Here is a 56700-nt window from a genome sequence, read left to right as displayed (position 1 = left end):
AGTTCAACCATCGAAAAGCTTTTATTAAAACCTGTAATCCCCAGAATCACGATAACAATGCCAACAGCTGCCGTAAACGTCGCACAGATTCTGAGCTTATGATAAGCTATCCGCTCGCTGGATCTGCTCCATACCCAGTAGATAATCCCTGCAAGGATCGGTGCTGTCATGGAGATCAGTCCCGGTACATAGAACGAGGTCAGAGGGATCCCATATTTATCCAACAGGCTTCTTAAAATCAGTGAATACAGGATAACAAACAGTGAATCCAGAGTTGTCAAAATCCACAGGAACTTCAGGATTCCCCGTTTTACCGTCGGCTGCAGTCCGGGATTATCCGGATCTGTACTCGAGCATAGTGCACAGAGTACGATCTGTACCCCGCAGAATATGTATCCCTTAAGTCCAGTGAGCCCGGATAACACACCTGCCCGCACCAGTATAAAAAATACAGCTGCTGCAAGCGCTGACAGTGTTACCCATAACTGCAGAAGACCCAAACGCGGCATTGGCATGCTAAACCCGCCTTTCGAAGATGACCGTCTGGTTTTTTTCCTGATCTTCTTCTCTTTTTTGCCATTGTCTTTTTCCTGTATGACCACCTCTTTTTGTTTTCTGTCCGGTTTTTCAGGTTCTTTTGCCGCAGGCTGAACAGTCTTTGTCTCCTTCTTCACCGGCTCTTCTTCCCGCATTGTACGTTCCGTACTTTCTCGAACCTCTCCGTTGGGCATCGTTGCCGCAGTTACTACACTTTCCAGTGCCAGCTTTAATTCACCTGCCGTCAGATAACGCTCCTCCGGCCGGATATGACACGTTTTCCGCAGTACCTCTGCAATCGCGCTTCCACCCATGACCGGATCCGGAAACGGATCTCCCGCCATGCAGCGCTGCATGGCATTCTGCTTATCCTGTGCCGTCGCTTTCTGCGGGTACTCCGGCATAAAAGGCATTCTGCCTTTGTTCAGAAGCCGGTACATCAGAAGCCCCAGCGCATAAAGATCCGCTGTCTGCTCAGAATGAGCGCTGTCACCTGGCTGTGCCAGTTTAAATTTTCCGGACTCTGTCACCAGAATATTTGACGTTTTTATATCACAGTGAGGCTCCTGCGTCTGCCTGTACTGTTCCAGTTCTTCACAGAGATCCATTCCCATATTGATGACTGCCTGCACATCCATGGGGCGGCTCTTCCGGTATTCATCCAGATTCTGTAATGTATTCTCCATAATCTGTATCCTCCTTTACTCTACAATTGCCAATCCGTTTCATCGCTTATGTTCTTACTCGGCTCGAAAACACCTCGCCAAGTGTTCACATTATACCATACTTTTTCCATATTTCCTATTTTTCATATCCGGCATATGGCAGGAAAGATAATCCAATCATAATAAACTCCGTGCAAAAAGTCCGATTTCCCGGGGCTTAAGGCCTTAAAGGATATCGGACTTTCTAAATAAAAACATAACATTTACTCTTCAAATAGTATCTGCTCTGCCAGTGAAGCTGCGTCCTTGATGCAGTCCGGACAGCTGCAGAGTGCCTTTCCCGTGGCAACGCCCTTCAGCTCTTTGCATAGAACAGAGCCATTCTTCACCTTGAACTTTTCCATCACCGCTTTAGACAGTTTGTAGGAGTCCGCCTTACTGTTGGGCGCAGTCAGATTGGCTGTGCTGCTCTTCAGCCCGGCAAGAACGCATGCGGCGGAAACAGCCCCGCAGGTTCCTTCCATATTTCCCATTCCGGAGCCAAGTGCCTCTGTGACCTTAAACATTGTCTCTTCGTCCAGGCCCACAAGGTCACAATACGTACAGGCAACCGCCTGTGCACAGTTATAGCCTTTACTGTGCTTCGTTATCGTTTCTTCCACCCGTGTCTTCATCTTCATTTCCTCCTGTTTTCGAATCATCGAGCGTTTCTCCGCCCCTGCATTCCATTTCCTTCAGTGATGCCATATAATAATTCACTTTATTCCGACCGGACCCCGCTTTTTTATAAGCGGTATTCAGTCGGTTAATAATGTCCACGCAGTTATCTTTCCCTGCCGCCGGAAGTAAGATAAGAAACTGATTGGCACTGTAGCGCGTATAGAGATCACCTCTCCTAAGCGAACTGCATACAGCCTCCATAAATAACGAGCACATCCCCTCAAGCGTATCCTCTTTTTCCAGAGGCCACCCCTGGTAATCTGTGAGGGTGCACAAAATCATATATCCTTCAATACCAAGTCGTTCATAACCGCGTGCAAGAAACCGGTAGTTATCAATAAACCCCGGAAATGTACAGTAATACGGCCCTCTGATCCGATTGGTCTCCTGCACCGCCTGACGGACATCTTCCATAGCTCCCTGTGCAAACTGAACCTGGCTGCTCATGGTGTGAAAACGCTGCAGCATCTGTTCTGAAGGGGGTTTTTTTAAGTCCGTAAAATACATCCGGGTCACTTCCTGATACACCCTCATCGCCTCTTTATACCGATTGGCGGCCAGCAGACTGTCGATCACCCACAGCTGCCATTCCTCATACGGATAAAGATCAGCAGCACGTCTTGACAGATGCAGCATCTGTTCATAGTCCTGACACCGTTTGAAATATTGCAGGCACTCCCTCAGACTTTTAAAATACAGCTCGCGCAGATGTTCAGCTTCCTGCTTTATCCATTTCGGTGAGTCATCTCCTGCTCCCAGAAATTCACCCTTGTACATCTCACATGCCTCCAGATACAGTCTGGCCCTCTCCTCCTCATCCGCTTCCGTCTGTGCACGCTCTGCCAGAATTTCAAATTCCCGCACATCCACGCATGCTGAAACCTCCATATTCCAGATACACGTACCGCGCCGTACTTCAATATACTGATTCTGCGGAAGCCCTGCCTTTACCAGTTGTTTCCGCAGCCGGAAAATCGTATTGTTCAGCGTAAGATTTGTATTCTCAATCCGTTCATCTCCATACAGAGTTTCAATGATCTCCGTTTTGGCGATCTGTCTTCTCGGATGAATCATCAGAAGCTGAAGAAGCTGAATAAACTTAGAATTCCCGCTTCGCGCAAACGAGATATCCTGCATCCCATACCTCATGGAAAATCCGCCCAGCATATTCATATAAAAAATATCCTGTTCCCGTCGTTCCTCCATACTGTTGTCCCTTTCCTGTTGTCCATCATATTGCTCCGTACTTTTATTTTATCAGATAATTCATCATACAACAACCTTTAACGTATTTTTTATTGTTCGGAATTGTGTTATAATAGGAATATCTTGTAACTTAAAACAGGAGGATTTCAATTGAATCTTATAAATAAATGTTGGTTTTTCCTGTTTCTTCTTTCCGTTGTCCTTCTTGCAGGATGCAGTCAGACTTCTTCTGCCGCACCCAATGCAAAAACCGAACAGACAAAACAGAAACAGGAACCCGGGACAATACGCCCCGTGTACTGCTCCCATCCGCAGACGGAACGACGGTCTACGGAAATGACAGTGTCATCATAGACGCCTCGCATCCTGAGGATGGATATATCATGATATCCTGTACCGGAAATGACGCCAGAATCAAGGCACAGATCACAGGGCCCGATGCCATCACTTATACGTATGATCTGGAATCGGACTCGGGCTATGATACCTTTCCCCTGAGCGCGGGCAGCGGTTCTTACCGCGTACAGGTATTTGAAAATATTGCCGGCGATAAGTATGCCGTTTTGTTTTCGCAGGATCTGGACGTGGCATTAAAAAATGAATTCACCCCATTTTTATACCCCAACCAGTTTGTAAATTATAATGCAGATACAAAAGCTGTCGAAAAAGGTGCCGAACTTGTAAAGTCCGCCAGTACTGATCTGGATGCAGTCACAGGCGTCTACCGTTTTGCAGTGGATAATATCGCATATGATCACGCAAAAGCAAAGAGCGTAAAGTCGGGATATTTGCCGGATATTGACGAAACACTTGAGACAAAGACCGGTATCTGTTTTGATTATGCCGCACTGATGACCTGCATGCTGCGCACCCAGGGTATCCCCACAAAGCTTCAGATCGGTTATGCAGGTGATATCTACCATGCCTGGATCAGCTGCTATCTCGCAGAAACAGGCTGGGTCGATGACATGATTCATTTCGACGGTGAAAAGTGGACGATGATGGATCCTACCTTTGCGGTGGATGCCAAAAAAGATAAAAAAACAAAAAAATTTATAGAAAACGAAAAAAATTATACGGTCAAATATTCCCGCTGATCGGGGAGGTTTGCCCGGAAAGGAGCACCATGTCCGAAACCAACAGAATAAAAAAACTTAATACCGCGGAGCTGATCACATTTTTCCGCCAGATGTCGTATACGCTGCAGGCCGGTATCTCACCGGCAGAAGGCCTTGCGATCATGGCTGAAGACACCGCTTCGGAGCAATCAGGACAAATTTTTACACTTTTTCAAAAAAACCTGGATGAATCCGGATCTTTTTGCCGTGCCTTAAAAGAAAGCGGGCTTTTCCCCGCGTATGCCATTCATATGCTTCAGATAGGCGAATATGCAGGCTGCCTGGATGAGACAACCGCTTCTCTTGCCGATTACTATGAACGCGAAGAGGCGACCCGCCAGTCGCTGAAAAATGCAGTCACTTATCCATGCGTGATGATCATCATCATGCTGGCTGTCAGCGGCATTCTGGTCGCCAAAGTCCTCCCCGTTTTTCAGGAGGTCTATCATCAGCTCGGAAGTGAACTTACCGGTATTCCCCTCCGGCTGATGACACTCGGAAACGTGATCAGCCGTTTTGGATTTCCACTGATACTTCTGCTGATCATTCTCTGCTGCGTTTACGCTGTTTTAATATCCCGGGGCCGTGCTACCCTCCCATTTTCCAAAAAACTTTACCGCGACATTCATGCAGCGCGGTTTGCTCACAGTTTTTCCCTGCTTCTGAGAAGCGGTATGGGTACCGATGAATGTCTGGAAATGATTTATGCGCTGACGGACCATGAGCCCATGAAGCAAAAGATACAGCATTGTATGCAGCTCGCATCAGACGGCATGGAATTCACCAGTGCGCTTAAGGAGTCACATATTTTTTCTTCGATGGAAGCACATATGATTTCCGTGGGATTTCGGTCCGGCGTTCCGGACACAGTGATGAAGCAGCTTGCTGACACGTATCAGCAGCGTGCAGATGAACGTCTTGGACGGATGATCGCTGTTCTGGAACCTGCTCTGGTAGGCATGCTTTCCATAATCGTCGGATTTATCCTGCTGTCCGTCATGCTTCCGCTTATCGGTGTCCTCTCGGGCATCAACACTTACTGATTGTGAGGTGCCATCACTTTATGAACCGTTTTTTATCCCGCCAGCCGGCACGCGTCAATATATTTAAACCACTGGTTTCACTTTTACTTACAGCTGCTGTACTGCTGCTGTTCTATTTAGGGGTTGATTCCGCAATGGAGAGTACCGTCAGCGAACAGCGCCGGACTCTCGAAGATGCCGTCTACCGGAACATCATTCAATGTTATACAACGGAAGGAACTTATCCGGAGGATCTGGATTATCTTCAGATGCACTACCCTCTGATGTACGACCGGGACAGATATTTTATTGACTACCGGCCTGTCGGAGAAAATATCATGCCCGAAGTCACCATTATCACACGCACGCCTTAGGAGGCATTCTCATGGAACGTGAAAATAAATTATATCATGCGATTGATTTCTTTTTTATCCTGTCTCTGCTCGGTATTTTTGTCACTACCGCCACACTGGTCATCGTGATCGGAGCAGACATCTATCAGTCCGCCGTCTCGTCAACAACGTCAGACGCAAATGTGAGAACTGCACTTTCTTATGTGACAGAAAAAATTCATCAGAATGACAGAAGCCAGGGAATCTCTGTCAGCTCCGATGAAGACCGGGACCTGCTCCTTCTGCATGATACCTATCAGGGTTCGGATTATACAACATATATCTATGAATATGAAGGAACTCTGCGTGAACTGACGATCCGTGCATCGGACACTCCTGACTACGGCTCAGGACAGATTATCACAGAAATCTCAGATTTTTCAATCCTCCAGGATGAGCAGGGACGTTTTGTGCTCTCCGCTTCCGGAGACGAGGGAAAGGAGTTATCAGCTTATGTCTTTTCCAAAAGCGAATAAATCCGGCATCTTTCTTCTGGAACTGCTTTTATCCATACTTCTGTTTGCGGTGGCAAGCACCATCTGCATCCAGATATTTGCAAAATCACATACACTTTCCACCGATGCCGAACGGCTGGATCATTCCGTGAATCTGGCCCAGAGTATCGCCTCCTGTATCCAGTCCGGTATCACTACACCGGAAGAACTTCAGAAATTATATCCGGAGGGAACCTGCAGTGATAACAGCCTGCTGATCGGTCTTGACGATATCGGTGAAATTTTGCCCGCCGACGCGGATCCTTCCTGCCTGCTGACTGTCACATTTGAGAATCATAATCCGGTAACGGCAGACATTATCATCACACAGATCAGGGATGATCGGAAAGTCTTCACCCTCACGGCTTCTGTGTATGAACCATACCGGCTCAATGAGAATTCGGAGGTGATGCCATGAAAAAGAGTCTTCCTTCCGTATTAAATGTGGGACTTCCTTCTATACTTACCATTTTTCTGATTCTTTCACTCGTTACATTTGCGACGCTCTCACTTGTCACATCCCGCTCCCAAAATCAGCGCGCACAGCAGAATGCACAGCGGGCAGAATCTTATGGCGAGGCATCTGCGGCAGCAGAGGAAAAGCTGGCAGTGATTGACCGGATTCTCTATGACAGCTATCACAGTCTATCCGTTCCTGAAGAAGAGACATATTTTCTGAATGCCATGCAGACACTTGCCGGCATTTCCGATATCACAGCAAACAGAAGCAGTGAAGGACTGCTCATCACTTACAGCATAGCAGTAAGCGATACCCAGCAGCTGCAGGCTGAGCTTCTTGCAGTATTCCCCGCAGAAACGGGAACGGCCTTTTACCGGGTCTTAAAATGGTCCACTTCCCCTGCTGATACCTGGAATGCAGATGACACACTCCCTGTATATGGAAATAATGAATGAGGAGAATAAATTATGACGACTACAGAACTTTTACATCTCGCCTCTTCGGAAGGGGCGTCCGATATTTTTATCGTGGCCGGCCTCCCGCTGACCCTGAAGACTCATGAAGTCTTCAAGACAGTATCTGAGACAAAACTGACCCCTGCAGATACTGAAACAATGATACGTGAAATTTATAAGACCGCCAGCAACAGAGAACTTGACAAACTGTTTCTGAATGGTGACGATGATTTTTCCTTTTCCGTCGTAGGGCTGTCGCGTTTCCGCGTAAACGCTTACCGGCAGCGTGGTTCCTATGCTGCTGTCATCCGCGTTATCGCTTTCTACCTGCCGCGGCCCGAAGATCTGCATATACCGGAAAATATTATCCGGCTCGCCGACGTTTCCAAGGGAATGGTTCTTCTGACCGGACCTGCCGGCTGTGGAAAATCGACGACCCTTTCCTGCATGGTGGACCATATCAACAACACAAAAGCATATCACATTATAACCCTGGAAGACCCTCTGGAATTCCTGCACAGCCACAAAAAAAGTATTGTCAGCCAGCGTGAGATAAATACAGACACACAGAACTATCTGGGTGCGCTCCGGGCAGCACTGCGGCAGAATCCAAATGTGATCCTCCTGGGCGAAATGAGAGATTACGAGACGATACACACTGCAATGACAGCTGCGGAAACCGGCCATCTTGTACTGTCAAGCCTCCATACCATCGGAGCCTCCAATACCATCGATCGTATCATTGATGTCTTTCCTTCCAACCAGCAGCAGCAGATCGCCGTACAGCTTTCCATGGTGCTGCAGGCAGTGGTTTCACAGCAGCTCGTACCCGCTGTAAGCGGGGGCTATGTTCCTGCATTTGAAATCATGACTCTTACCCCTGCCATCCATAACCTGATCAGAAGCGGCAAAGTACATCAAATAGAAGGAACTCTTTACTCTTCAGCGACGGATCAGATGATCTCGATGGACAACAGTCTTTTAAAACTTTACCAGGAAGGTACGATTTCCTCCGAGACTGCGCTGCACTATGCAACTAATCCAGAAATGTTACAAAAAAAATTATAAAAATCACGGTATGCTTTTCTCCGAACCCGGCATACTAATCCTGTAACTTTTAAGCCATTTATAACAGGAGGTATGTTATGACAGACATTTCCGTTTTGGATCTTCAGAACCTGCGCCACTTGATTGGCGGATATGAGACAAGTCACTGCAAAATGACAGACTATGCCAATCAGGCTCAGTCACCGGATGTAAAACAGCTGTTTCAGGAAGCCGCTGACTCTGCTATGAAAAACAAGCAGGAACTCATGAAATTCTTATAGGAGGAAACGTATAATGAACGAAAAAGCTATGGTGACAGACACTCTCGTAGGTATTAACGGAGAACTCACTTCTTTCGAAGGTTATATCGTACAGACGGAAAACCCTCAGCTGAAACAAACTTTGAAACAGCTGCGGAATGAATGTGAGATGGCTCAGGAAAAGATGTACCAGGCGGCACGCCAGCACAATTATTACGTGCCTGCACAGAAAGCGACACAGGAAGAAGTACAACACGTAAAATCTATTTTGACACAGCCTGCATCTCAGTCAGCTACACATTTAATGTAAGCTTAATTTTTATGGGGCTGTCTGTCTTAAGACAGTCCCATAAAACTATATTACACGGCAAGGGTTCTAAACAAAGGAGTTTAATTATGAACAAACATGTAAATCTCGAATATTTAAATACATTTGTTATTGCCGCTGAAACCGGAAAGCTCAACATCACTTCTGAGCTGGTCTTTCGCTCGCCTTCTGCAGTCAGCACACAGATTAAAATCCTTGAAGAACAATTTGAGACCAAACTGTTTATACGAAGTAAAAACTCTCTGATATTAACCAGCGATGGAGAAACCCTCTTAAAATATGCACAGGATATTCTAAGTCTGAACAATACTGCCTTCAATTCATTAAAGAGTGCATCCTGGGCTGGTAATATATCTCTGGGGGTCCCCACCGACTATGCAAAAATGTTTCTTACATATATCTATCCCGAGTTTTTAAAAGAATTTCCATCCTATCATTTTAATATCGTATGTTCCCGAAGCAGAGCAATACGGCATTCAATTGAAAGGGGCAATATTTCTGCTGCAATCGTCGCAATGGAGCCCCAGTTCCGTGACGACCGGCTTCTCTGGGAGGAACCGCTGTACTGGGCATGCGCCAAAGGCTATTCCATTTCAGAGAATAAAGCTTTACCAATCGCCCTTTTTTCCGATGACTGCATTATCAACACCTATACCCTCTATTCTCTGAAACATCTGGAAATCGATTACGATATAGTTTTCACCAGTACGATGTCGGAAAATATCGAGGAAGCTGTCCGCAAAGGAATTGCTGTATCGCTTCTTCCCGCCTCCTCGATTACAAATGATATGGACTTAATCTCAGGTTCCTTTTCAACTGCCCCGCTTACGTTAAAAGTTGGATTCACTCACGGCAACGCGCTTGACAGCGCTCTTTGTGACTCCATGTTTTCGATAATAAAAAACAAGCTTCATCAGTCCGGATTGATAAACTCAGGCATAAACTGACACATCACAGTTCTACCAGATATCGCCCACTGTAAATCCATTAGGAAATGGATCTGTTTCATCCAGCACATATTTACAGAAAGCACTGATCCATGCCTGACCGCCAATCGTAGGTTTAATGCCCTTATAACCGTGAATATCAATTTCTTCCAGAGCATGTCCCGTAAAAATAATACCGATTAAACCTTCGCGCCGAAATGCTTCATTTAACTTTAACTCTCCTCTGGCATATTTTACTGACATTAATGCACATGTTCCCGTACCACACGCACAACGATCCAGCGCGCCCGTCCATGTTTCCGGTTTATTCAAATCAACCTCCCCCGTATATACGGTATCTACACTCTGCCAGTCTGCATTCGGATTGTCTGTCGGTCCGTGAATTTCTGAACCAGTGATACCAATTCCCGGGTAATCAGGATGATGCACCGGCAGTTGTTCTCTTGCCGACTGATAACAAAGAGCACTGATTCTTGCAATTTCTTTCCCCTGTTCCGGAACCAGTTTAAGCCAGGAGAACTGGCGTGAGTCAATCAAACAATAGAACATTCCTCCCCATGCCACATCTACTCTGACTTTCCCAAGTACAGGTACATCAATCTCTGCATCCAGGTACACAGGAAATGCCGGGACGTTCGTGAATGTAACCTGCGTAACCTTGCCATGACTACATTCTGCGTTAATCTTAATTAATCCGGCTGCTGCCTCCAGGTAAAACTCTGTAACTGGCTCTTTCATGGGAATCATGCCTGTTTCAAGCAGTACTGTTGCGACAGCGATAGTGTTTCCACCGCTCATGACGCAGTATTCGTTCTGCTCCATAATAATATAGCCGGCTGCCGCTTTTGGGTCTTTCGCCGGAACAATCAGATTACAGTTTACCGGTGGATATCCTCTCGGCTCTTTTAATACAAGGTTCCGTACCTGATCATCATTTTCCCTCATCCATTTTAACTGGTCATAAACAGTATTCCCGGGAATTGTTGGTACTCCGCTTGTTATAACATGCATCGGCTCTCCACAATGTGCCTGAACAACATCAAAACTTCGTTTAAATCCCATCTGATTTTCTCCTTTCTTATTCACCATTTACCTTAAGCACGATCTTACCAACATGCTTCTTTGCAAGAAATGCCTTCTGAGCTTCCACAATGTCTTTCAGCGGATAACTTTTGGAAATAATCGGACGGATTTTACCCTGCTCTATAAATTCAATCAACTCAGACATGGAATCCCGCGTCTGATAGGTTGTCCCGAAGAAGCTTAAGTCCTTCAGGTACATGTCTCTGACATCAAATTCAACAATTGGTCCTGCAATCGCCCCACACATTCCAAGCTTACCGCCCTTTTTCAAAACTTTCAAAATCTGTCTCCATGATTCTCCTGCTACCATATCAAGTACCACGTCAACAGACATTTCACCCAGCTTCTCTATGTAATCTTCCCCCCTGTGAATGATTTCATCTGCTCCATATCCTTTGACCGCCTCTTCCTTCCCTGTGTCACACACTCCGATCACATGTGCCCCCCGTGCTTTAGCGATCTGTACTAAAGCAGAGCCGACCCCCCCTGAAGAACCGGTTACAAGGACGCGGTCACTTTCATTGACCTTTACTCTGCATACCAGATTGTTCGCTGTTGCATATGCACAGGGAAATACGGCCAGTTCTTCATCGGAAAGATTGCTGTTAATCTGAAATACTTCCTCAGAACGGGCAGTGGTATATTCACAAAATGTACCGTCACACTCAGAACCATAAGTAAGACACTCAATCCCCCGGTCGCTCAGAGGCATTTCCTGTACATTGCGAATCAAAACTCTCTCTCCAATGCGCCTCCCGTCTACACCTTCTCCCACAGCCACAATTTTACCACAGCCGTCTGCCCCCTGTATCCTCGGAAATTCAAGCGGTCGGCCAAGCCAGGAGCCATCTTCCTTCACATCACTGCCATATCCTGCAGTACCGCCAACACCTGTGGCTGTTTTTACATGTTTTGAATACCATCCGATGCGGGTATTAATATCCGTATTATTTACCGCTGCTGCCCCGATTTTCACCAATACTTCTCCTGCTTTTGGTGTTGGAACCGGAATATCTTCCCTGTACTCCAGTTTGTCGTATCCCCCAAAACCGGTAAGATAAACGCCTTTCATTTTTTCCGGAATATCCGCCATTTTTCATGTCCCCCTTTAAAATAATGTTATTTTTTAATTGTCTTTATCATATCTCTGCCCTTATTAAAAATACATCAGATTAAATCGAATTTAACATTCAGTATTTTTGGCCCTTTGATTCATGGGAATCCGTCCATAAAAAAATCCCCACAGGGAAGTGCAGCGCCTAAAAAACACTGTTCCCTGTGGGAATGCTCCTAATTTTTTTATTCAAATAATTAATATCAGGGATTTGACTGTCATCTACGGCTGCACATCCAGCCGTACATACGTCTCGTCACCGGAATCACCGGAAAACAACATATAGAGATCATCAAGTTCATCTTCCGGCACCGCATATCCAAAATGGAGTTCCCTTACTTCACCCGGTGCAAAATCCGTAAAGAAATAATGCTTCGGGTCATCCAGATAAGAGCTGCCGTCAAACAGAAACTGTCTGGAGTCATAAGTAATTCCGTAAGTTTCTTCACTCCGGTAGCCTTCCATGTCCGCATATCTGCTTCCCAGGTAAGCCTCTTTAAATGTACCGTCCTCCTGTTCGTATAAATGTCTCAGAGTGTTGTACTGGCCAATATCCTCAGCCGCTTCACTGCTCAGATTTTCAGCCTTTACCGTCACTTCCACGTATTTTACCAAAACAGTTTCCATCTCCCGCGTGACAAGCCGGTTGTCCTCCCAGAGCGTTACTGTTCTGGTAAATGGCTTCAGGGTCCCATCCTCATCCAGGAAAGACATGACACGGTCATAATCTTCCTGTGTGCTGCCGGTTGTCTCCTGTGTCACCCGGTCAAGGGGTACCGTATCGGAAACCGTAACATTTTCCACCGTATACTGCAGATCTCTCTCCTCAAAAGCCGCAAAACCGTCCGCAAACGTATCACCCGCCTGGCAGATCTGCTCTGCTGCTACAGGATCTTCTTCAGCTTCCTCAATCATATCATCAGATTCCGCTGAGAAAGCCGCTGTTGCGTTCTGACCGGAGCCTTCGACCTCCGTGATCACAATGTTGGCTGCCACCTCTTTTACCTCTTCCAGAGAAAGCTTATCACACGCCATGATCTCAACGATATGTCCGGTATCCTCATACAGCAGAAATACATCATACGGATATGCTGCCCCCTCCGTCACTGCGATCACTGCTTTTACCCCGCCCAATGTCGTCTCCTCAAGATCGCTGGTATCTCCCAGTGCAACATAGCTGGCATAATTGGCCTGGATGATCGTGATCCCATCCGCCGCGTATTCCCCGCCTTCGGAATACTTCCCTTCTTCCCATTCCTGATAACCTGCAGGCAGGTATTCCGGCGTGATCTCAATCGGAGGAATATCGGAATTGGCAAGCGTTTCAAAACTTAAAGATGCCTGTCCCTGTTCTTCGTCAAACGTCACCTTCGTACTGAATACGGAGACTGCTGCATAGACCCCCGCTGACAGGGAAAGTACTGCCGCCACGCACGCCGCCGCGAGCAGGCGTTTTTTCTTTATCGTTGTCTTTTTGTTTCCCTGCTGCGTATTCTGCAGGAGCTGCAGTTTTTTCTTTTTATAATTCAGTGAAAAATTGTGGCCGGGTGTATCTTTCTCCCACTGTTCCAATATCGCTTCTTCACCCAAATTTTTCAAAACTTTTTCGATGTTTACATCCTTCATATTCCTCATCTCCCATCTTATCCTGCACATATTTTCTTGCCCGCTCCAGACGTTTTGCCGCCGCGTCCTCACTGATCTCCAGTATCTGCGCCGCCTCCCTGTTGCTGACCTCAAAATAGCAGCGCAGCTTGATGATCTCAAGATAATCCTGCGGTACTTTCTGCAGCAGCCTGCGGATCATCTGGCGGTCCTCTGCCTGCATCATCTCATCCATCGATATCATTTTTCCACTCGCGAGTGCATCCTCCGACGTCAGCCGCTTTGCGTCTCTTTGATTCCTCCTGTACTGATCGATCGAGGTTGTCCGTATGATGCGGATCAGCAGTCTCTTCGTCTTGTCACTCTCCACGTCCTTTATCCGCTTCAGGTATTTTGTCAGTTTCACGAACGCATCCTGCACTGCATCTTCAGCCTGCTGTTCCTGTCCCAGCACTGCAAATGCAACCTGATACATCTTTTGTTCATAGCGCGAATACAACTGCTCAAGCAGTTCATTTTCACTGTCCAATCCCTTTCACCTCCCCACCGTATTCTCACTTTAAGAGCTCTTATACAATATAACGATATAATCATGCAATTCATGACGATTCCGTTGATAAAAAAATAATACATGCTATAATGATACTATAATACCCTGCAAAGGACAAAGATAAGGATTAAAAGACATGAATATTATCATAGCAGGCTGCGGCAAAGTGGGCACTGTACTGACCGCACAGCTGAGCAAAGAAGACAACAATATCTGCATCATTGACAAAGACAGCGCCGTCGTAAACAGGCTCGCATCCGCTTACGATGTCATGGGAATTACCGGAAACGGCGCCAGTTACAGTATACTGGCAGAAGCCGGCATTGAAGACGCAGATCTCATGATCGCCGTCACAGAATCCGATGAACTTAATCTTCTGTGCTGCGTCATTGCAAAAAAAGCCGGACAGTGCCAGACCATAGCCAGAGTCAGGAACCCGATCTACAGCCAGGAGCGGCAGTTTATCAAAGATGAGCTGGGACTTTCCATGATCATCAATCCGGAATTTACCGCCGCAGTGGAAATATCACAGCTTCTGTGCTTCCCGAATGCCATGGCGATCGATGTCTTTTCCAAAGGACGTTCTGAAATGCTGCGTTTCCGCATCCCGGAAAATTCGATCCTGGACCAGATGCAGCTGAAAGATATGCCGGCACGGCTCGGTAATGATATTCTGGTCTGCGCCGTGGAACGGAACCACGAGATCATCATACCATCCGGGTCCTTTACACTGCAGGCATCGGATATTGTCTCTCTGATCGCTTCGCGTAAGAATGCGGTTGAATTTTTCAAAAAAATCCGTATGAAAACAAACCATGTTAAAAACACCATGCTCATAGGCGGAGGAAAGATCGCCGTATATCTGGCAAATATGCTTCTGCGGCTCGGCATCTCTGTTAAAATCATTGAGCTTGATCCAAAACGCTGCGAGGAGCTCAGCGAAATGCTTCCCGAAGCAACGATCATCAACGGCGACGGCAGTGATGAAGATTTACTTTATGAAGAGCGCATCGATCTGATGGATTCATTCGTTGCAATGACCAATTTTGACGAGGAAAATATTCTGTTGTCGCTGTTCGCAAAGAAAAAAGTCAGATCCAAAGTCATCACCAAGATCAACCGCCTTCAGTTAAATGAAGTGATCCACAATCTGGATCTCGACAGTGTGGTGTATCCGAAGCACCTGACAGCCGAGAAGATTCTGCAGTACGTGCGTGCCACCCAGAATTCCATCGGCAGTAATATCGAAACGTTATATCGTCTCTTTGACGACCGCGTGGAAGCTCTGGAATTTAATATTCAGGAGAATGCAAAGATTACAGGAATCCCGCTTATGGAGCTTAATCTGAAGAAAAACCTGCTGATCGGCTGTATTACACGCGGCGACCAGATCATTATACCCGGCGGTCAGGATATGATTCTGCCCGGAGATTCTGTGATCGTTGTGACCACCATCCTGGGACTGCAGGACGCTCAGGACATTTTGCAGGAATAGGACGGTTAAAGAAAAATGAATTATTCAATGATACGCTATATATTGGGAATTGTGCTGAAAGTGGAAGGGCTCTTTATGTTGCTCCCTTGTCTGGTGGCAGTAATTTACCGGGAAAAGAGCGGTTTTTCATTTGTCGCGGTCGTCCTTTTGTGCATGGCAGCCGGATTTCTTTTAAGCCATAAAAAACCGTCAAATACTGTATTTTACGCCAAAGAAGGTTTTCTCTGTGTATCTTTAAGCTGGGTCTTTCTGAGTGTGTTCGGGGCGCTGCCTTTTATCCTGAGCGGAGAAATCCCCTCAGTGACAGATGCCCTGTTTGAAGCAATTTCCGGTTTCACGACAACAGGTGCCAGCATTCTGACGGACGTGGAGGCATTATCCCACTGTATACTGTTCTGGAGAAGCTTTACACACTGGATCGGCGGTATGGGGGTTCTGGTATTCATTCTGGCGATCATACCGATGGCCGGCGGACATCGCATGTATCTGATGAAGGCAGAGAGCCCGGGACCTACTGTAGAAAAACTGGTCCCCCGTGTAAAGAATACCGCGATGATTCTTTACGGGATCTATACCCTTATGACGATCGCAGAAATCATAATCCTGATCATCTGCGGTATGCCGGTATTTGACTCGTTTTGCATCTCATTCGGGGCAGCGGGTACCGGAGGTTTCGGTATCCGGAATGACAGTCTTGCCAGTTACGCACCGCATCTGCAGGTTCTTGTGACCCTGTTCATGATTGCTTTTGGTGTAAATTTTAATATCTATTATCTGATATTGTGCAAGAAATTCCGTCAGGCGTTTCGTTCAGAAGAATTGAGAGCATACCTCGGCGTGATCCTTGCAACCATATTGATCATCACATGGAATATTCATACTCGTTTCGGCAATATCTGGGAAGCTTTACGTCATTCTGCATTCCAGGTAGGATCCATTATCACGACTACCGGATTTTCTACCGATAACTTTGATATCTGGCCCCAGCTGTCCAAGACGCTGCTGATCATGCTGATGTTCCTGGGAGCCTGTGCCGGCAGTACCGGCGGCGGAATTAAGGTTTCCCGTTTTCTGATCATGCTGAAAACCGTACGCAAGGAACTGTTTTCCTTCTGTCATCCCCACGGTATCCGCAAGATTAAGATGGACGGACATCTCGTAGCACACGAGACCGTACGCGCAGTAAATATTTTCTTAATCGCTTACATGCTGATCATGGCATTTTCCATTTTGCTGATCGGATTTGACAATTATGACTTTACAACCAATTTCACCGCTGTCACAGCAACGCTCAATAATATTGGCCCTGGTCTTGAGCTTGTTGGACCGATGGAAAACTTTAATCTTTTTTCACCCTTTTCCAAATTTATTTTAATGTTTGATATGCTGGCAGGGCGGCTGGAAATCTTTCCGATTCTGATGCTGATGAATCCATCTACCTGGAGACGCAGCTAGAATGCCGAGACACACCGACCAGCTTCAAAAAAGATAAAGCACAGGGAGGTGTTGTTATGAGTTCAGGAATTATTGAAATTGATCTCAAAGGAATGCGTACAGAAGAGGCAAAGAAAGCTATCGATCAAGAGCTTTCCAGAATGTCAGACAGTGATTACCGTCTCCGCATTTTTCACGGCCTTGACGGGGGGATTAATATCCGTGACATGATCTACGACGAATACACCTACGGCCAGCATCCCCGCATCATACGGGTGGAGCACGGCTGGAACGGCGGCATAACAGAACTTGTTCTGAAAGATTATTGACGCTGCAGTGCGAACGGCACATCCGGTTTTCCGGATGTGCCGTTATCTTATTTACAGTGGCAGGCGGAACGAAAACACAGCGCCCTTTCCCTTCTGGCTGGTTACCTCTATACTGCCGTGATGCGCCTCCACGATCCACTTTACCATCGAGAGACCTAGTCCCGAATGGCTTTCGTCTGTCCCTTTTCTCGTTTTATCTTCCCTGTAAAACCGTTTCCATATGTCCTTGTGATGTTCACGAGCGATTCCAATGCCATTATCGCGCACACATCCTTCCACATGATTACCCGTTTTACGGAGAGTGATCCACGTTGTCCCCCCCTGTCTTCCATATTGAATGCTGTTTTCGATCAGATTGACCATCATCCTCATCAGCAGGTTCTGATCACCGCTCATTGTCAGATTTTCCTGAAGGTCAGTTTCAAGACTGATATCTTTTCTGGCGGCTCTGTCTTTAAGCTCCCTGACTACCAGCTCTGTCAGCATGCCAATATCCACCGTCTCCAGCTGCAGCTTTTCTTTTCCCGCATCCTGCCTGGCAAGCATCAAAAGCTGTGAGATCAAAGACGACATTTTCCTGCTCTGCCCCAGGATGACTTTCACACACTCGTCCACCTCTTCTCTGTCAGTCTCCGGAAGGAGTGCATATTCGCACTGTGCCATAATGACCGCAGCAGGTGTGCGCAGTTCATGAGATGCATCTGCAGTAAACCGCTTCTCATTTTCCAGCGCCTCCTCCACCGGCTTTAAAGCCTTACCCGTCACAAAGTAACCGCTGACAATGGCCAGCACCGCCAAAAGGGGGCACATGATAAACAACAGGCGAATCAAAATGGTATTCATCTGTGAAAGTGTTCGCAGTGAGGTTACCCCCCGTATCCAGCAGACGACGTCTGTTCCCGATGTCAAAGCCAGATCATAAGTCATCCAGTGATTGCCTTCTGAACTGATGTTTTGAATTTTCGTATTTCTCAGGGTCGTATCCAGCGGAAACCCTGCCGGGACACTCCCCCCCGTCAGCCTCCCTCCGGTATCATAGATGCTGAAATAGATTCCGTTATCATAATATTCTGAAATATCATCGTCGTCATCTGCATCTTCTGCAAAATCCCGGACACTCTCAATGAGCTCCGACTCTGCATCGGAACGCAGCAGGCTTTCTGAGAGCAGCGCCACGACCCCCAGTGCAAAAACAGCGATGGCAGTTACAAAGCAAGCATACCACAGCGTTATCTTCATTTTAACCGACATTTTTTTTAAGATTTTCATGAGTCACTCCTCAGCACATAGCCACTCCCCCGAACTGTATGAATCAGCTTCTGATCAAATCCGTCATCGAGCTTCTTTCTCAGATATCTGATATAGACATCGATCATATTGGAACCTCCCATATAATCATAATTCCACACATGCTCTTCAATATTTCTCCTCGAAAGAACGGTGCCCTGATTCCTCATCATATATTCCAGAACCGCATACTCCCTGGATGAAAGCTCAATCAGTCTGCCCGCACGCCGCACCTGATGGCTCTTAGTATCCACTTTCAGGTCCGCAGCTTCCAGCACGTTGATCTCTCCGAAAGCTTCGCCTGCAGTTTTGTGCCGTATCATCACCCTTATCCTCGCCAGCAGTTCCTCAAAAGCAAACGGTTTCACCAGATAATCATCCGCACCGGTATCCAGTCCGCTCACCCGGTCCTCGATACTGTCTCTCGCCGTCAGCAAAAGTACAGGTGTACTGTTGCCTGCAGCACGCATGTTTTTTAAAATCTCCAGTCCCGATATTCCTGGCAGCATAATATCCAGAACAATCGCGTCGTACGCTGTCACTTCTATATATTCCAGGGCCTCCTGTCCGTCTGTGCACGCATCCACGCTGTAATGTTCTTTCTGCAGCCTCTTTCTTATAATATCCAGCAGATGAATCTCGTCTTCAACGACCAACAGTCTCATGTGTATCCTCCCCTTTCGTGCTGTTTTTATTTTACCACAGTATCTCATACTTTTATATTAACAGAAAAAAATGAAATTAAAATTAAAATTAAACCTTTAATGATACTTTAATGTTTATCCTTTATGATAACAGTACAAACTAATACGGACAGCGTCATCACTTTAAATGAATGCCGATTGTCCGGGACTTTCATAGTAAATGATACAAAAAGTAATTGCACTTAAAGGAGGAGCATATTATGAAGACAGGAAAAGTATTCACCGTAACAGCAGTCACTGTTCTTTTATCCATGACCCTGCTGACAGGCTGCGGGGACAACAGCCGTGAAAAAGCTCTGGAGGACCAGGTTTCACAGCTGGAACAACAGGTCACCGATCTGCAGAACTCACAGAATACAAAAAACGATACCGAAGATGGTAAGAATTCCGCAGATAACAGTGCCACGGATAATACCGATGACGGGAATGCCACAGCAGGCGATGTGGCAAAAACCGGGGATGACCCGGCGAACAGCGTCTCACAGGATACAAAAACAGTTCCGTCGCTGGAAGAACTTTCACAATCTGTATCAGCCGTAACAGATAAAGTAAATGGCACAACACCGACCGGTACTTCCGACGAACAGCTGGCTCAGTACCGGACCCTCAAAAGGGAGATTGACTCTGTGGACCGTGACCTGGATTACCGGGATGACGACATCGAGGATCAGTTTGAACAGGGCACGATTACCCGTGAGGAATACCGTGCAGCAGACCGCCAGATCGACGCCCTTGAAGATCAGCTGGATGAAGCGGAAGATAACCTGGAACATCTCTTTGGTATAGACGATTAATAACAAAAAACTGCAGTGTCAGGTAACACTGCAGTTTTTTGTTATTTAATGATCAGATCCATCAGCCCATCCATCCCGCAGCCGGCGAGCAGACTGCGAAGACCGTCTGCAATCTCTTCCCGTGAATAGTTGTGTTCCTCCAGGTAATCCTCCGTATAGTCATTGACATGCTCGTAAAAGGTAAGCGCCCGTTTAAGATAATCCGGACTCGTCTTGTCATCTTCCGACAGTAGTATATTCTCCGCATCATTGATACGGCCCTGATCCGCCATTTTTAAAAGCTCTCCGGTCTGCTTCTCTTCTGCACTCTCATCTTCTGATGATTCACTTTTATTAAAGAGAATTTCTGCCAGTGCATGGACCATCTCCTTAATCATGCGCATGATATAATCCTGTTCAAACTTCATTCTGCTCCTCCTTTATGTCGCTTCCCTATGCTGAAATGGCGTTTCCGGTATACAGCTGATAGTATTTCCCTTTTTCTTCCAACAGCTGCTCATGTGTCCCTCGCTCGATGATCCGTCCCTGTTCGAGTACCATGATGCAATCTGAATTGCGGACTGTGGAAAGCCGATGTGCGATCACAAATGTGGTCCTTCCCTGCATGAGCTTATCCATTCCATCCTGCACGATACGTTCTGTACGGGTATCAATGGAGCTCGTAGCCTCATCCAGAATCAGCACAGGTGGATCTGCGATCGCTGCTCTTGCAATCGCGATCAGCTGCCGCTGTCCCTGACTTAAATTTGCCCCGTCGCCTGTCAGCATGGTCTCATATCCGCCCGGAAGTCTGCGGATAAAGCTATCTGCATTCGCCAGCTTCGCCGCAGCTATCACCTCGTCTTCTGACGCATTCAGTTTGCCGTACCGGATATTATCCATAACCGTACCCGTAAACAGATGGGTATCCTGCAGCACGATTCCCAGTGAATGACGCAGGTCAGATTTTTTTATCTTGTTAATATTGATCCCGTCATAGCGGATCTTTCCGTCCTGGATATCATAAAAACGGTTGATCAGATTCGTAATCGTGGTCTTTCCTGCCCCTGTGGAACCGACAAATGCAATCTTCTGTCCCGGGGTGGCAAAAAGATTAACACCATGCAGCACTGTCTTTCCTTTTTCATAACCGAAATCAACATCATCAAAGACGACATCACCCTTCAGTTCCACATAATCCACGGAACCATCCGCCTGATGTACATGCTTCCAGGCCCAGATCCCCGTGCGCTCCCCGGATTCCTCCAGCCCTTTTGCTGTCCGCTTTGCATTGACAAGGGTGACGTAACCGTCATCCACTTCCGGGGTCTCATCCATCATCTGAAATACGCGGTTAGCCCCCGCCATGGCCATGACGATCGCGTTGAGCTGCTGGCTCACCTGATTGATCGGCATATTAAAGCTCTTGTTAAATGTCAGAAAGCTGGCAAGACCTCCAAGGGTGAACCCGCCAATACCGCCAAGAGCCAGTACGCCGCCCAGAATCGCACACGCCACATAACTGATGTTTCCCAGCTGGGCAGTTGCCGGTGCCAGCATATTCGCATACGCATTCGCCTTGTCGGCACTGTCAAACAGCTGATCATTTAACGAACGGAACTGTCCGATATTTTCTTCCTCATGGCAGAAGACCTTTACGACTTTCTGGCCTTCCATCATCTCTTCAATATATCCGTTCACTGCTCCGAGGTCTTTCTGCTGCTGTGCAAAATACTTTCCGCTGTTGCCGGCAAGTTTCTTCGTCGCAAACAACATAATTCCCACCATAAAAACAGTGACGGCAGTCAGCGGTATGTTCAGGATTACCATGCTGACAAACACGCTTACAATCGTGATCGCACTGTTCAGCACCTGCGGCATACTCTGGCTGATCATCTGACGCAGAGTATCAACGTCATTTGTATACACCGACATGATATCTCCGTGGGCATGTGTATCAAAATACTGTATGGGAAGACGCTCCATATGCGCAAACAGGTCATCCCTGAAATTCTGCAGTGAGGACTGCGTGACGTAAACCATAATCCGATTATAGATGTACGTAGCCATAATTCCGATTCCATAAAAGCCCGCAACTTTTCCAATTGCCATTGCAAGAGGCCCGAAGTCCGGGTGCTCCGCCTTTAACAGCGGCGTAATATAATCATCGATCAGATTTTTGATAAACATCGTCCCCTGTACATTGGCAAGGACACTGACCAGGATCAGTACAAAAACTGCAATGAAATAGAACAGATATCTTTTCATCAAATAGTTTATCAGCCGTCTGAATATCCTTCCGGGATTTTCCACCTGCGGCTTCATTCCCCGACCCAGATTTTTATTCCCCATTGCCATTACAACTCACCTGCACTTTCATCAAAATCGCCGCCTCCGCCTGTCTGAGATTCATAAACCTCACGGTAGATCTTATTTGACCGGAGCAGCTCTTCATGTGTTCCAAAACCACAGATCTTTCCATCGTTCATCACAATGATACGGTCAGCCTTTTCAACACTGGCGATCCGCTGTGCAATGATCAGTTTTGTCGTATCCGGAATCTCTTCTGCAAATGCCCTGCGTATTTTGGCATCCGTTGCGGTATCCACCGCGCTGGTGCTGTCATCCAGGATCAATATTTTTGGTTTCTTCAGCAGCGCTCTGGCAATGCAGAGACGCTGCTTCTGTCCGCCGGATACATTCGTACCGCCCTGTTCGATATACGTCTTGTATTTATCCGGCATTTTCTGGATAAACTCATCTGCACACGCAAGGACGCAGGCTCTTTTGCACATCTCCTCATCGGCATCTTTATCGCCCCAGCGAAGATTATCCAAAATGGTTCCGGAAAACAGGACATTTTTCTGCAGCACTACGGATACCTCATTTCTAAGGGTTTCCATATCATAACTTCTGACATCTTTACCGCCCACCAGCACCTGACCGGAAGTCACATCATAAAGTCGGCTGATCAGATTGACAAGGCTGGTTTTTGCGCTTCCCGTACCTCCGATGATCCCTACCGTCTCACCTGAAGCAATGAAAAGATTAATGTCCTTCAGCACGGCATCCCCACTGCCCTCCCGGTAAGCAAAATCCACATTTTTAAATTCAATACTGCCATCAGGTATCTCATAATCGGGATCTTCGGGGTTGACAAGGCTGCTTTTTTCGTTCAGCACCTCTGCGATACGCCTCGCACTGGCAAGACTCATCGAAATCATGACAAACACCATGGAAAGCATCATAAGGCTCATCAGTATATTCATACAGTAGGCGAGAAGACTCATGAGCTCTCCTGTCGTCAGTGTCGTCCCCACGATCATTTTGGCCCCTATCCAGCTGAGCAGCAGGATACATCCGTACACGGTAAACTGCATCAGGGGAGGCGTCACCATCAGCCTGTTCTCTGCTTTCATAAACAGATCATATATATGCCTGCTGGCCCTTTTAAATTTAACAGTCTCCTCTTCTTCCCTGACATACGCCTTAACCACACGAATGGCGGATACGTTTTCCTGTACCGAGGCATTCATATCATCATATTTCGGGAATGCCTGCTGGTAGTATCTGGATGCACTGCTCATAATGAAGAACAGGCAGATTCCAAGCAGGATGACGGCTCCGAGATAGATACTTGCCAGCTTCACATTGATGGTAAATGCCATCACCATCGCACAGATCAGGCTCGCCGGTGCACGCGTACACATCCGCAGGACCATCTGATAGGAGTTCTGCATATTTGTCACATCAGTCGTCATCCTTGTCACCAGTCCCGCTGTGCTGAATCTGTCAATATTGGCAAATGAGAATGACTGAATATTTGTAAACATGGCCTCCCGCAGATTGCGCGCGAACCCGGCTGACGCCCGTGCCCCATATCTGCCGCCAAGCACTCCGGCGATCAGACCCCCGGCCGCTGCAAGGACCATATAGCCTCCCACCACATAAATATGACGGATATTTCCGGCATTTACGCCTTCGTCGATAATAGAAGCCATTAAAAGCGGGATCACCGTCTCCATGATAACTTCCAGAATCATAAATACAGGCGTCAGTATCGATGCCTTTTTGAATTCTTTGATTTGTGCTCCCAATGTTCTAAGCATGATGAATACTCTTCTCCTTCACAGAATTGCATTAATAATCACATAAACTAAGTTGTCTGTCAATAAAAGAATCAACGTTTCTTTCCCCTGTTGTATCCCTCTCTCATTTATGCCGCCAGACAATAATGGGGATTTTGAATCAGGTTTCCGCCAGTTGTTATTCACAATTAAATTTTCCGCATTTGCATGGCAGTATAAACATATCCTATTTTACCATAATTCATTTTTAATTCCCAGTCTGTATCTTTACCCACACTTCTGCAAACCAGAAAAAACGCTGAAAACGGAAACCCATTTTCAGCGGCGAATTTTTTTCAGCAGCACGGCGGCCACAAAACACAGTACCCCGATCAGTACAATTGTCCCTCCCGGTTTCAGGCCTGTATAATAGGAAAGCGTCAGACCAACAACTGTAGAAAAAAGTGCAAAGCCAACGGCCCACATCAGTACTGACCGGTAACTTTTCCCCACCTGCATACCACACGCCACGGGCACGACCAGCATCGAAGAGACGATCAGCGTTCCTACTGTTCTGGATGCGATGGAAATCGTAAGCGCTGTCAGAACAGTGAAGATAAAGTTCACTGTCTTGACAGGGACCCCGGAGATTCTCGCTGCATTTTCATCAAACCCAATGTAAAACAATTCCTTGTACAGCAGTAACACAGCTGCCAGTACGACAGCGCTTACGAGGCAGACCATTGCCATCTCTCCTGTGCTGATGGATACTATGCTGCCGAACAGAAAACTGTTGAAATTAGCGGTGTTTTTCACAAAACCCGATAATACCCCTGCCATGCCGATACCTGCAGACATGACAATCGCGATCGCCATTTCTGAGTAACGCGGCAGTTTTTTCCGGATCGCCTCTATGCTCAGCGCTGCGATGATACACAGTACGCCTGCTCCCAATACCGGATTGATGCCCAGCAGAAGCCCCGCCGCAACACCCGCAAGAGATGAATGCGACAGCGCATCACCGATCATGGACATTCGTTTTAAGACGATCGTAATTCCGATGCAGGGTGTAATGACAGCGAGAAGAATGCCCACGATAAATGCCCGCTGCATAAATCCATACTCAAGCATACTCATCGTTCCACCACCTGTCCTTCCTCCATATGATAAATCCGGCTGATGCCGGCGCACTCCTTCACAGAAGCATGTGTCACCATCAGAATGGTTACACCTTCCTCCCGGTTTAATTTCTCCAGTTTTCGATACAATTCTCTTACAGACGCCGCATCGACACCTGTTGTCGGCTCATCCAGCACCAGAAGCTCAGGATTTGCAGCCAGAGCCCTCGCCAGCATGACACGCTGCTGCTGTCCTCCGGACAGCTCTCCTATCCTGCTTTTGCTGTATTCTTCCATACCTGCCCATCGCAGTGCATTTGTCGCCTGCTGTCTCTGCTTTTTCCCGGGCAGCCGAAACCTTCCGATCTGAGAATACAGGTTGGTAAGTACGATCTCCTCCACAGTTGCGGGAAAAAATGGGTTTAAAGAAATACTGTTCTGCGGAACGTATCCGATCTTATCCGCATGGAACACCTTTTTCGTATCGCTGCCAAACAGGTAGATTTTCCCCTGCTGGGGGTTCAGTTCTCCCAGCAGAAGTTTTAAAAAAGTACTCTTACCCGTCCCGTTCTCCCCCAGCAGTACCGCATAATCTCCCCGCGCTACCTGAAGAGTAACCCCATGCAGTACCATCTCATCTCCGTAGGCAAATGAGAGGTCGCTGATATCAATCACATTCATCTTGTTCCTTCTTTCCTATCTCAATGCATTTTGCAGCACTTCGAGATTATTTCTCATAACGGACATATAGTCTTCCCCCGCCTCCAGCTGCTCTTCGCTGAGTCCCTCCAGCGGATTTAAAACCTGCGTTTTAGCTCCAATCTCGCGGGCGATCGTGTCGGCCACTTTAGGACTTACCAGCTCTTCAAAAAACACTGTGCGTACGCGGTTTTCCTTTGCGAACCGCACAATCTCCTCCATTCTCGCCGGATCCGGTTCCGAATCCGGTGAGAGACCTTCGATTCCGATCTGATTCAGGCTGTAGGCATTGCAGAGATAACCGAATGCCTCATGAGCCACGATCACGTTCCGGTCTGTCACCTGAGACAATCCCTCCGTAAATTCCCGGTCCAGTTCGTCAAGCCCCGCAGCGTACGTCTCATACCGTTTTTTATAGTAATCTGCATTTTCGGGATCTGCTGCTGTAAACGCATCCAGAATATTACTCATCTCGGCTTTGGCATTCATGGGGTCCAGCCATACGTGAGGATCGCACATGTCTTTTTCAACGTCCGAATGTGAATGATCACTTTCCAGCAGGGTGATGCCCGACGATGCTTCCACCTGAATAAGCTCCGCATTTTCAAGCGCCTGCGCCACATCCTCCACCCAGTGTTCCATTCCCGCACCGTTATAGACAAATATTTCTGCCTGTTCGAGGCCTGCGATATCAGCGGGAGCAGGTTCCCAGTCGTGCGGCTCGGTCCCCGCCGGGACCAGATTAACCACTCTTGCCTTCTCTCCTCCTATCTTAACGGCAAAATCATACATCGGATAGAAACTCGTCACGACTGCGAGCTTCCCTTCCTGTTTCGCCTGTCTGATCTCATCAGCACTGTTCTGACATCCTGTCAGGCACAGAATGAGAGTGGCAACAGTCAAAACCGACATTCTTATTTTATTCATTATAACTCCTTGTCTTTCTCACTGCATGTTTTACAATAACCGAAGATTTCTATTTTATGTCCCGTAATACTGAATCCTTCCTCATTCAGCCGGATAAGATTCTGTTCAAATGGGCATTTGGATATCAGAATACGCCTGTGGCAGCTCAGGCAAATAGCATAATGCTCATGTTCCCCGTGATTCCACTGGTAATAAGCAACGTCTCCACCTATCAGAAATGTTTTCATCACAAGACTCCGTTCCTCCAGCGCAGCCATAATTCTATATACGGTAGAGAGCGCGTGCCCTTCCTGCTGTGAGTACTGTTCCATTTTTTTATAAATCTGTACCGCGCTCAGCGGCATATCGGCCTCCATCAGGATCCGGCATACCTCTTCCCTCTGCTTCGTCTTTCGAAAACCATTGGACCATATCAGCTGTTCATTATCTTTGTGATTTTTTCCGCACATGAGAATTCCTTTCAGCAAAATGCACATGCTAATCATTTGCATCTATACTATATAAAATTATAACCCTTCTGTCAATATCTATACCGGCAGAGGGGTTTGCAAATCAAGGAATACCGATTATAATGAAAGATATTTTTCATAATATCCGGAGGAAACTGTAATGAAAACTTATCACAGACTAGAAAATGGCAGACAAAAAGATATGATTTACAGGAAGGCCCATCAGATCTTCAGCAAAAAAGTATCATATTACAGCCGCATCATGGGTGTGACTTGCAACCGCATTACGGTCAGAGAGCAAAAAACAAGATGGGGAAGCTGCAGCTCCAAACACAATCTTAATTTCAACTGGCGCCTTTTGCTCGCACCGGAAGAGATCATGGATTACGTTATCGTTCATGAACTTGCCCATCTCAGGGAAATGAACCATTCAGCAAAGTTTTATGCCGTTATCGAGTCCATTTTACCCGATTACAAAAACCGGCAGAACTGGCTGAAAGAGAACGGATATCGTCTGTTTTTAATGGAGCCGGACAGCATCTTCTCTCCGGCAGACCACTCCTCCATACCAGCACAGCCGCCGTCAGGAGTGGAATGAGACAGACCCAGGATGCTCTGATTCCCAGGCTGATACCCGTCAGATATCCTGCCCCGGCCCCGGCATGAAAGGCGAGCAGCACAGCGCCGTAAAATTTTGTCTTTCCCAGATGTGACCGGTCCTTGTCATACAGATATTCCACTATGGATTCTGTAAACTGGCGCAGATTGTTCGTGGAAAACACACAGGAGCTCTGATATCCTTCCGCCCCCTGAAACGCATTCCACTGAACCGCCGTCATAAAGAACAGCGGATACAGTGCCACAAAGTGGTTGATATTTTCCGGAAGAAAACCGATTCCGAGAGCACATACTGCATCCACCCCCAGACTAAACCATTTAATGTTTATCCCCTTATGCCTGACAACGGCAGCACAGATCAGACCAGCCATATAGATCACCAGCCCGAGTATGCGCAGCAGCACTTCACGAAAGTTACTTCCAATCATACCGGTGACAATTCCAATCATATTGGCAGTCTGTGCCGATCCAAAAAGATCACAGTGGTTCATAAGCGCATAAATTCCCACAAATCCCCCGATAAAAGTCATGATAAACTGTGCCCATTTTTCCAGTTTCTGATTCATAACCCTGTTCATGCTCCCTTCCATTTGCTTTTTATTTATTATAATCATGGAATTAAATATTGTAAATTCGGTATTTTATCCATATAATATAAATAAAATTTATATTATAGGAGGTACAAGATGAACTATCAGGATATCCAGGTATTTTTGACGATCACATCCTGCGAATCACTGTCCAAAGCAGCGGAGCAGCTCTACACCTCACAGCCCGCACTGAGCCACCGTCTGTCCCGTCTGGAGGAGGAACTCGGCACAACTCTTATCATCCGGCGCAAAGGGGTCCGCAGCACCACGCTGACGGAAGCGGGGAGACGTTTTATTCCTGTAGCTCAGAAATGGATGCAGCTGTGGCAGGAAACCCAGAACATCAGCAGCTTGGATCCGCTGACAACGTTTCGTCTCTCGAATGTAGACAGCCTTAATGTCTGCTTCATGCCCCAGGTATGCGCAAATTTCCTGGACAGACATGCCTCCTGCAGCCTCGACGTCGTCACCCTCCGCTCCAACGCTGCCTACCGTGCAGTTGAAAATCATGAGGTAGACCTCGCGTTCATCGCAAACCCTCACTTTTTCCGCAAAGTACAGACTGTCCCGCTGTTTAAAGAACGCATGACATTCATCTGTTCAGACACAGCCCCCTACGGTGAATCACTCTCCCCATCGGATCTTCGCGCAGAAAATGAGATCTATATTCCCTGGAGCAATGCATTTCTCATGTGGCATGATTACTGGTTTGGCACCAACGCACGGGTAAGGGTATCGCTTGACAATATGTCACTGTTTGCACACCTTCTGCGGCTGAGAAACGCATGGGCGATCGTACCTTCCACGATCGCTCATGCATTGATGGAGAAAAACTGCTTTAAAACATTTCCTATTGAGGATATGCCGGAATCCAGAATGTGCTACGCCGTCATGGAAGACGGCCGGCAGACAAACGATCTCACAAATGCATTTATTCAGGAGCTTCTCGATATTGCCAGTGGATTTCCCGACGTTGAGATCACAAAACCGCATTAAAATCTGCCTGCACACACATGATTTTCTGTCACTTGATCCCACTTCTGCATATGATAACATGCAGGAAAGTATCAAACTGCCATCAGGAATACTGCCTGCGTAAAATGTCAGAAAAGCGAGGAAATAATATGCGTACTCAGGCATCGCCATTCCGGCGCAACGTTACATCAAATGACGGAACACGTATTGCAGTTTATGACTATAATCCGCGCTGTTCCAGAACGATTCTTCTTGTACACGGATGGCCGCTTTCCCATAAGATTTATGAATATCAGACAGAACGACTGGTCTGTATGGGCTACCGCGTTGTCACGCTGGATCTGCGTGGATTTGGAAATTCTGATACGCCGGTCTGCGGCTACTGTTACGATCAAATGGCGCGCGATATCTATCATGTCGTAAATGCTCTGGGACTTCAGCATTTTATCCTGACCGGCTTTTCCATGGGCGGAGCTGTCGTTCTAAGGTACATGCGTCTGTTTCGGGGTTACGGGGTCAAAAAACTGATTTTGCTGGCGGCCGCAGCACCGAGCTGGACCAGGCGTCCTGGTTTTCCCTACGGACTGACTCGATCTTATGTTGACCATCTGATCGAGCAGGCAATGACCGACCGGCCGCAGCTCGCCTATGATTTCAGCCACAATCAGCTGTTCGCCTCAGATCATTCTGCCCCCGTAAAAGACTGGTTTCAGAATATCGCAATGAGCGCCTCCGGTATCGGTACCGTCCAGTCAGCGATTGCGCTGCGTGACGAAGACGGCCGTGAAGATCTCCGGTATGTACATGTCCCGACCTGGATCATACACGGCGCAAAAGACACCGTAGTCTCCAGTGACCTTGTCCGGATTCAGCATGAAAGCATCCAGGGTTCAACACTGATCACCCTGCCGGACAGCGCGCACGGCATTATGTACGATGAACTTGAACTGTTTAACCACTTCTTTTTTGAAGCTATCCGTCAGTAAATAGTCCCCGTACAGAAATGCACCGCAAATGTCATACATTTGCGGTGCATCCCGGTATAAAAAACTCTATACAATTCTCTGGGTCCTATCCTGCGATCAGCTATTTGCTCCGGCTGTTATGCGTAGTATTTTGCAACAAATGCTTTTGTCACTTCAGCCGCTTTCCTGATATTCTCCTCGTGATTCATCGCGTAGTATTCCGGACGGAACTCTTCGATCGTACAAACGCCGTCAAATCCGATCTCATTCAGTGCAGCTGCGATAGACTCGTGATCCACAACACCCTCACCCGGCCACAGACGTTTGTCATCGCCGCAGGATCCGATCGGCAGGTCTTCACAGTCATTCAGATGGTATACGAAGATCTTCTTCGGATCAGCCTTTTTCAGCGCTTCCAGGCTGGATCCCATTTCATGGAAATGGAAGGTATCCAGCGTTACCCCTACATTGGGAAGTCCTGCTTCTTCCACCACATCGTATGCTGTCTGGAACTGATTGACCGAACATGTCGGCACACCGCAGAACTCCAGGGATACGCGGATGTCCGGACCCATTTTCTCAGCGATGTAACGCAGTCTCGCTGCTGCTTCTTTTTTGATATCATTTACGCTCTTGTCCAGTCCTACGTTGAAGGACGGAACAGCGATCAGCATCTTCATCCCGATTGCTTCACACACTTCCTTGATCCAGTCAAGGTGCCAGTCCATGGCCAGAGTCTGGAATGGATCCAGCTGGTTAAAGAATTCCAGTGTATTGTAAGCCCATGGTTTGATGTTATGGTTTTTAAACCACTCTCCCAGCTCTTCCAGTGTATGGCCTTCCTGAATATATTTTGCGATGCAGTCGTAGCGGATTTCAAAGTAATCAAATCCGTATTTTTCACACATCTCCAGGTCTGCCATCAGAGACTGTCCTTCGCATTTCAGTGCAGTTGCTTCATTAAATCCAATTTTCATCTTTTCATGTCCTTTCTAAGAAAAATAGTGCATGTGTTCGGGCACATCTATTTGTTGAGTACATTATACCATAATGTGTTCGGGCACACAATAGTTAATAGCCTCTAAATTTTGCTTGTTTTTTTGTGCATTTTTACGGCGGGCCTCAACTGTTGTTGTCCTAGATATTATATTTTGTTTTGATCACGATGTCTGTATAGTGGTATTCCTGCTTCGGCGGCTCACCGTTGAAGAGCAGTCGATAGAGAATCATAACGGGCTCATAACCCTGGCCTGCCGCCTCCTGCCCGATCAGCAGATTGAGAAACCCCTTATTCAGCAGTTCATAATTCTTCCCCATCAGGTCACTTGCAACCATGACAATATCCTGATCTCTGTGAGTTTTTTTCAGGCACTGGCAGACCCCAACCTCACCGTAGCATGTCATATATACTCCGCCAAGGTCAGGGTGTTCCCGAAGGATCTCCTCCATCAGTTTCTCCGCCTTCTCATCATTTTCTTCACAGTAGACAGTATCCAGCAGCTGAATCTTCGGAAACTGTTTTCTCATGACTTCACGAAAACCGCGCACACGGTTACTCAGTGATGTATTAGAGGCAAATCCAGAGATAACCGCAATTTTCCCGCCATTTTCTCTGAAAAACTCTCCCATCAGAGCTGCAGCCGTTTTCCCGCACATGACTGCGTTCTGACCCACAAAACAAATCCTGTCAGTTCCATCGATATCCGAATTAAATGTTACAATCGGTATTTTATATTCCCTGGAAAACAGATTGATCTGCTCCCTGATCCGCTCATCCTCAACCGGCATCATCGCGATGGCATTCACCTCCTGCCTGAGCATATCATCCATTGCCTTCAGAGTCTTTTCGGCACTGATTCCTGTAATTTTCTGCTGTATCACACTCCCCCCAAAATTTTCCACCTCGAGAGTGGCGGCTTCTACGCCTCTCAGTGCAGCCTTTATAAAGGGAGTATCCGCCGCCTGCGATATCACCCCGATCTTAATATTGTTTTTGCTCATTCCCAGCGCGCGGCCCAGAAGATTGGGCCGATATCCCAGTTCATCTGCGATCTGCCTTACCTTTTCCTCCACTTCTGGCCGCACCTTGCCGCGGTTGTTCAGTACCCGGTCTACTGTCCCTCTGGATACCCCTGCCTTTTCCGCAATCTGCCTGATCGTAATTCTCATCGCTACCGTTCCTTTACCTTTCTTTATGAAGGTATTATAGTTTTCTTTAGAAAAAAAAGCAACTAATTCATTCTAATGCCAGGCCTTTTTAAAATAAGCCTGCTCATCCCATTTCTTTTGTGTGCTGCATTGCCGAGAGGATTTCACTGTAGCGTCCTGTGATCTTTTCATAATTTTCCCGTAAATGCGGGTATAGACATTTACTGCAGTCCTTGTACCCGTTTGGCAGATAAGAAAAATCCCCTCCGCAGCGATCCCCCAGTACATACAAGGGGCAATAACAAAACAGGCAGTTGAAATTATCCCGATCCCCCTTGTTGTGGCAGGGGAAATACTCGCATTTCTCGTGTGAATAATAAGAATATTTTTTTGCCATTTTTTACTCCTCCTTTTGGCAAAAGAAAAAGCGCATCCCCCGAAGAGAACACGCATCCAAAATGGTAACGCTAAAACAGCCGTCCCATAGAAGCGTGCTTCCGGTTCCGGCAGAAGCACCGTTTTCTTCTCGCGTGTCTGACTTATCCTTATAAAAGGCTTCACAGTGACCGACTCGCCGGGATTTTCACCCAATTCCGCGTTCCATGGCAATGGATAGAAGAAAATCATTTTTTCAATTGTCCTTAGGTTTTTCATTATAGCACAGGTATGATTCAGGTGTACATAAAAAATTCTCAGTTTATAAGCTCTAAGATTTTCATCATCGGTGCGGCAGCACGATACCATGAACCCTTCTAATTGATCAGTATATTATAAGGCACCTCCTGGTCCCCCAGGACAAAGAACAGCCTGTAGGTTCCTGATTCCAAATCCTGTGGCACCGTAACTGTCAGTTCCTGTGTTCCATCCCCCGTCTGAATCGTATTTCCATTTGCCGTCCAGTACCCGGCATCCTCATAATCTTCACCGTTCTTCTTCTGTACACGGACATCGATCACAGCCGAATCCGCTCCGGTACCCAGAACGGCATATTCTGCAGTAAACAGAAGCGCCTGACCAGCCTGCGCCACCCGCTCTTTATTTTTCAGGGTGACTAAAAGACCGTAAGCAGGATTATCCGTCACCCGGCAGACCGCAGAGGAGATCCTGACAGCCCCGGGAATGTTTCCTGCATTCCATCCGCATGGAAACAGTTCTGCCTTAATGCTGTATTCACCAGTTTCCAGGCCGGCGGAATACTCCGTATTCATCGACACGGTATGTGCACCGCTGCCCTCAAGCGGAACATAAACTTTACCTCCGCTCGGGTAATACGTCTTATCCCCGTAAGTAAAAACTGTACCGACGGGAAATGCATTGCCGTTTTCCGGGGAGAGCACTGCCACAGCACCGTCCGTAAAACGTGTATCCGAATCAGGTGCGATTGTCAGTGTAACCGCATGTTCTCCCCTGGAGAGTCCGTCGCTGACAGACAGGGCGAGTTTTGCCCCGCTGTTGTTCACGGTAAAGTCAGCCCCCTTGGAATCCGCCCCGGTATTGTTGCGGAGCCGCAGACTGTAATCGCCGTTTGCCAATGTTTCTACAGCGCCAAAGTCCATGATTACGGTCAGCTGCGTTCCTTTTGCAATATTGCCTGCCGGACGGCTGCTGTTCCACATTTCTGTGAAATCATTCAGCCCGATTTTTGTCTCTGTCCCCGTCGTTTTATAACTATAAAAATCGTTAAGTCCAAGCAGGGTCAGGCTTGTTCCGGCAGGAAGCACTGCTTCCCCCCCACCCCTTCTAAGCTCCAGCCAAAGATCACCGGCTGTCGTTGCACTGCTCAGCGTAAACACAGCGGTGGCAGCACTCTTTTGAGAAATGTTCACCTCTCCCTGTGAAGTTTGGCCATTGTATTGTCTTCCTCTCATCGTACATACGTCGGATACCACCGATTCCTGCCAGTGTATATTCAGAGTGATCCTGGCGCTGCCGGTGCCGTCCTCAAATGTAAGTGTCACCTGATCAATATCAGGCTTCGCCTGAAAATCCGATACGTTGTTAAGTGTAAATTCTACAGGCGCCTGATACCGGCTGTCCGTATTTCCGATCGGAACTGCTGAACCGTAGCCTTCCAGATCGAACGGCTCCGTCATCAGCCCCGATGTTTTCCAGCCCTGAGACTTTACCGGCTGCATGGTCACAGAAAACTGATGACCTGTAAGTGCGCCCCCTGCAGGTGTAAGGCCGGTTCCAGTTTTTTCAACTCCGGTTAACCGCAGGCTGCGGCTCTCCCCGGAGGGAATGACCAGCCTGCCGGTATAACTCCCGGTCTGCGTTGCATAGAGATCCACCGTCTGATCCGCAAGTCTGCTTGCCTTCGTAACGATTTCCACATTCAGTGAAATTTTTGCTCCGTTTTCGTTCTGCAGCACGATAACAATTGTCCCCAGGCTTCTGCTGACTGTGATTCCATCGTTTTGATAAGTCAGATAAAACGATATCGAGGGTGCGCCATCACCCGTATCAGCCGTCACTGTCTGTCCGATGACAGTATTCGCACCCGTCACACTCGCAGATGCAGCAGAAATCACCTTGCCTCCAGTCTCCATGAATAACCCGAATGTGGTCTGAGGGTTTTCGGATATTTTCTGTTGTTCCCCCGCCAGATCGACCGTTTCGCCTCCTGATGGTTTGTTGCCCCCGGAAGTCTTCCATGATCCGCCCAGACCGTCTTTTGCAGCCTCCACCAGAGATAATCCCGTGTCCGTAGGGAGCGTGATGCTCTGGATGGTGTAAGAGCTGTTCCCTTCAGCCGGAGGCAGCTCGATGGCTCCTGCAGCCACGGAATAGCCGTCGCTTCCATATCCGCTTTCATCAGTCTTAAGTGTCTGGGCAGTCAACACCGAATAACGGTCGGCGGTGGCATCATTTCCCCTGATCTGCCAATAACGGTATTCCTCGCTGACATTGTGGTAAGCCAGCTCCTCCGTCCCTTCCGGCGCACAAAATCCCCCATCTGATGAGTTTATCGTATCTGTCTTTGCCCGCGCATAGGCATATGCATCCGCCCGGTCTTCCGCCATCATGTAAGCATAACCCCATACTGCCCCATAATGTATTTCCCCTTTTTCCAGATCTGTATAGGAAACCCTGAACACGATACCCGAGCCAAAAAGGACTGTATTCGGGACCGTACTGAGCTCCGTCAGAGTCACTTCATTGCCATCCTGGTCTACACTTTTCAGATTCGCTGTCTCGATGGCTGCTGAATCCAGGATCACCGTACTTCCGCTCTGGAGTACCAGACCATTTCCAAGATTCCCCAGAGTATCCAGATCTCCGTGGTCACCGATACGATTCAGTGAGTAGAGTGCCGTCTGATTGGAGTTTGCCACATCCGACTCACCCGCCAGCTGAATGTGGGCGTTTTTTAACAGTACGCGGTCCGCCCGCTGGATGGCACTCAGAATACGGGTGGCACCGCTGATGATGCCGTTTTCATCCTTTACAGGCTTTCCATAATTTTTCAGCGTGACCAGACGGGTAGATCCCGCATCGCAGGAGGCACCGCTTCCAAACACACCCCCTGAGATCGTCATGCCGATACCCTTTCCGCCTTCTGTATCGTACTCTGTCCCGTCAATATAGACATGAGAAGTCCCGGTTACCGTGATGGCAGAATAATCCACCGTGCTTCCGCCTCCATAATCTCCGCCCGCATAAACCGAACCGTCCACTGTCAGTTCAGAAAATGTAAGTTCCGGTTTCTCCTCCTGGTGAGCCATGTAATACGCACATTCGCCCAGAGCATCTCTGCCGATATGCAGATGCGTGGACCCATGAATGACTCCCTGATAACCGCCCCCAAAGACATTACCGCTCACCCAGCCCCCTGTCAGGTTGACAAATATCAGATCGTCCTGTTTATCTGTTTCCGGTCCGTCATTGCTCAGCTCACTGCCGCCGTAGACGTTGCCTCTCACCCAGCCTCCCGTCATATTCACCGTGGAGCCGCCGTAGACCAGCCGCTCACCCGGAATTCCAAGTGCGCCTCCATAGACTGAGCCGGTTACGGTTCCGCCGCTTAAAAAGATCGTTGTCTTTCCAAGTACCAGTCCGTTTTCTCCTCCTCCGTAGACATTGCCCTGCACACTTCCCGCGGACATTGTAACCGATGTAAATCCCTCCGTCTCCGCAGTCTGACCGCCCCCAAAGACACTGCCCTGTACTGTACCGCCCGCAACACGTACCTCGACCTGTGACTGCTCCGTTATCCTTGCACACTTCTCATATCCGCTCTCGCTGATGCCCTTTCCGCCGCCATAGATATTTCCTTTTACCGTGCTGTTCCCCTCCACGGTGACGGTAGCTTTTCCTTCCAGATAGGCGTTCGATTTGGTATCCGTGCTTTTATAGCCTTCCCCGCTGGCATAGATATTTCCAGTAAGCAGAGCATTGCCGCCAACCGTGATGTTGGCTTCTCCGGTCAGGCTTCCGAACTTTTCCGGAGGCATTTCAGGCTTATATGACGGGTATGCAGTATTGGTTCCAACACTCGCATCCCCGCCTTTCCCCGCAGCAAAAATATTGTCCACCTCACCGCCTGTCACTGAGATATTAACGGTGGAAGTGACATCTTCTGTGCTGACAACAAACGCTGCAGAACCAGCGCCATAGATATTCCCTACTTTTCCGCCTGTGACATTAATATCCAGCTGACCGCAATAGGTGGGGATGCTCACACTCCTTCCGGTTCCCGCACCCAGAAGATTTGCCACATAACCACCCGAAATGTTGATTCTGGTACTTCCTGTATACGATGATATACCATTGTTATATCCCTGATTACCTCCAGTCAGATTCTGAGCGACCGTTCCTCCTGTAATATCAATCGTCACATCTGCGTTTTTAATTTCCCCGCTGGCACTGCCCGCTATGATAGTACCTACGTAAGCTGTCCCACCTATTGTAATGTGCGCAGACAGACCGGCCACATCAATAGACGGGTTACTCCTCACATACCCGACGATTCTTGTGATGCTGCCGCTGTAAACTGCTATTTCACCCACTCCCGCTGCTGTCAGTGCATTTTGACCCGAACCATATAGATAAAACCCGGAAGTTGTATTGGATACCCCGTCGCCTATCGTAATGTCATAACCATTCCCATAAATATGGTTCAACAGCTGTACAGAAATCGATTCCAGGCGAAACGCTTCGTGCAGCCATAATGCATAGTCACTATTAGTTTCTACTCCAATCAGAATGCCGCCGGTAATTGTAACCGGAACCGGTCTTGACTTAAGAAACTCAGCTTCCTCTTTTCCCAGCTGATACGTCCCGATAATGATAATTTTGTTATTGTCTACCGTACCGCCATCAGCTGAAGTCAGCAGTTTTTCTGCTGCCCCGTCAACCGTCTTGACAGGATTCTCTTCCGTTCCGGCATTGCTGTCGTCTCCCTTCGTCTGATCCACATAGATCGCTTCGTTTTCACCGGTACCTGCCGCGGCTTTCTGATGCGGCGGAGCAGATGGACCCTCTTTCTGAATCTCCGGTTTTTCACCTGTCTCCATTGGTTCCGCATCCGGAAGCTGCTGTTCCTCCGTCTGTGCATCTTCCGGTGCCTGTTCTTCCCCCTGCACTTCTGCCGCGTCATAAAGCAGCTGATATCCCGCTGCCATTGCCGCGTCGAGAAATGTCCGGTTATTCCCGGAACAGATCACGCTGCCTGACTGCCCTGAAAAAAACAGAGAGGAAGGATCCCGTATCTCCTGCGGACTATCGGTTTCCGCCTCAGGTGCAAACAGGTTCCGGACTGCAGTAAAGCACGGGGCCTGATCTTTGCTGTCCCCCGAAAAAGCATAATCCCCAAATCCGGCAATGCTCTGCGGAAGCACCAGCTCACCGGACAGCTGTCCCAGCCCATAGAAAAGGTACGCACCAATATACGTTACCCCCTCTTCGATGACAAGCCTGACAATCTCTCCCGCGTGCTCCCGGAAAGGAACAGTATCCGGGCTGAAATCATTTGTTTCACCCTCACCCGATACAGTCAGCACCCCATCCTCCAGCACGGCAGTTACATTTTCACCCACCACAAAGGAAGCCGGCTCATATTCTTCGGCATACGCAACCAAAAATCCGGGATACACAGAGCCGAGTGCAAGGCAGAATGTCATCAACACTGCCAGTACACGGCGCCAGCTGCTTCCCGGTATATAGTTTTTCGACTGAATCTTTGTCCCCATGGCAACGCCTCCATTCAGTTCACCAATCATTTATTTCTTTCCGTTAAATCAATCGTATCAGAAAATGCAGTATCTCCCCGGGTCATGTCTTTTCCGGGATCGGATTTTAACAACACGAGAGAATATACACCCTTTCCCTGCAATTCGAACGTATAGTCACTGCCATTTGCCGTTACCCGATCATCCGTGGCATCCGGTATCACACCGCCTGGAAGGCTGAGTTTAATTCCTTTGGATGTATCGGTACCGGTCAACGTAACCGTGAGCACAGCCGCTGTGTTTCCCCCGCTGTCCGTCACTGTATACCGGTCTCCGGGTGCAGGAGTAAACGTGGCCGTCAATGTCTTTTCATAAGGTTTTGTTGTGGCGGCCGTCACCGTGACACGTTCCGCGTTTGTATCCGGTGTCACGGTGACCTGCACACTGTCTTTTACCCCTCCTGTTAACGTCCCTGACACAGGGGACGCAGTTCCGCCCGTCACGGAAACAGTATAGGAAAGTGGTTCTGCAGTAATTCTCCTGGCATCGGCATGATTGTATAAGATAACTGTAAACGTTTCTGTCTGCGGGTCGATCTCATAAACTGCGTTTTGTTCCTTTTCTTTAATCAGATCGCTGGTGAAGTAAAAATTCTGTGGCTCTGCCACTGCGCTCTGTTCCTGCCGGCGAATATACCGTGCAACAGTGGCACCCACCAGGGTCAGCAGAAGCACTGCCGCCAACGCCGCCAGTGCCGTGAACCTTCTCTTTTTCCTGTCGTTTTCCAAATGTCGTTGGTTCATTTCTGTGCCTCCTGTCCAATCAGATACTTTCCGGTTCCTGCTGCTTTGCATCCACCGTCAGTGTCACCAGATCAATCTCGCCGGCAAAACGTTCATCGGCATTTTCCACGGGCCATATCACCGTCAGCCTGTATTGATGCACCGTCTCTGCGGCGGGAAGAAATCCTCCGGTCCATACCTGTGAATCCCCCTCACTGCTGGCTGAAGCTTCTGCAAAACTTCCCTTTCCTTTATCCCCCGCGGAAGCCAGCTGATATATCAGCGGGAGATTACCGGTTGTGACAATAGTGATCGTGTAATCCTGTGCCACCTCACTGACATCCGCATTCTTTTTGTTGCTGACCTCAAATTGAATCTCTTTCGTTTCACCCGGCTTCAGCCCCCGCAGTGCCGACGACATATCAATCGTCGTATTCATTTCCATGGCAGCCGTCCTGGCAGTGCCCGTACCCGTGACGACTGACTGGTATCGGGCATAGGTGACACCGAGTAACACTGTACATGCCATGGCAAGATAGAGCAGATAGGCGATAATCCGCCCTTTTGTCAGATGTTTTCTCAATATCAGCCCACCTCCTCCGCATGAATCTTCAGTTGCAGCGTATATGTCCCCCCCTGATCACCGGCAGAAGTGTCCGCCTCATCTCTGCCTTCAAAGGGCCATTCCCAGTCCAGTCGGTAAACTGCACTGGTATTTCCAGCTATTTCAGCACCCAGTTTCAATTTCTCTTTGCTCTCCAGCGTACCGGAAGTGCCGCCCTTTATCTGTCCTGACGTCCGCAGGGTAAACTGAAGCGGCAGGTAAGGGCTGCCCGCCCGCCTGGAAATATCAAGCGTGACGTTCAGCTTTTTATCTCTGCTGTTTTCCAGCCGGAACAAATAATAGCCGCTGGAACCAGGGGCTATCGTCTGCTGCTTATTAGTTTCGCGATTATAAAACAGATTGATGACCCGCAGCTGTTCCCATGCGGTAAATGTTCCCGTTCGATTTTCCGCATATATAGTAAGCTCTCCCTGCTCCTCTTTGGTATCCTTATTTCCCTTGTCATCCTCCCCGCTGTCTGTCGCGCCGGGAGTGGGAATCACTGTCACTTCCGGCTGGGGTGTCTGCCGGGGAGTGGTGACTGTAGACTCTTCCCGCCCCCCTCCGGGTGTCTGACGGGGAGTCACAGCGGCCGGGGTCACGGAAACATCGGGCTGTTCCCGGCTCTCACTGCCAATAGGCCTGACGGTCTGATGTTTGATAATCACACCTGTATCTCCCGGTGTGTTAACTGTTCCGTCCGGCATCCGGATCTCACCGCCGGGGGCGATAACCGTCCCATCCGCCAAAGTTACGGTCCCGTCAGAAGCAACTTCAATTCCTCCCGCGGAAAACGACTGGTCGACCAGCACGGTGTCATCTTTCTGAACAATATAAGTAGGGTCTGCTGAGGAACCGCCCGGAAATACGATGGTTCCGTCCGGCAGATGTACATTACCGCAGGGAGTCACGACAACCCCGTCTTTGATTGAGGCGGTCCCCCCCGGTGTGATGACAATCCCGTCTCTTGTGGCATACGAAAACCTTTCGGCATCTATATACAGTTCACCGTCGTCCAGGTTGATATCAATTTCGAGAACACGCAGTTCGGCATTGACCGCAATCAGGTATTCACCGTTGTCCAGACGTTCAATGGATGCACCCTCCCCGGCGCTGTCACTGACAATCCTGATGCTGCGCTGTGCCGCCACCGTACTGTCTTTGTTCAATACGGAAAGGGTATGCTCTCCTGTGGTCACGTTTGGAAAGAGAAATCCTCCATTGGCAGCGGAAACTGTTCTCAGCGGATCACTGTGCAGCTCCAGTGTGTGCCCTGCTGCCGGCGAACCATCAGAATACATCACCCTGCCGGACAGGTGGAGAACTGTCTGCAAAGGCTCATCCTCCGGAGACAGCAGTACAGTATCTATGACCTGCCCAAGAGGCGCCTCGACCGTGTTTCGTCCCAGGATAAAACCCACGATACTGGAAGTAATAAATGTCAAAACGAGCAGAAGAAGAATCAGCGGCAGCAAACGCCGCCCGTTCTGTCTTTTATCGCTCTTTCTATAATCACTGCCTGGATGTTCCATGGCGTTTCCTCCTTCTCGGGAAGCTGGTATTTCAGCCTATGGCAAAAGGCGCGGTGTTCCACTCCCCTTTGCCGAGGGCTGAAAGCCCTCAAAGAGTCCGTCCCGGCACAGGGGGCGGCATAAATGGCTGGTCAGGTTGTTGGTGTTTCAGGTGTTGCCTGTTTTCCGGTTACAGTGATCTCCAGTGTCCAGTCCTCATTGGCAAATTCGTTGTCATTTGTATCCTTTGTATTATCCGCATCAAACGCCCATGACCAATAAACTTCAATGGTCTTTTTCATAGCGTCAGCAGTATCACTATATGGAATATTTCCACCATCAATTTTAAATTCAGCTAATTTTTGTCCTGCATTATCAGCTGTAATTTCCTCTGTAGAAAATACCATGTCGTCTGGAAGTGTTGTTCCAGCGGCAGCTGCAATCGCTACACTGTAATCAATCCCCACCTCACTTCCGGTACCGTCAATCGCAATATCAAATTTCCCAGTGGTTCCAGGGGCAATAACCTTATCTTTAATGTCCTCTGTTTGGTATGCTGTTCGGGTATCCCCTAAATCCAGCATAAAATTTTCTGTTCCATCTTTCCCGTTCGCCTTAAAGCTCCAGGCGGCAACCGCAGCCGTCGCGCTGCCGCTCACTTCTGTGACATACCGGGCCATCGTTCCGCCCAGCAGACAGGCGGTCACCAGGGTCAGTGTCAGTGCCATGGCACCGAAACGCGCTGCATAAGATCTTTTTTTCATAACTTATTCCTCTCTTTCTGTGCTTGTTAAGAACCCTCCGGCGTCAGTGGCTGAGCCTGCTCAGGGTTCCCGTGTGCCTGTGGCACTTGATATCCCAGGCACACTTTCGTACCCGGTTCTGTATGGCCCGCTGTCCCCCGGCTGTGCCCCGGAAGCCTGGGCCAATGCATACATAATAGACTGCTTTATGGTTCTTTGGTATCCGCCGTGCAGTCATTACCTTCTTTCCCGGACTTCAGGGCAGCCAGTTCTGCCTCCAGCTCAGCGGTCCGTGCAGACTCCTCCTTATCCATGCGGTGCCTGCGCCAGATGTCCCACAGGAAAAAGAGCAGCAGCGGACAGATGATAAAGAGAATCATACCGATGGTGGACTGCATAAAGAGAATAACATCACCCATTCCTCCGACGCGCCCGCCTTTCCAGACGCCCTGAACCTGCTGTTCGTCGACAGCCGCCTGGTCTACTGCATTGTTTGCATCTCCCTGTGTGATATATTGAATTTTCCCGTTCTCACCCGTGGTGATATCCACAATGCGGTGAGTGACCGCCTTGCCCGACAGCAGATAACAGATAACGTCATCCTTTTTCAGATCTTCTGCACCGATGTCATGAATAAAAATCAGATCGCCGGGCTTTATGTCCGGCTCCATTGAACCGGAAAGCACCACCGCAGGCTTTATCCCAAACACTCCAGGAAGTTCTCCCGGATTTATGTAACTGCTGATGATCAGCACAAGATTTATGATGATAATTGGAATGAAGATCACGCACAGAACGATACCTGCCACCGCGGCCGGCGTGATTTTTTTCTTTTTCTTCTCCATTGGATTTACCCCTGCCTTTCTTTTTTTCTGTGCACCCATTCTGAATTACATTGTATAAATTATAAAACCGGCCTTGCCATACAAAGCCGGTTTTACTAAATGCAACTGGCTGGCTTTCCTGCGGACCTCATCCGCAGGGGAAACCCCTGTAGCTTTGCGACACTGCCTCTCGACAGCTGTGCTCCTCATATAAATATATACAACTCTGAATATACCTCTCCAATATGGCAACGATAATGACAGTTCCTGCTCTTTTTACTAAATAACGTTTTGTTGACCTGATCCCTCAGGTAAATCACTCACCTTGCATCTGCATGATCTGCTGCACCTAATCAGGATATTATATTTCTCATTTTAGGATACTTCATCTCCTATTTATTATCAATGCAAATAGGTAATTTGGCATTGACACTTTTGTGTCATTAACAATGACATTGCTATTGAGGATTTTAAATTTTTCGTGTATACTGGATGTAAAAGGTGGTGATTATATGCAGCTGTATGAAAAACTGACATTTATGATGAACCTGACACAAACATCGAACCGGATGCTGGCACGTGAACTGCAGGTCGATCCCTCCCTTATCAGCCGTCTGCGCACAGGAACCAGAGGAGTCCCACGCAACCGGGAATATCTGAAAATCATGGCACTCTATTTCACAAAACGCTGTACCACAAAATATCAGAGGCAGGCGCTCTCGGAAATGCTGGGCATCAGTCTGTCCCACACCGTTAAAAGTGATCAGCTTACGGACCTGCTCTATTACTGGCTTCTGGGCGATTCAGATGAAGTGGGGCATTTCCTGCGCACCTTTGAAACGCTTACCCTGGAGAACAGAAGCACAGATTCTCTTCCCGAATCCTGCGACATCAATACTGACAATGCACTCTACTTCGGCAGCGAAGGAAAACGCGCGGCAGCGCGTACACTCATAAGGCACCTTCTTTCTCTGGATAAGCCGTGCACCGTCTTTTTATTCGCCGATCAATCGGATGAATGGATTTCGGAAGACCCGGAGTTTCTTTGCAGCCTCCAGGACTGGGGTCTGAAACTCGTACAGCAGGGTTTTCAATTCTGTCACATCACACCCCCTGTAAGCTCTGCTGATCATGCTTTTGATTCCCTCCTGCGGTGGATCCCTGTTTATCTCACAGGACGGGCAAACGCATATTATTATCCGCGGATCCGCGACCAGGTTCACCGGCGTACACTGGTGCTGGTGCCAGGAGAGGTTGCCATGACTTCAAACTCCATTGCGGGCCGGCAGTCCGGATACGCAACCATGCTGACCACCGACCTGCGCCTGATTCAGACATATGAAACAGAATTCCAGGATTATCTGTCCCTCTGCCGTCCGATGATGGACATCTATACAATGCCGGAGAAGTTAAAACAATGTTTTACAAAATTTCTCACTTCCACCGGAACGCGTATCCAGAAGCTGCCTGCTTTGTCCGCAGAAACAGCTCCTCCCGAACTGATGGATTACTGTATTGAAAAGACAAAATATGTGGATTTAAAAAGGCTTGGCAGACTGTTTATAGATGAGATGAGGCTGATTGAAAAAGAACGGGATAAATACGAGCTGATTGATATTGTGAGCCTGGCAACTGCAGAGGAAGTCCGCGCCGGAATGGTTCCCATTATACTATCCTGCGGAATGAACAAAGAACCTCTACGTTATACGCCGGAGACCTATGTCCTTCACCTGAAAAATATCCTGCGTATCATGGAGCGCTGCGACAATTACCATTTTGTTCCTCAGAGAGAGCCATCTTATAAAGAAGGAGGACTGATGGTAAAAGAGGGGCAGCATGCGCTGCTGCTCCGTATGACGTCATCCTTTACTGTATTTGAAATTTCCCAGCCGGATATCGTATTGGTCTGCCGGGAGCATCTGTTCCGAATCGCCGACAGGTCCGGCTATATGGGAATCCACCGGATTAAAATCATATCACAGATCAGGGAATTGATACGGGAACTGCAGGTTTAACAGGAGCAAACCTGTTTTATAACAGCCGGTCAAAGCGCTTACCTGGTAAGGAGAATTCTATGATAAACCACCAATACCCCAATATCCTACCGTCTGACCTTTCCCGGCTGCCGCATATATCCGGATGAGGTTTGACTGTTCCAGTAACTCTGGTGTATCATCTCTGATTCCAGATAGGATCTGCGGTGTTTCTTCTGTAATCCAGGTTTTTGTTACAATAACAGCAAGTGATAAACATCGAAAGGTAGCAATGACCAGCTTCGCCGCAGAGGGACAGACACATGGGCATAACTGCAGGGCAAAGGAAAGTCTGACGGGTACACCTGTTCAGAAACCGAATAACATAATTCAACAGCGTCATTTTTGAAATGACGCAGAAGGGAGCTGTACCATGAACGAGATGATGAAATTTTCCAGCAGAGAGGACTTCAGAAAATGGCTGAATGAAAATTGTCTGTCAGAAGCAGGGATCTGGCTGCTGTTCGGTAAAGCAGGCGGACCCAAAACATTAAAAGCCAGTGAGGCTCTCGAAGAGGCCCTATGTTTTGGGTGGATTGACGGACAAATGCAGCGGATCGATGATGTATCCTATAAAAAATACTTTTCCCTGCGCAGAGAGAACAGTAAGTGGTCTGAGAAGAACAAAGCATTGACCGAAAAGCTGGAAAAGCAGGGCATCATGACAGATTATGGCAGACGTAAGATGGAAGAAGCTAAAAAAAATGGTCAGTGGAACGCCTCAAAACCTCCGGCAATCACAGAAGACCAGATTGCTTCTGTGTCCGAGCTGCTGAAAGAGTATGAACCGGCTTATACCAATTTCCTGTCTATGTCACCGTCAGTCAAAAAAACATATACCCGGGGGTATTTCGATGCTAAGACAGATGCGGGACGAAGCAGCCGCTTATCATGGATGGTTGAGAGGCTTAATAAAAACTTGAAACCGATGTAATTGTATTCGGTCCTTCTCCTTTAGAAAACTGATCACCTGGTTATTTCGCAGCCTGGCGACACCGCCGGGCTCCCGCCTGACCGATTTTTTATTTATATGTATTTTGAATCCGCTCTGCATGTCTCCGCTTCGTTTCTTCGGATACCTTTGTGTAAGGAATCAGCCTTTCATACATGTCATTTACTTCCTGTTCCGTATAAACATCTGCCTGACTTCTGCAACGGTTAAGAAATCCCTTCACCTGATCTGAAGTGATCACAAATACGTTTTCACTGTCAATGCTGACCTTTCTCAACCGCGAGCGATTAAAAACAATAAGAGATTTCAATTTGGATTTATCCTGTTTGAGTATCTTGTTAAGATTCTTAATATGGCTGCTGTTCTGCTTTACCGGATTATAAAAAAATGATTTCTTCCCGTTCAATGCCTGGCACCAGTTTCTGCTCTGCTCATCTCCAAAAATCCATCCCCCATAATTTTTATTTTCAACCACAAAGATCCCTTTGGTGGTCAACATGATAATATCTATTTCCGTGAGATCATTTCTATAGTTTGGCACATAACAGTTAAAGATGAATTTTTTATAATATTTTGCCTGCTTCAGTATGACTGACACCCGATATTCTCCTCTCATCCCTGTATCAGACATTACTTTCCAAAATGAAAGGCTGCTCTGCCTGCCATATTGCGAATTTTTATATTTTATGTTTTGGTACACATATGTAACTGCGATAAAAACTGTCGTTCCGATGATAATCATAATACTCAGTTTATTGATTAAATCCACCATTTCCTTATCCTCCGCATATCCTGTTCCTATTTAGTTGCCATGTTCAACTCAAGGGCAACTTGTCTAAAGAACAACGAAGAAATTGAATACATAATTACTAAATATTTCAAAACATGCCTTCTTTACGACGCAAAAAAACACCGTCCCCGGGGCTTCGCGTCCCCAAAAACAGTGCCTTTAAGTGCGCGATCAGGGGTTCGAACCCTGGACACCCTGATTAAGAGTCTGATAATTCTATGAGATATCTGTCTTTATCATTACTTAAGGTACTGATCGTAAGCTATCAAATGCTTATTGTTTGAATATTAATACAATTACTTTTTATATGTATTTTTTATCCTTTCAATATGTTTTTGTTTATCTTCCTCAGATACTTGCGTATATGGGATTAGTTTATTATGTAAATCATTTACCTCTTCTTCGGTGTAAATATTCTCTTGCTTATTACATTTACTTATGAATTTTTTGATTTGATTAATATTCATCACATGTATGTTGTCTGATTCAACAGCAATTTTTTTCAATTCCGAACGATTGAATGTAATAAGTGATTGTAAATTTGCGATATCCTGTTCAAGAACTCTATTCAAATTTTTAATATGACTTTTGTTCTGCTTTATAGGATTGTAGAAAAAGGATTTTTTCCCGTTCAGAGTCTGACACCAATTTTTACTATTTTCATCTCCGAATATCCAACCTGCATAATTTTTATTTTCTACAACAAAGATACCTTTTGTAGATAGCATTATAATATCTATTTCTGTAAGCTCATTTTTGTAATTCGGTACATAACAGTTAAATATAAATTTCTTATAAAAATTTGCTTTTTCCAGTTCATAAGAAGTTCTATATTCCCCTCTTGCACCTTTGTCTTCTATGATTTTAAAAAAGGATATTTTGCTTTGTTTACCATAAGATGAATTTTTGTATCTTTTGTTCTGGATGTAAACTTGTATACCAACAACAATAGTTACTATAAAAACAACAATTACAAAAAACTCCGTTGCCAAGTTAGCTAATTGATCCATATGAAATCTCCCTCATTTGTGTACTTTAAATTATCTTTTTAACCAATTTTTGAATTCGATGATTTCCCCGTATCTGGTATATCTAATATTTTTTTTGTTGCTTGTTGAATCCCTTCAGGTGCTAATCTGTATGCTTTTATTATTTTGCTCTCTTCATCTGTTAACTCCGATTCATTTTTTCCCGTCAATAAATATTCCATTGTTGTCCCTAGTATTTGGGAAATTTTATATAATATTGATGCGTTTGGAATTTGATTATTTTTATAATTACCTATGGCATTTTTTGATAAATTCAATTCTTTTGTAATCTGACTGTTCGTATACCCTGCCTTTTTTATGCATTCCTCCAGCCTTCTTCCAAAATAATTTTCATCAATCATTTTTTCTCCTCCTCCATCCCATTTATTTGGGATATTTTTATTGACAATCCCATTTTTTTGGGATATACTCAAAGAGTAAAACTTATCAAATAAGTATTAAATGTATAGTGTTTAATTATATCATGCTTTTATGCATGAAGGGAAGAGGGAGGATTTTATATGACAAGAATGGAGCGTTTAAAACTGGAAAATGAAGTACTGAAAAACATTATAGCCTGTGTACGGGAATGATTGGATCATGAGGATACTAATCCATATCTGACCATCGGTTCGATCAGTAGCACAATAAATTTTAATGAAAAAATGGAATGGACGTTGGAACTCGGATATGCAATTGATTTACGGGAATACAAAGAAAATGCGGTGACACGGACGGCGGGAGTTCCGGCTCCCTCCTCCCTCAAATAAAGGATTGGGCGAAATGTACAGGTTAGAGCTATTTACAAACAATTATGTCTTTCTGCTCCGGTTTGCTTATGAGACTGGCGCACTGATTCAGGTTCTCGATTCCACTGATGGCTTGAATCACTTTACTCTCAACTATTATGATTTGTTAAGTTTCAATACTGCTCAAAAATGTATGAATGAGCTGGTCAAAAAGGAGCGGTTGGATGTTTGAAAGAACGTATGTAGTTAAGATGCCTCTGCCTGTATTGCTCGATTATCATAAATACCTTACGATGCAGGTCCGGTATTATCAGGAATGCCAGGGATCAGGCTGTAAGGTGACGGCTGCCCAGTATCGGCGTTACTGCAAGATGCTGGACAGTGTCATGTCCATTCTGCAAAGTGCAGATGATTATATTCAAAGATAGAGAAGAGAGGTAAATGCTTATGAAAATGTATGGAAATTATGTTCTTGCCGGAGCGATCATGAAACCGAATTACCGCGACCCGTCCCAGACAACCCCGAAGGTACTCCTGCGTGAGATTGACGGTCTGGACACGGTGGAATGTTCCACAAATGAAGATATCTACAAGAAAGCAACTTCCCTGCCGGAATTCAGCAAAGTACAATGCTATCTCGACTACAACACGACCTTTAAGAGCCTTCGGGTACTCGATGTCAACGTTGATAAGCCACTTCCGGCGAATAAGTCGTGAGCAGAAAAGAATGCCGTCAAGGGGACGTAGTCCGAAGGCTTGCCCCTTGACGGCATGGTGTAGAACCCGGTAATCCCCCAAACTAATGATTGGTGGCAGGGTGGCGCATTTCCTACCCTGCCGCTTGTCTGCCCAACGTGAGGTGATGGCATGAATGAAACGTTAGTACAAGACTACCTGAATGCACAGGCAGCCGATACACAGACGGAAACGTCTGTATCCGGTGAGACACAGCTTTCTGATATCTATGAACTGCTGGTACGCATGGATGGTAAGATGACAGCTGATGAAGTAAAACTTCTGACGGATGAAACGTATCTGGCACAGAGTAAGGAGCTTGCTAAAACATTGACAGCGATTCAGGAAAAAACAGAGACACACCTTCAGAACCTTGAAAATATCCAGATACCGATGCTTTGCGGAATTGCCATGATCTTCGGTGCGATCTGTACCGTGATTCTCTCCCGCTTCCTGCATCATTAAGGAGGATTTTATGGATACCGTCAAAATGATTGCCCTTACTGTTTCGGATACCTCACAACTCATGGTTTCATTTATCCCGGTCGGCTTCCTTGCCAGTGCTATCCCCTTAGCCGTTGGTCTTGTCGTATCCGGTTTAGTGAAAATATTCAAACAGGCGTAAGCCGGAAAGGAGAAACCTTATGGAATCTATCGTAACAAGCTTGACATCTTCTTTTACGGAAATTGGCTCTTCCATTACCGGAGTTATCGGCTCTGTCCTCCCGATCGCACTCCCGATTATCGGCGGTATTCTGGTTGTAACAGTCAGTATTAAGGTATTTAAGAAGGTTACCGGAAAAGCCTAAGGAATTAGGTACGTAGGCAGATATGCCGAAGGGTTGGCGATTGCCAGCCCTTTTTTCATAAAAAGAAGGAGAATAAGATGCTGTCATATTTATTGTTATTTGTTGCGTTTTTATCATTTTTTTATTGTGGTCTTTATTTTGGTCTATATTACTTGGTTTTGATGCTTTTCAACATTTTTAATTTTTAGGAGGGGGAAAACAATGAAAAAGAAATGGATGAAAGTGATTACTACTCTTCTGCTCTGCCTGACACTGGTAGTTAGTTCGGCGTATATAGCTTATAAAACACCACAAGAAGTAGAAGCGATTGCAATTGTGGATGATGTTGCGATTTTATTGATGTTCTTGGCGTCGGCTGGAATTACCTATACCGGGTATGTGGATGTTGACCAAAATGTTGACAACTGGGCGCAAGATCTGCAAGGGGTTGCTGATGATGTTGCTGGTTTGATGGATGGGATTAGCTTTGATCTGGCTTATGAGGAATCAGGTATGACGAATCCAGAAACTGACCCTGACCAAGACCCGAATAATAAGCCTTCGAAGTGGGAGCAATTTAAGAACCTTGTTAAGAAGAATCTGGATAAACATGGAGGTCTTTACCTGAAAGGTGCCATTGCTACTATTTTCCTTCAAGCGAATGAAAAGCTTGTGGATATGTTGCCGAAAGGTGATTATATGGATTTTGCAACACAGGAATTGGCTAAACAAGAAAACATTACAGACCTGATACCTTATGATGAATTTTTACGTAGGTTAGAAGATAAACCGTATTATTTTATGCTTGTCGGCACTGCTAAAGGGGGTACCGAAAAGACGGTTACAATTATGATGCAGAAAGACCCGTTTGCTCTTATGCGTGCGGATAAGGGTCCGTATTATGGTGCGTATACCCAATCTCGTGGTAGCAATCGTTATACATATTCTGATGGTGCGTGGAAAACTACAAATACGCCTCTAATGACTTATTATGAAATTAACCCTAATTATGCTTACTCTATATCTTCCAATGTTCCTGTTTTTCCTTGGGGTGACAGTGGATTTACAGATTATTATAATGCACATTGTATTGAGCAGGAGCCTTATGTGGCAAAACCCGCAAGTAAGTTAAATAATTCCAATATTGCTCTTACTTCTAAGGCGCAGGAATCGCCGGAAGTACAGGAATTGCCGAAACAAGTTTATATGCCTTCAAAGTCGCAATTGCAGGATTATATTAACCAGCTTCAGAACGCGCAGTCAACTGCTGAACGACAGTCTGCTGTTGATAACTTTGTTAATACGATCACGACACCTGTTACGGATCCGGGCACAGATCCGGGAAATCCTGACAATCCAGATATAACACCAACTCCCCCGCCGGAACAACCAGATAATCCAGATAATGAATCATTCACAGCTGATCTTAAGACACTCTTTCCTTTTTGCATTCCATTTGATTTGATGCACACCTTTGAACTTCTGGATGCAGAACCACAAGTCCCGACTTTTACACTTCCGTTTCATGTTGAGTTTCGGGGGAAAGTCTTAGCAGATGAAAAATGGATTATTGACTTTCAAGACTATGATTCGGTTGTAAAGATATTTCGGATACTGGAAACATTAGGTTTCTGTGTGGCTTTAATACTTTCTACACGTACACTGATTAAAGGATAGGGAGGATTTGATGGAGATTGTTACAAAGTTCTTGGACTGGGTATTAAAGTTACTGCCTACAAGTCCGTTTTCGGCATTTCTGGACAGTTTAGAAGCACTTCCCTATCTTGGCTACCTGAATTATTTTATTCCTGTAGGAATGTTCCTGAAGATTGGCTCGGCTTGGTTGGTTGCGATTGGATTCTTCTATCTTTACAGTATTATTTTAAGGTGGATACGGGCGATTGAATAGCGTATGCAACCGAAGAAGGAGGTAAACATGATTATGTTATACAGCGGGACTCCCAGAAGTGGGAAGTCCTTGCATATCGCAAGAAATATCAGAAACTGGCTGACGTATGGTTTTCCGGTGATCTGCAACTTTCCGATCGCGACGGAAAAGATACCGCATAAACGTGCAGATTTTCAGTATTTGCCGAATCTGAAATTGACACCTCGGATGCTGATTAATTACTCGAATACCTATTTTAAAGACAAGAAGTTCTCCATCGCGAAAAAGGAAGGGCATATCAAAATTGTGATTGATGAAGCCCAACGGATATTCAACGCCCGGGACTGGGGCCGTCAAGGTCGGAGTGACTGGCTTGAGTTTTTCACATTGCATGGGCATTTGGGCTTTGATATCATCCTGATTGCACAGTTTGACCGGATGCTTGACCGCCAGATACGCGCCCTAATTGAGTATGAATATATTCACCGGAAGATGTCCAACTTTGGCTATAAAGGTAAGATTATCACGGCATTGGCACTTGGCGAACTGTTTATTGCTGTCAAAGTCTGGTATCCCATGCATGAGAAAGTAGGAAGTGAGTGTTTTCGGAAGCATAAGAAATATTACTCGATCTATGATACTCATGCAAGTATTGAGGAGTTCGATAAAAGAGTTGTTGTAGTCAATGACTGCTCTCCTGCCCCATCACCTCTGTCACTTGAGGATGGGGGTCAGGGGGACCCGTCCGATGGTGGCGGGGGTGCTGGGGCAGCAGGGGCTTATACTTGACTATAGCAACACTTAAGTGTATTTTTTAAATTTTGAGGTGAGGATATGTATAATCTGAGGGTGAAAGATTATGGCAATGGACAGATTCAGACGTCAATTTACTCCCATCTGGTCTACACTGGTGAGAAGAAAATAGAGAATGTACCAGAGTATAAAGAGACTCCGTTCGGTGAAAAAGCACGTGTGGTTAACGACTTTGAATCAATTGCTGATGAGCACGAAAGAAGCGTTCAAAATTCGATGAAACGGGCAAAGAATAAAATCTATGACTTGAGTCGTTCCAATGAATGGGACTGGTTCGTCACAATTACCTTTGATGCAAAAAAAGTCGACCGTTATGATTATTCTGTGTGTACCAAAAAATTGTCAGATTGGTTAAAAAACTTGAAAAGGGATTGTGGGGATGACTTTAAATATTTGATCGTGCCGGAACGTCACAAAGATGGGGCGTTTCACTTCCATGGATTGATGAGTGATTCTGAACATCTACGGATGGAATTTTCCGGTCATTATACCAAAGATAAAGAACCGATCTATAATATCGGGCGATACAAGTTTGGTTTTACCACTGCAACCCGCGTAAAGAATAACGAAGCTGCAACGAAATACATAACAAAATATACAACAAAAGATTTAATGGAACATACAAAGAACAAACGGAAGTACTGGCATAGCAGGAACCTGAATACCCCAAAAGAGTATACTGCCATTCTGGATGCATCAGACCTTTATGCCCTGCATGATGAACTTGTCCAGGACGATGTCCGGAACTTTAAGCAGCTTTATTATGAAATTGGCGTAGAAGCGCGTACTGTTTTTTACTATGAGCATATTGTCAAAGATGGGATTGGTTATGATCTGTCACTGTTCGCCCAGGGGGATACTTATGACACTGCAAACAGCGTTTGAAAGTTTTATGTTTGAGAAACATCTGCATGGCTTGTCTGACAAGTCTTTGTACAATTATCGGTGCTTTATTACACCTTTTGTATTAGTGTGTGATAAATCGGTGGAAACACTGACCTATCAGGATGTGCAGCGTTATATTCTACAGTTAATGGAACGTGAACTTGCACGGGCTACACTTTCCACGTATATCAGGAACCTTAAGATATTTGTCCGCTGGCTCTGTGATAATTATGGATGCCCGGCTGATTATCGGCGTATCAAGGTGCCAAAGTCACCAAAAAAGACTTTAGATATTTATTCTGAGGAAGATATCCGCCTGATCTTCGATTCTGTCCAGACTTCCGTTTCTTGGGTTACCATACGGAACCGGGCGATAATCTCCTTGATGCTGGATGCCGGAGTGCGGCAAAATGAAGTCTGTACCTTATTACGCAAAAATGTCCATGTACGTGAACAATATGTAAAAGTCTTTGGAAAAGGTCAGAAAGAACGGATTGTCTCGATCGGGAAAGTGACCATTGCATTTTTCCGGAAATACTGGTCGAAATGTCCTTTTGAAAGCTCATATGCATTCGTGTCCCACCGTGGTGAACAGGTTACTACGGATTCGGTGAAGCATATGATGTATAAGATGTCGAAGAGGCTGCCCTTTGAGTTCTCATCCCACAAGCTCCGGCACAATTTTGCAACAAACTACTGTCTCGATCAGTATGAACGTTATGGGCGCATTGATATTTATCGGCTAATGGTTCTGATGGGTCATGAAGAGATTAACACGACTCGGCGTTACCTGCATGTTGCCAATCAGGTGATCGCGACACGTGAAAACTTATCGCATATGGATAAAATATTTTGGAAATCCCATAACACCTGATTCGCATATTTTCACATACAAAAAAACACCGTCCCCGGGGCTTCGCGTCCCCAAAAACAGTGCCTTTAAGTGCGCGATCAGGGGTTCGAACCCTGGACACCCTGATTAAGAGTCAGGTGCTCTGCCAGCTGAGCTAATCGCGCTTATTTATTCAATTTTTTATTTTTCGACGCAAAAGTTATTATAATAGATAGGGGTTGAAAAATCAACCCCTATTTTTATATTTTTTTAATTTTTTTGTCAGATATATGATCTACAGCACAGATTCCAATTCTGCCTCAATCTCTTCTTTTGCCCGCATCCCCACTATTTTGGCTGCAAGCTCTCCGTTTTTAAACACAATGAGTGTCGGTATGGACATAACCTTATAGCGCTCAGCCAGCGCCGGGGCTGTATCAATGTTGACCTTTGCCACTTTCAATCTGCCACTGTATTCTCCGGCAATCTCTTCTATGACTGGAGCCATCATTTTGCAGGGACCGCACCAGTCTGCATACATATCAACCAGTACCGGTTCACTGCCTTCTTTCAGCTGTTCATCAAAATTTTCCTGATTCCATTCGTATACCATAAAAACCTCCTTTGTCGCCGCGGGGGAACAGTGTGACTATTTCCCCGGCTTACCGCTGTTTTTTTGTTTTTTGTTCATTAGCTGACTCAGCTGATCGACAGACTGCTGAAGATGACACAGTGTATCGTCCAGCTTCTTATTTTTATATGCCCACTGCATCATTGATGCACGCATACCACGGTTACGGGCCATAAACCTCATTCCTTAATACTCTTTCTATAGTATATGAATTTTTTTCAAAAGCTATCCGGCTATAACCGGTTTTGCCATAACCATTTTGTAAATAGGGTTTCCCAGGGATGAAAATTTTTCTTCATATTCTGTCATGATATTGCCAGCGCACATATCCGGAGTGTGATGCAGGTCAAATGTATGCTCCTGAAGTTCCCAGCCTGCTTCTTTTACCTCTTCCAGAGAAAACGCAAAGAGATCACGGTTGTCCGTTTTAAACTCTATTCTCCCCTCAGGTTTCAGAATTTTTTCATACCGTTCAAGAAACTGGCGCGAAGTCAGACGGCGCTTTGCATGTCTGTCCTTTGGCCACGGATCTGAAAAATTCAAGTAGATCCTGTCCACTTCTCCCGCCGCAAATATTTCCGGCAGTTCTCTCGCGTCCATTCTCAGGAAATAGAGATTAGATAATTCATCTGCTGTCTCTTCGCGCTTCTGAATAGCTCTCAGCAGCACGCTGTCATACATTTCAATTCCTATATAATTAATATCGGGATGAGCACGGGCCATATCCATTATGAAGCGTCCTTTTCCCATTCCAACTTCAAGATGCAGCGGCTGTGCTATGGGAAACAGACCGTTCCATCTGCCCTTTTGCATCTGTGCATCGTGCACTACGTAACTACTGTTTTCGATGATTTCTTTTGAGCCCGGTATATTTCTTAATCTCATATTCTGTTCCCTCTATATTCTTTATGTGTCTCAATACTACTACAAAAACGGGTCAAAAAAAAGACATATACTCCATTTTTGTGCAAATTGTACAGGACCGCCGGTCAGATGACATTTTTTCTAATTAGGTATAGTAATTTTTCTAAAAAGGTGTATTATAAAGTGAAGAAGAAAATGATTACCTATTTAAGGAGGCACTCATGGAAACAGTCATTAAAAAGTTATCTGAAATTGAAGTTGCCGCTAAGAAAATAATGGATAACGCAAATGCGGAGTTGAAGGTTCTGGATGCCAGGATGCAGGAAAATTCCGATGCTTTTGATGCTCAGGTTGAAGCTGATACCAGGCGCCGTCTCGGAGAACTTCGTGATAACCTGGAAAAGGAAAATAATGCGGCCTTAAAAAAACTGAAAGATGATACAGAAAAGGGGCTATCCTATTTAAATCAGTACTATGAGGAGCATCACGAAGCACTT

61 protein-coding genes, 1 tRNA gene, 1 pseudogene and 1 riboswitch (2 of these 64 cut by a window edge) are annotated in these 56700 nt (G+C 46.6%); of the genes and pseudogenes, 30 read left to right on the top strand and 33 right to left on the bottom strand.

Annotated features, from left to right (window positions below):
- The 3 genes from MCG98_RS04550 to MCG98_RS04540 all read right to left on the bottom strand — a co-directional run.
- Nucleotides 1-1223, bottom strand: the 5' portion of a protein-coding gene (locus tag MCG98_RS04550; protein ID WP_240300632.1) for a hypothetical protein. 289 nt of this gene lie to the left of the window's left edge; only the first 1223 of its 1512 coding nucleotides appear in the window; the start codon lies at nucleotides 1221-1223; its stop codon lies beyond the left edge, outside the window.
- A gap of 242 nt (nucleotides 1224-1465) precedes the next feature.
- The gene (locus MCG98_RS04545) at nucleotides 1466-1876 is read right to left on the bottom strand and encodes a C-GCAxxG-C-C family protein (RefSeq protein ID WP_240300631.1); all 411 of its coding nucleotides are present in this window, start codon (nucleotides 1874-1876) and stop codon (nucleotides 1466-1468) included.
- The gene (locus MCG98_RS04540) at nucleotides 1836-3128 is read right to left on the bottom strand and encodes a BTAD domain-containing putative transcriptional regulator (protein ID WP_240286284.1); all 1293 of its coding nucleotides are present in this window, start codon (nucleotides 3126-3128) and stop codon (nucleotides 1836-1838) included. The genes MCG98_RS04545 and MCG98_RS04540 overlap by 41 nt, the downstream gene beginning before the upstream one ends.
- Before the next feature lie 212 nt (nucleotides 3129-3340).
- Here MCG98_RS04540 and MCG98_RS04535 point away from each other — a divergent pair, with 212 nt between their 5' ends.
- From MCG98_RS04535 to MCG98_RS04490, 10 genes are all read left to right on the top strand, one after another.
- Nucleotides 3341-4225, top strand: coding sequence for a transglutaminase-like domain-containing protein (locus MCG98_RS04535; protein WP_240300630.1), 885 nt, complete (start codon nucleotides 3341-3343; stop codon nucleotides 4223-4225).
- Nucleotides 4226-4254: 29 nt separating this feature from the next.
- Nucleotides 4255-5289: a type II secretion system F family protein gene (locus MCG98_RS04530; RefSeq protein ID WP_240286280.1), complete on the top strand. Its 1035-nt coding sequence runs from the start codon at nucleotides 4255-4257 to the stop codon at nucleotides 5287-5289.
- A gap of 20 nt (nucleotides 5290-5309) precedes the next feature.
- On the top strand, nucleotides 5310-5642 hold the full coding sequence (locus tag MCG98_RS04525; protein WP_240300629.1) for a hypothetical protein: 333 nt from the start codon (nucleotides 5310-5312) through the stop codon (nucleotides 5640-5642).
- An 11-nt stretch (nucleotides 5643-5653) separates the two neighbouring features.
- Nucleotides 5654-6136, top strand: a complete 483-nt coding sequence (locus MCG98_RS04520) for a DUF4860 domain-containing protein (RefSeq protein WP_240286276.1) — start codon at nucleotides 5654-5656, stop codon at nucleotides 6134-6136.
- On the top strand, nucleotides 6114-6572 hold the full coding sequence (locus MCG98_RS04515) for a hypothetical protein (RefSeq protein WP_240286274.1): 459 nt from the start codon (nucleotides 6114-6116) through the stop codon (nucleotides 6570-6572). The genes MCG98_RS04520 and MCG98_RS04515 overlap by 23 nt, the downstream gene beginning before the upstream one ends.
- Nucleotides 6569-7069, top strand: a complete 501-nt coding sequence (locus tag MCG98_RS04510; protein WP_240286272.1) for a hypothetical protein — start codon at nucleotides 6569-6571, stop codon at nucleotides 7067-7069. The genes MCG98_RS04515 and MCG98_RS04510 overlap by 4 nt, the downstream gene beginning before the upstream one ends.
- A gap of 12 nt (nucleotides 7070-7081) precedes the next feature.
- Complete coding sequence (locus tag MCG98_RS04505) at nucleotides 7082-8137, top strand: PilT/PilU family type 4a pilus ATPase (protein WP_240286270.1); 1056 nt, start codon at nucleotides 7082-7084, stop codon at nucleotides 8135-8137.
- Between the two features lie 77 nt (nucleotides 8138-8214).
- The gene (locus tag MCG98_RS04500) at nucleotides 8215-8397 is read left to right on the top strand and encodes a hypothetical protein (protein ID WP_240286268.1); all 183 of its coding nucleotides are present in this window, start codon (nucleotides 8215-8217) and stop codon (nucleotides 8395-8397) included.
- A 13-nt stretch (nucleotides 8398-8410) separates the two neighbouring features.
- Nucleotides 8411-8686, top strand: a complete 276-nt coding sequence (locus MCG98_RS04495; protein ID WP_240286266.1) for a spore coat protein — start codon at nucleotides 8411-8413, stop codon at nucleotides 8684-8686.
- Between the two features lie 86 nt (nucleotides 8687-8772).
- Nucleotides 8773-9651, top strand: coding sequence for a LysR family transcriptional regulator (locus MCG98_RS04490; protein ID WP_240286265.1), 879 nt, complete (start codon nucleotides 8773-8775; stop codon nucleotides 9649-9651).
- A gap of 12 nt (nucleotides 9652-9663) precedes the next feature.
- Here the strand turns inward: MCG98_RS04490 and MCG98_RS04485 are convergent, their stop codons facing one another.
- From MCG98_RS04485 to MCG98_RS04470, 4 genes are all read right to left on the bottom strand, one after another.
- On the bottom strand, nucleotides 9664-10713 hold the full coding sequence (locus tag MCG98_RS04485; RefSeq protein WP_240300628.1) for a proline racemase family protein: 1050 nt from the start codon (nucleotides 10711-10713) through the stop codon (nucleotides 9664-9666).
- Nucleotides 10714-10729: 16 nt separating this feature from the next.
- Nucleotides 10730-11827 (bottom strand): alcohol dehydrogenase family protein, encoded by a 1098-nt coding sequence (locus MCG98_RS04480; RefSeq protein ID WP_240300627.1) that lies wholly within the window; start codon nucleotides 11825-11827, stop codon nucleotides 10730-10732.
- Nucleotides 11828-12070: 243 nt separating this feature from the next.
- Nucleotides 12071-13474, bottom strand: coding sequence for a DUF4367 domain-containing protein (locus MCG98_RS04475; protein ID WP_240300626.1), 1404 nt, complete (start codon nucleotides 13472-13474; stop codon nucleotides 12071-12073).
- Nucleotides 13431-13982, bottom strand: coding sequence for an RNA polymerase sigma factor (locus MCG98_RS04470; protein WP_240300625.1), 552 nt, complete (start codon nucleotides 13980-13982; stop codon nucleotides 13431-13433). Before MCG98_RS04470 ends, MCG98_RS04475 begins: the two co-directional genes overlap by 44 nt.
- 157 nt (nucleotides 13983-14139) lie before the next feature.
- On the opposite strand from MCG98_RS04470, the gene trkA reads away from it, so the two are divergent.
- From trkA to MCG98_RS04455, 3 genes are read left to right on the top strand one after another with little or no spacing between them, the layout of a single operon-like run.
- Complete coding sequence (gene trkA, locus MCG98_RS04465; RefSeq protein ID WP_240300624.1) at nucleotides 14140-15498, top strand: Trk system potassium transporter TrkA; 1359 nt, start codon at nucleotides 14140-14142, stop codon at nucleotides 15496-15498.
- 15 nt (nucleotides 15499-15513) lie between these two features.
- Nucleotides 15514-16953 carry a TrkH family potassium uptake protein gene (locus MCG98_RS04460; RefSeq protein ID WP_240300623.1) on the top strand — a complete coding sequence of 480 codons (1440 nt, stop codon included), beginning with the start codon at nucleotides 15514-15516 and terminating at the stop codon, nucleotides 16951-16953.
- A 56-nt stretch (nucleotides 16954-17009) separates the two neighbouring features.
- Complete coding sequence (locus MCG98_RS04455) at nucleotides 17010-17261, top strand: hypothetical protein (RefSeq protein WP_240300622.1); 252 nt, start codon at nucleotides 17010-17012, stop codon at nucleotides 17259-17261.
- Between the two features lie 51 nt (nucleotides 17262-17312).
- On the opposite strand, the gene MCG98_RS04450 is transcribed toward MCG98_RS04455, so the two are convergent.
- Both MCG98_RS04450 and MCG98_RS04445 read right to left on the bottom strand, forming a co-directional pair.
- Complete coding sequence (locus MCG98_RS04450) at nucleotides 17313-18530, bottom strand: HAMP domain-containing sensor histidine kinase (protein WP_240300621.1); 1218 nt, start codon at nucleotides 18528-18530, stop codon at nucleotides 17313-17315.
- Nucleotides 18527-19213: a response regulator transcription factor gene (locus MCG98_RS04445; RefSeq protein ID WP_240300620.1), complete on the bottom strand. Its 687-nt coding sequence runs from the start codon at nucleotides 19211-19213 to the stop codon at nucleotides 18527-18529. Before MCG98_RS04445 ends, MCG98_RS04450 begins: the two co-directional genes overlap by 4 nt.
- A 239-nt stretch (nucleotides 19214-19452) precedes the next feature.
- Between MCG98_RS04445 and MCG98_RS04440 the strand changes: the two genes are divergently transcribed.
- Complete coding sequence (locus MCG98_RS04440) at nucleotides 19453-20046, top strand: hypothetical protein (protein ID WP_240300619.1); 594 nt, start codon at nucleotides 19453-19455, stop codon at nucleotides 20044-20046.
- A 41-nt stretch (nucleotides 20047-20087) separates the two neighbouring features.
- On the opposite strand, the gene MCG98_RS04435 is transcribed toward MCG98_RS04440, so the two are convergent.
- The 7 genes from MCG98_RS04435 to MCG98_RS04405 form a co-directional block, all read right to left on the bottom strand.
- On the bottom strand, nucleotides 20088-20453 hold the full coding sequence (locus tag MCG98_RS04435) for a DUF6483 family protein (RefSeq protein ID WP_240300618.1): 366 nt from the start codon (nucleotides 20451-20453) through the stop codon (nucleotides 20088-20090).
- A 25-nt stretch (nucleotides 20454-20478) separates the two neighbouring features.
- A complete protein-coding gene (locus MCG98_RS04430; protein ID WP_240303375.1) occupies nucleotides 20479-22377 on the bottom strand; it encodes an ABC transporter ATP-binding protein in 1899 nt (632 codons plus the stop codon).
- Nucleotides 22378-22382: 5 nt separating this feature from the next.
- Nucleotides 22383-24134, bottom strand: a complete 1752-nt coding sequence (locus MCG98_RS04425; protein ID WP_240300617.1) for an ABC transporter ATP-binding protein — start codon at nucleotides 24132-24134, stop codon at nucleotides 22383-22385.
- Between the two features lie 297 nt (nucleotides 24135-24431).
- Nucleotides 24432-25229: a metal ABC transporter permease gene (locus tag MCG98_RS04420; RefSeq protein ID WP_240300616.1), complete on the bottom strand. Its 798-nt coding sequence runs from the start codon at nucleotides 25227-25229 to the stop codon at nucleotides 24432-24434.
- Nucleotides 25226-25891, bottom strand: a complete 666-nt coding sequence (locus MCG98_RS04415; RefSeq protein ID WP_240300615.1) for a metal ABC transporter ATP-binding protein — start codon at nucleotides 25889-25891, stop codon at nucleotides 25226-25228. The genes MCG98_RS04420 and MCG98_RS04415 overlap by 4 nt, the downstream gene beginning before the upstream one ends.
- A 15-nt stretch (nucleotides 25892-25906) precedes the next feature.
- On the bottom strand, nucleotides 25907-26836 hold the full coding sequence (locus tag MCG98_RS04410; protein WP_240300614.1) for a metal ABC transporter substrate-binding protein: 930 nt from the start codon (nucleotides 26834-26836) through the stop codon (nucleotides 25907-25909).
- On the bottom strand, nucleotides 26836-27303 hold the full coding sequence (locus tag MCG98_RS04405; RefSeq protein WP_240300613.1) for a Fur family transcriptional regulator: 468 nt from the start codon (nucleotides 27301-27303) through the stop codon (nucleotides 26836-26838). Before MCG98_RS04405 ends, MCG98_RS04410 begins: the two co-directional genes overlap by 1 nt.
- A gap of 142 nt (nucleotides 27304-27445) precedes the next feature.
- Here MCG98_RS04405 and MCG98_RS04400 point away from each other — a divergent pair.
- A pseudogene (locus MCG98_RS04400) lies at nucleotides 27446-27727 on the top strand (M48 family metallopeptidase); the annotation flags it as partial.
- Nucleotides 27728-27734: 7 nt separating this feature from the next.
- Here the strand turns inward: MCG98_RS04400 and MCG98_RS04395 are convergent.
- Nucleotides 27735-28469: a YoaK family protein gene (locus tag MCG98_RS04395; RefSeq protein WP_345891620.1), complete on the bottom strand. Its 735-nt coding sequence runs from the start codon at nucleotides 28467-28469 to the stop codon at nucleotides 27735-27737.
- Nucleotides 28470-28589: 120 nt separating this feature from the next.
- Between MCG98_RS04395 and MCG98_RS04390 the strand changes: the two genes are divergently transcribed.
- Complete coding sequence (locus MCG98_RS04390; RefSeq protein ID WP_240300612.1) at nucleotides 28590-29489, top strand: LysR family transcriptional regulator; 900 nt, start codon at nucleotides 28590-28592, stop codon at nucleotides 29487-29489.
- 128 nt (nucleotides 29490-29617) lie between these two features.
- On the top strand, nucleotides 29618-30454 hold the full coding sequence (locus tag MCG98_RS04385) for an alpha/beta hydrolase (RefSeq protein WP_240300611.1): 837 nt from the start codon (nucleotides 29618-29620) through the stop codon (nucleotides 30452-30454).
- 116 nt (nucleotides 30455-30570) lie between these two features.
- Here MCG98_RS04385 and MCG98_RS04380 read toward each other — a convergent pair whose 3' ends face one another.
- The 9 genes from MCG98_RS04380 to MCG98_RS04340 all read right to left on the bottom strand — a co-directional run bounded on the left by MCG98_RS04380 (nucleotide 30571) and on the right by MCG98_RS04340 (nucleotide 43236).
- A complete protein-coding gene (locus MCG98_RS04380; RefSeq protein ID WP_240288946.1) occupies nucleotides 30571-31410 on the bottom strand; it encodes a sugar phosphate isomerase/epimerase family protein in 840 nt (279 codons plus the stop codon).
- A gap of 160 nt (nucleotides 31411-31570) precedes the next feature.
- Nucleotides 31571-32602: a LacI family DNA-binding transcriptional regulator gene (locus tag MCG98_RS04375; RefSeq protein ID WP_240288947.1), complete on the bottom strand. Its 1032-nt coding sequence runs from the start codon at nucleotides 32600-32602 to the stop codon at nucleotides 31571-31573.
- A gap of 103 nt (nucleotides 32603-32705) precedes the next feature.
- A complete protein-coding gene (locus tag MCG98_RS04370; RefSeq protein ID WP_240288948.1) occupies nucleotides 32706-32978 on the bottom strand; it encodes a cysteine-rich small domain-containing protein in 273 nt (90 codons plus the stop codon).
- 355 nt (nucleotides 32979-33333) lie between these two features.
- Nucleotides 33334-38802, bottom strand: coding sequence for a leucine-rich repeat domain-containing protein (locus MCG98_RS04365; protein ID WP_240300610.1), 5469 nt, complete (start codon nucleotides 38800-38802; stop codon nucleotides 33334-33336).
- Nucleotides 38799-39554, bottom strand: a complete 756-nt coding sequence (locus tag MCG98_RS04360; protein WP_240300609.1) for a hypothetical protein — start codon at nucleotides 39552-39554, stop codon at nucleotides 38799-38801. The genes MCG98_RS04365 and MCG98_RS04360 overlap by 4 nt, the downstream gene beginning before the upstream one ends.
- Before the next feature lie 19 nt (nucleotides 39555-39573).
- A complete protein-coding gene (locus tag MCG98_RS04355) occupies nucleotides 39574-40116 on the bottom strand; it encodes a hypothetical protein (RefSeq protein ID WP_240300608.1) in 543 nt (180 codons plus the stop codon).
- Between the two features lie 2 nt (nucleotides 40117-40118).
- Nucleotides 40119-41669: a carboxypeptidase-like regulatory domain-containing protein gene (locus tag MCG98_RS04350; RefSeq protein ID WP_240300607.1), complete on the bottom strand. Its 1551-nt coding sequence runs from the start codon at nucleotides 41667-41669 to the stop codon at nucleotides 40119-40121.
- A gap of 131 nt (nucleotides 41670-41800) precedes the next feature.
- Nucleotides 41801-42412: a hypothetical protein gene (locus MCG98_RS04345; protein WP_240300606.1), complete on the bottom strand. Its 612-nt coding sequence runs from the start codon at nucleotides 42410-42412 to the stop codon at nucleotides 41801-41803.
- A gap of 185 nt (nucleotides 42413-42597) precedes the next feature.
- Nucleotides 42598-43236 (bottom strand): signal peptidase I, encoded by a 639-nt coding sequence (locus MCG98_RS04340; protein WP_240300605.1) that lies wholly within the window; start codon nucleotides 43234-43236, stop codon nucleotides 42598-42600.
- A gap of 97 nt (nucleotides 43237-43333) precedes the next feature.
- Nucleotides 43334-43429, bottom strand: a riboswitch (cyclic di-GMP riboswitch).
- A gap of 298 nt (nucleotides 43430-43727) precedes the next feature.
- On the opposite strand from MCG98_RS04340, the gene MCG98_RS04335 reads away from it, so the two are divergent.
- Both MCG98_RS04335 and MCG98_RS04330 read left to right on the top strand, forming a co-directional pair.
- Nucleotides 43728-45230, top strand: a complete 1503-nt coding sequence (locus MCG98_RS04335; protein WP_240300604.1) for a hypothetical protein — start codon at nucleotides 43728-43730, stop codon at nucleotides 45228-45230.
- Nucleotides 45231-45621: 391 nt separating this feature from the next.
- The gene (locus tag MCG98_RS04330; protein ID WP_240300603.1) at nucleotides 45622-46182 is read left to right on the top strand and encodes a YdeI/OmpD-associated family protein; all 561 of its coding nucleotides are present in this window, start codon (nucleotides 45622-45624) and stop codon (nucleotides 46180-46182) included.
- A gap of 88 nt (nucleotides 46183-46270) precedes the next feature.
- Here the strand turns inward: MCG98_RS04330 and MCG98_RS04325 are convergent, their stop codons facing one another.
- The 3 genes from MCG98_RS04325 to MCG98_RS04315 form a co-directional block, all read right to left on the bottom strand.
- On the bottom strand, nucleotides 46271-46972 hold the full coding sequence (locus MCG98_RS04325; protein WP_240300602.1) for a nuclease-related domain-containing protein: 702 nt from the start codon (nucleotides 46970-46972) through the stop codon (nucleotides 46271-46273).
- Nucleotides 46973-47286: 314 nt separating this feature from the next.
- Entirely contained in the window at nucleotides 47287-48000 is a 714-nt protein-coding gene (locus MCG98_RS04320; protein ID WP_240300601.1) for a nuclease-related domain-containing protein, read from the bottom strand.
- Between the two features lie 38 nt (nucleotides 48001-48038).
- A complete protein-coding gene (locus tag MCG98_RS04315) occupies nucleotides 48039-48380 on the bottom strand; it encodes a helix-turn-helix transcriptional regulator (protein ID WP_240300600.1) in 342 nt (113 codons plus the stop codon).
- Between the two features lie 611 nt (nucleotides 48381-48991).
- Here MCG98_RS04315 and MCG98_RS04310 point away from each other — a divergent pair.
- From MCG98_RS04310 to MCG98_RS04265, 10 genes are all read left to right on the top strand, one after another.
- On the top strand, nucleotides 48992-49195 hold the full coding sequence (locus MCG98_RS04310; RefSeq protein WP_240300599.1) for a hypothetical protein: 204 nt from the start codon (nucleotides 48992-48994) through the stop codon (nucleotides 49193-49195).
- 19 nt (nucleotides 49196-49214) lie between these two features.
- Nucleotides 49215-49484 carry a hypothetical protein gene (locus tag MCG98_RS04305; protein WP_240300598.1) on the top strand — a complete coding sequence of 90 codons (270 nt, stop codon included), beginning with the start codon at nucleotides 49215-49217 and terminating at the stop codon, nucleotides 49482-49484.
- A 150-nt stretch (nucleotides 49485-49634) separates the two neighbouring features.
- Nucleotides 49635-49967, top strand: a complete 333-nt coding sequence (locus MCG98_RS04300) for a hypothetical protein (protein WP_240300597.1) — start codon at nucleotides 49635-49637, stop codon at nucleotides 49965-49967.
- Nucleotides 49968-49977: 10 nt separating this feature from the next.
- Entirely contained in the window at nucleotides 49978-50127 is a 150-nt protein-coding gene (locus MCG98_RS04295; protein WP_240300596.1) for a hypothetical protein, read from the top strand.
- A gap of 19 nt (nucleotides 50128-50146) precedes the next feature.
- Nucleotides 50147-50311, top strand: a complete 165-nt coding sequence (locus MCG98_RS04290) for a major coat protein (protein WP_240300595.1) — start codon at nucleotides 50147-50149, stop codon at nucleotides 50309-50311.
- A 201-nt stretch (nucleotides 50312-50512) separates the two neighbouring features.
- A complete protein-coding gene (locus MCG98_RS04285) occupies nucleotides 50513-51967 on the top strand; it encodes a med21 domain-containing protein (RefSeq protein WP_240300594.1) in 1455 nt (484 codons plus the stop codon).
- Between the two features lie 10 nt (nucleotides 51968-51977).
- The gene (locus tag MCG98_RS04280) at nucleotides 51978-52199 is read left to right on the top strand and encodes a hypothetical protein (protein ID WP_240300593.1); all 222 of its coding nucleotides are present in this window, start codon (nucleotides 51978-51980) and stop codon (nucleotides 52197-52199) included.
- Nucleotides 52200-52226: 27 nt separating this feature from the next.
- Complete coding sequence (locus MCG98_RS04275; protein WP_240300592.1) at nucleotides 52227-52967, top strand: zonular occludens toxin domain-containing protein; 741 nt, start codon at nucleotides 52227-52229, stop codon at nucleotides 52965-52967.
- A gap of 45 nt (nucleotides 52968-53012) precedes the next feature.
- Entirely contained in the window at nucleotides 53013-53876 is an 864-nt protein-coding gene (locus tag MCG98_RS04270; protein WP_240300591.1) for a hypothetical protein, read from the top strand.
- Nucleotides 53854-54750, top strand: coding sequence for a tyrosine-type recombinase/integrase (locus MCG98_RS04265; RefSeq protein ID WP_240300590.1), 897 nt, complete (start codon nucleotides 53854-53856; stop codon nucleotides 54748-54750). Before MCG98_RS04270 ends, MCG98_RS04265 begins: the two co-directional genes overlap by 23 nt.
- A 70-nt stretch (nucleotides 54751-54820) precedes the next feature.
- Here the strand turns inward: MCG98_RS04265 and MCG98_RS04260 are convergent.
- From MCG98_RS04260 to trmB, 4 genes are all read right to left on the bottom strand, one after another.
- A tRNA-Lys gene (locus tag MCG98_RS04260) sits at nucleotides 54821-54893 on the bottom strand.
- Nucleotides 54894-55003: 110 nt separating this feature from the next.
- Nucleotides 55004-55321 (bottom strand): thioredoxin, encoded by a 318-nt coding sequence (gene trxA, locus MCG98_RS04255; RefSeq protein ID WP_240300589.1) that lies wholly within the window; start codon nucleotides 55319-55321, stop codon nucleotides 55004-55006.
- 36 nt (nucleotides 55322-55357) lie between these two features.
- On the bottom strand, nucleotides 55358-55513 hold the full coding sequence (locus tag MCG98_RS04250) for a hypothetical protein (RefSeq protein ID WP_240300588.1): 156 nt from the start codon (nucleotides 55511-55513) through the stop codon (nucleotides 55358-55360).
- A gap of 51 nt (nucleotides 55514-55564) precedes the next feature.
- A complete protein-coding gene (trmB, locus tag MCG98_RS04245; protein ID WP_240300587.1) occupies nucleotides 55565-56224 on the bottom strand; it encodes a tRNA (guanosine(46)-N7)-methyltransferase TrmB in 660 nt (219 codons plus the stop codon).
- A 200-nt stretch (nucleotides 56225-56424) separates the two neighbouring features.
- Here trmB and MCG98_RS04240 point away from each other — a divergent pair, with 200 nt between their 5' ends.
- Nucleotides 56425-56700, top strand: partial view of a hypothetical protein gene (locus MCG98_RS04240; RefSeq protein ID WP_240300586.1) — the 5' portion only. It continues 36 nt past the right edge of the window; the window shows 276 of its 312 coding nt (coding positions 1-276); it begins with the start codon at nucleotides 56425-56427; the stop codon falls past the right edge of the window.

The organism is Ruminococcus sp. OA3 (assembly GCF_022440845.1).
Lineage (GTDB): Bacteria > Bacillota > Clostridia > Lachnospirales > Lachnospiraceae > Ruminococcus_G.
This window is presented reverse-complemented; position numbering and strand designations above follow the sequence as displayed.

What these genes read in the sequence shown, in the direction of transcription:
- MCG98_RS04545 (WP_240300631.1), bottom strand. Translation starts at nt 1,876, where the DNA reads ATGAAGACACGGGTGGAAGAAACGATAACGAAGCACAGTAAAGGCTAT.
- MCG98_RS04540 (WP_240286284.1), bottom strand. Translation starts at nt 3,128, where the DNA reads ATGGAGGAACGACGGGAACAGGATATTTTTTATATGAATATGCTGGGC.
- MCG98_RS04535 (WP_240300630.1), top strand. Translation starts at nt 3,341, where the DNA reads ATGCAGTCAGACTTCTTCTGCCGCACCCAATGCAAAAACCGAACAGAC.
- MCG98_RS04530 (WP_240286280.1), top strand. Translation starts at nt 4,255, where the DNA reads ATGTCCGAAACCAACAGAATAAAAAAACTTAATACCGCGGAGCTGATC.
- MCG98_RS04525 (WP_240300629.1), top strand. Translation starts at nt 5,310, where the DNA reads ATGAACCGTTTTTTATCCCGCCAGCCGGCACGCGTCAATATATTTAAA.
- MCG98_RS04520 (WP_240286276.1), top strand. Translation starts at nt 5,654, where the DNA reads ATGGAACGTGAAAATAAATTATATCATGCGATTGATTTCTTTTTTATC.
- MCG98_RS04515 (WP_240286274.1), top strand. Translation starts at nt 6,114, where the DNA reads ATGTCTTTTCCAAAAGCGAATAAATCCGGCATCTTTCTTCTGGAACTG.
- MCG98_RS04510 (WP_240286272.1), top strand. Translation starts at nt 6,569, where the DNA reads ATGAAAAAGAGTCTTCCTTCCGTATTAAATGTGGGACTTCCTTCTATA.
- MCG98_RS04505 (WP_240286270.1), top strand. Translation starts at nt 7,082, where the DNA reads ATGACGACTACAGAACTTTTACATCTCGCCTCTTCGGAAGGGGCGTCC.
- MCG98_RS04500 (WP_240286268.1), top strand. Translation starts at nt 8,215, where the DNA reads ATGACAGACATTTCCGTTTTGGATCTTCAGAACCTGCGCCACTTGATT.
- MCG98_RS04495 (WP_240286266.1), top strand. Translation starts at nt 8,411, where the DNA reads ATGAACGAAAAAGCTATGGTGACAGACACTCTCGTAGGTATTAACGGA.
- MCG98_RS04490 (WP_240286265.1), top strand. Translation starts at nt 8,773, where the DNA reads ATGAACAAACATGTAAATCTCGAATATTTAAATACATTTGTTATTGCC.
- MCG98_RS04485 (WP_240300628.1), bottom strand. Translation starts at nt 10,713, where the DNA reads ATGGGATTTAAACGAAGTTTTGATGTTGTTCAGGCACATTGTGGAGAG.
- MCG98_RS04480 (WP_240300627.1), bottom strand. Translation starts at nt 11,827, where the DNA reads ATGGCGGATATTCCGGAAAAAATGAAAGGCGTTTATCTTACCGGTTTT.
- MCG98_RS04475 (WP_240300626.1), bottom strand. Translation starts at nt 13,474, where the DNA reads ATGAAGGATGTAAACATCGAAAAAGTTTTGAAAAATTTGGGTGAAGAA.
- trkA (WP_240300624.1), top strand. Translation starts at nt 14,140, where the DNA reads ATGAATATTATCATAGCAGGCTGCGGCAAAGTGGGCACTGTACTGACC.
- MCG98_RS04460 (WP_240300623.1), top strand. Translation starts at nt 15,514, where the DNA reads ATGAATTATTCAATGATACGCTATATATTGGGAATTGTGCTGAAAGTG.
- MCG98_RS04455 (WP_240300622.1), top strand. Translation starts at nt 17,010, where the DNA reads ATGAGTTCAGGAATTATTGAAATTGATCTCAAAGGAATGCGTACAGAA.
- MCG98_RS04450 (WP_240300621.1), bottom strand. Translation starts at nt 18,530, where the DNA reads ATGAAAATCTTAAAAAAAATGTCGGTTAAAATGAAGATAACGCTGTGG.
- MCG98_RS04445 (WP_240300620.1), bottom strand. Translation starts at nt 19,213, where the DNA reads ATGAGACTGTTGGTCGTTGAAGACGAGATTCATCTGCTGGATATTATA.
- MCG98_RS04440 (WP_240300619.1), top strand. Translation starts at nt 19,453, where the DNA reads ATGAAGACAGGAAAAGTATTCACCGTAACAGCAGTCACTGTTCTTTTA.
- MCG98_RS04435 (WP_240300618.1), bottom strand. Translation starts at nt 20,453, where the DNA reads ATGAAGTTTGAACAGGATTATATCATGCGCATGATTAAGGAGATGGTC.
- MCG98_RS04430 (WP_240303375.1), bottom strand. Translation starts at nt 22,377, where the DNA reads ATGGGGAATAAAAATCTGGGTCGGGGAATGAAGCCGCAGGTGGAAAAT.
- MCG98_RS04425 (WP_240300617.1), bottom strand. Translation starts at nt 24,134, where the DNA reads ATGCTTAGAACATTGGGAGCACAAATCAAAGAATTCAAAAAGGCATCG.
- MCG98_RS04420 (WP_240300616.1), bottom strand. Translation starts at nt 25,229, where the DNA reads ATGAGTATGCTTGAGTATGGATTTATGCAGCGGGCATTTATCGTGGGC.
- MCG98_RS04415 (WP_240300615.1), bottom strand. Translation starts at nt 25,891, where the DNA reads ATGAATGTGATTGATATCAGCGACCTCTCATTTGCCTACGGAGATGAG.
- MCG98_RS04410 (WP_240300614.1), bottom strand. Translation starts at nt 26,836, where the DNA reads ATGAATAAAATAAGAATGTCGGTTTTGACTGTTGCCACTCTCATTCTG.
- MCG98_RS04395 (WP_345891620.1), bottom strand. Translation starts at nt 28,469, where the DNA reads ATGAATCAGAAACTGGAAAAATGGGCACAGTTTATCATGACTTTTATC.
- MCG98_RS04390 (WP_240300612.1), top strand. Translation starts at nt 28,590, where the DNA reads ATGAACTATCAGGATATCCAGGTATTTTTGACGATCACATCCTGCGAA.
- MCG98_RS04385 (WP_240300611.1), top strand. Translation starts at nt 29,618, where the DNA reads ATGCGTACTCAGGCATCGCCATTCCGGCGCAACGTTACATCAAATGAC.
- MCG98_RS04380 (WP_240288946.1), bottom strand. Translation starts at nt 31,410, where the DNA reads ATGAAAATTGGATTTAATGAAGCAACTGCACTGAAATGCGAAGGACAG.
- MCG98_RS04375 (WP_240288947.1), bottom strand. Translation starts at nt 32,602, where the DNA reads ATGAGAATTACGATCAGGCAGATTGCGGAAAAGGCAGGGGTATCCAGA.
- MCG98_RS04370 (WP_240288948.1), bottom strand. Translation starts at nt 32,978, where the DNA reads ATGGCAAAAAAATATTCTTATTATTCACACGAGAAATGCGAGTATTTC.
- MCG98_RS04365 (WP_240300610.1), bottom strand. Translation starts at nt 38,802, where the DNA reads ATGATTGGTGAACTGAATGGAGGCGTTGCCATGGGGACAAAGATTCAG.
- MCG98_RS04360 (WP_240300609.1), bottom strand. Translation starts at nt 39,554, where the DNA reads ATGAACCAACGACATTTGGAAAACGACAGGAAAAAGAGAAGGTTCACG.
- MCG98_RS04350 (WP_240300607.1), bottom strand. Translation starts at nt 41,669, where the DNA reads ATGGAACATCCAGGCAGTGATTATAGAAAGAGCGATAAAAGACAGAAC.
- MCG98_RS04345 (WP_240300606.1), bottom strand. Translation starts at nt 42,412, where the DNA reads ATGAAAAAAAGATCTTATGCAGCGCGTTTCGGTGCCATGGCACTGACA.
- MCG98_RS04340 (WP_240300605.1), bottom strand. Translation starts at nt 43,236, where the DNA reads ATGGAGAAGAAAAAGAAAAAAATCACGCCGGCCGCGGTGGCAGGTATC.
- MCG98_RS04335 (WP_240300604.1), top strand. Translation starts at nt 43,728, where the DNA reads ATGCAGCTGTATGAAAAACTGACATTTATGATGAACCTGACACAAACA.
- MCG98_RS04330 (WP_240300603.1), top strand. Translation starts at nt 45,622, where the DNA reads ATGAACGAGATGATGAAATTTTCCAGCAGAGAGGACTTCAGAAAATGG.
- MCG98_RS04325 (WP_240300602.1), bottom strand. Translation starts at nt 46,972, where the DNA reads ATGGTGGATTTAATCAATAAACTGAGTATTATGATTATCATCGGAACG.
- MCG98_RS04320 (WP_240300601.1), bottom strand. Translation starts at nt 48,000, where the DNA reads ATGGATCAATTAGCTAACTTGGCAACGGAGTTTTTTGTAATTGTTGTT.
- MCG98_RS04315 (WP_240300600.1), bottom strand. Translation starts at nt 48,380, where the DNA reads ATGATTGATGAAAATTATTTTGGAAGAAGGCTGGAGGAATGCATAAAA.
- MCG98_RS04310 (WP_240300599.1), top strand. Translation starts at nt 48,992, where the DNA reads ATGTTTGAAAGAACGTATGTAGTTAAGATGCCTCTGCCTGTATTGCTC.
- MCG98_RS04305 (WP_240300598.1), top strand. Translation starts at nt 49,215, where the DNA reads ATGAAAATGTATGGAAATTATGTTCTTGCCGGAGCGATCATGAAACCG.
- MCG98_RS04300 (WP_240300597.1), top strand. Translation starts at nt 49,635, where the DNA reads ATGAATGAAACGTTAGTACAAGACTACCTGAATGCACAGGCAGCCGAT.
- MCG98_RS04295 (WP_240300596.1), top strand. Translation starts at nt 49,978, where the DNA reads ATGGATACCGTCAAAATGATTGCCCTTACTGTTTCGGATACCTCACAA.
- MCG98_RS04290 (WP_240300595.1), top strand. Translation starts at nt 50,147, where the DNA reads ATGGAATCTATCGTAACAAGCTTGACATCTTCTTTTACGGAAATTGGC.
- MCG98_RS04285 (WP_240300594.1), top strand. Translation starts at nt 50,513, where the DNA reads ATGAAAAAGAAATGGATGAAAGTGATTACTACTCTTCTGCTCTGCCTG.
- MCG98_RS04280 (WP_240300593.1), top strand. Translation starts at nt 51,978, where the DNA reads ATGGAGATTGTTACAAAGTTCTTGGACTGGGTATTAAAGTTACTGCCT.
- MCG98_RS04275 (WP_240300592.1), top strand. Translation starts at nt 52,227, where the DNA reads ATGATTATGTTATACAGCGGGACTCCCAGAAGTGGGAAGTCCTTGCAT.
- MCG98_RS04270 (WP_240300591.1), top strand. Translation starts at nt 53,013, where the DNA reads ATGTATAATCTGAGGGTGAAAGATTATGGCAATGGACAGATTCAGACG.
- MCG98_RS04265 (WP_240300590.1), top strand. Translation starts at nt 53,854, where the DNA reads ATGACACTGCAAACAGCGTTTGAAAGTTTTATGTTTGAGAAACATCTG.
- trxA (WP_240300589.1), bottom strand. Translation starts at nt 55,321, where the DNA reads ATGGTATACGAATGGAATCAGGAAAATTTTGATGAACAGCTGAAAGAA.
- MCG98_RS04250 (WP_240300588.1), bottom strand. Translation starts at nt 55,513, where the DNA reads ATGGCCCGTAACCGTGGTATGCGTGCATCAATGATGCAGTGGGCATAT.
- trmB (WP_240300587.1), bottom strand. Translation starts at nt 56,224, where the DNA reads ATGAGATTAAGAAATATACCGGGCTCAAAAGAAATCATCGAAAACAGT.